General features: G+C 63.9%; 51 protein-coding genes (2 of these 51 running past the window's edge). 19 read left to right on the top strand and 32 right to left on the bottom strand.

Annotation, left to right across the window (positions count from 1 at the left end; genetic code table 11):
- Together HMPREF9465_RS00285 and HMPREF9465_RS00280 are read right to left on the bottom strand one after the other, a co-directional pair.
- Nucleotides 1-965: the 5' portion of a tetratricopeptide repeat protein gene (locus tag HMPREF9465_RS00285; RefSeq protein WP_005432971.1), read on the bottom strand. 91 nt of this gene lie to the left of the window's left edge; the window shows 965 of its 1056 coding nt (coding positions 1-965); its start codon is at nucleotides 963-965; its stop codon lies beyond the left edge, outside the window.
- Nucleotides 966-983: 18 nt separating this feature from the next.
- A complete protein-coding gene (locus HMPREF9465_RS00280) occupies nucleotides 984-1550 on the bottom strand; it encodes a hypothetical protein (protein ID WP_005432969.1) in 567 nt (188 codons plus the stop codon).
- A 129-nt stretch (nucleotides 1551-1679) separates the two neighbouring features.
- On the opposite strand from HMPREF9465_RS00280, the gene HMPREF9465_RS00275 reads away from it, so the two are divergent.
- The 3 genes from HMPREF9465_RS00275 to HMPREF9465_RS00265 all read left to right on the top strand — a co-directional run bounded on the left by HMPREF9465_RS00275 (nucleotide 1680) and on the right by HMPREF9465_RS00265 (nucleotide 6581).
- Nucleotides 1680-2189 (top strand): hypothetical protein, encoded by a 510-nt coding sequence (locus tag HMPREF9465_RS00275; RefSeq protein WP_005432967.1) that lies wholly within the window; start codon nucleotides 1680-1682, stop codon nucleotides 2187-2189.
- 661 nt (nucleotides 2190-2850) lie between these two features.
- Nucleotides 2851-4083 (top strand): MFS transporter, encoded by a 1233-nt coding sequence (locus tag HMPREF9465_RS00270; RefSeq protein ID WP_005432965.1) that lies wholly within the window; start codon nucleotides 2851-2853, stop codon nucleotides 4081-4083.
- A gap of 233 nt (nucleotides 4084-4316) precedes the next feature.
- Nucleotides 4317-6581 (top strand): inorganic phosphate transporter, encoded by a 2265-nt coding sequence (locus HMPREF9465_RS00265; RefSeq protein ID WP_005432963.1) that lies wholly within the window; start codon nucleotides 4317-4319, stop codon nucleotides 6579-6581.
- A 143-nt stretch (nucleotides 6582-6724) separates the two neighbouring features.
- Here HMPREF9465_RS00265 and HMPREF9465_RS00260 read toward each other — a convergent pair whose 3' ends face one another.
- The 7 genes from HMPREF9465_RS00260 to smpB all read right to left on the bottom strand — a co-directional run bounded on the left by HMPREF9465_RS00260 (nucleotide 6725) and on the right by smpB (nucleotide 13839).
- On the bottom strand, nucleotides 6725-7525 hold the full coding sequence (locus tag HMPREF9465_RS00260; protein WP_005432962.1) for an ABC transporter ATP-binding protein: 801 nt from the start codon (nucleotides 7523-7525) through the stop codon (nucleotides 6725-6727).
- A 4-nt stretch (nucleotides 7526-7529) separates the two neighbouring features.
- A complete protein-coding gene (locus tag HMPREF9465_RS00255) occupies nucleotides 7530-8588 on the bottom strand; it encodes a FecCD family ABC transporter permease (RefSeq protein ID WP_005432959.1) in 1059 nt (352 codons plus the stop codon).
- Nucleotides 8589-8591: 3 nt separating this feature from the next.
- Nucleotides 8592-9707: an ABC transporter substrate-binding protein gene (locus HMPREF9465_RS00250; protein WP_005432958.1), complete on the bottom strand. Its 1116-nt coding sequence runs from the start codon at nucleotides 9705-9707 to the stop codon at nucleotides 8592-8594.
- Nucleotides 9704-10855, bottom strand: coding sequence for a nitrogenase component 1 (locus HMPREF9465_RS00245; protein ID WP_005432957.1), 1152 nt, complete (start codon nucleotides 10853-10855; stop codon nucleotides 9704-9706). Before HMPREF9465_RS00245 ends, HMPREF9465_RS00250 begins: the two co-directional genes overlap by 4 nt.
- A 17-nt stretch (nucleotides 10856-10872) precedes the next feature.
- Nucleotides 10873-12210, bottom strand: coding sequence for a nitrogenase component 1 (locus HMPREF9465_RS00240; RefSeq protein WP_005432956.1), 1338 nt, complete (start codon nucleotides 12208-12210; stop codon nucleotides 10873-10875).
- A 9-nt stretch (nucleotides 12211-12219) separates the two neighbouring features.
- Nucleotides 12220-13089, bottom strand: a complete 870-nt coding sequence (locus tag HMPREF9465_RS00235) for a nitrogenase iron protein NifH (protein WP_005432955.1) — start codon at nucleotides 13087-13089, stop codon at nucleotides 12220-12222.
- A 108-nt stretch (nucleotides 13090-13197) separates the two neighbouring features.
- On the bottom strand, nucleotides 13198-13839 hold the full coding sequence (gene smpB, locus HMPREF9465_RS00230; RefSeq protein WP_081579380.1) for an SsrA-binding protein SmpB: 642 nt from the start codon (nucleotides 13837-13839) through the stop codon (nucleotides 13198-13200).
- Between smpB and HMPREF9465_RS00225 the strand changes: the two genes are divergently transcribed.
- From HMPREF9465_RS00225 to ttdB, 7 genes are all read left to right on the top strand, one after another.
- Entirely contained in the window at nucleotides 13838-14155 is a 318-nt protein-coding gene (locus HMPREF9465_RS00225; RefSeq protein ID WP_005432953.1) for an RnfH family protein, read from the top strand. The genes smpB and HMPREF9465_RS00225 overlap by 2 nt on opposite strands.
- Before the next feature lie 235 nt (nucleotides 14156-14390).
- Nucleotides 14391-15821 carry an alanine/glycine:cation symporter family protein gene (locus HMPREF9465_RS00220; protein ID WP_005432951.1) on the top strand — a complete coding sequence of 477 codons (1431 nt, stop codon included), beginning with the start codon at nucleotides 14391-14393 and terminating at the stop codon, nucleotides 15819-15821.
- A gap of 314 nt (nucleotides 15822-16135) precedes the next feature.
- Entirely contained in the window at nucleotides 16136-17752 is a 1617-nt protein-coding gene (locus tag HMPREF9465_RS00215; RefSeq protein ID WP_005432949.1) for an ammonia-forming cytochrome c nitrite reductase subunit c552, read from the top strand.
- A gap of 149 nt (nucleotides 17753-17901) precedes the next feature.
- Nucleotides 17902-18807, top strand: a complete 906-nt coding sequence (gene ccmI, locus HMPREF9465_RS00210) for a c-type cytochrome biogenesis protein CcmI (RefSeq protein WP_005432947.1) — start codon at nucleotides 17902-17904, stop codon at nucleotides 18805-18807.
- 135 nt (nucleotides 18808-18942) lie between these two features.
- Nucleotides 18943-19971 carry an alpha/beta hydrolase gene (locus tag HMPREF9465_RS00205; protein WP_005432946.1) on the top strand — a complete coding sequence of 343 codons (1029 nt, stop codon included), beginning with the start codon at nucleotides 18943-18945 and terminating at the stop codon, nucleotides 19969-19971.
- A 356-nt stretch (nucleotides 19972-20327) separates the two neighbouring features.
- Nucleotides 20328-21227 (top strand): L(+)-tartrate dehydratase subunit alpha, encoded by a 900-nt coding sequence (gene ttdA, locus HMPREF9465_RS00200; protein ID WP_005432944.1) that lies wholly within the window; start codon nucleotides 20328-20330, stop codon nucleotides 21225-21227.
- A 17-nt stretch (nucleotides 21228-21244) separates the two neighbouring features.
- Complete coding sequence (gene ttdB, locus HMPREF9465_RS00195) at nucleotides 21245-21862, top strand: L(+)-tartrate dehydratase subunit beta (protein WP_005432942.1); 618 nt, start codon at nucleotides 21245-21247, stop codon at nucleotides 21860-21862.
- Between the two features lie 183 nt (nucleotides 21863-22045).
- Here the strand turns inward: ttdB and hydG are convergent, their stop codons facing one another.
- Nucleotides 22046-23476, bottom strand: a complete 1431-nt coding sequence (gene hydG / locus HMPREF9465_RS00190) for a [FeFe] hydrogenase H-cluster radical SAM maturase HydG (RefSeq protein ID WP_005432940.1) — start codon at nucleotides 23474-23476, stop codon at nucleotides 22046-22048.
- A gap of 249 nt (nucleotides 23477-23725) precedes the next feature.
- On the opposite strand from hydG, the gene HMPREF9465_RS00185 reads away from it, so the two are divergent.
- Complete coding sequence (locus HMPREF9465_RS00185; RefSeq protein ID WP_005432937.1) at nucleotides 23726-24655, top strand: LysR family transcriptional regulator; 930 nt, start codon at nucleotides 23726-23728, stop codon at nucleotides 24653-24655.
- Nucleotides 24656-24781: 126 nt separating this feature from the next.
- Here the strand turns inward: HMPREF9465_RS00185 and HMPREF9465_RS00180 are convergent, their stop codons facing one another.
- The 9 genes from HMPREF9465_RS00180 to HMPREF9465_RS00145 all read right to left on the bottom strand — a co-directional run bounded on the left by HMPREF9465_RS00180 (nucleotide 24782) and on the right by HMPREF9465_RS00145 (nucleotide 35591).
- The gene (locus HMPREF9465_RS00180; RefSeq protein ID WP_038006097.1) at nucleotides 24782-25924 is read right to left on the bottom strand and encodes a pyridoxal phosphate-dependent aminotransferase; all 1143 of its coding nucleotides are present in this window, start codon (nucleotides 25922-25924) and stop codon (nucleotides 24782-24784) included.
- A gap of 210 nt (nucleotides 25925-26134) precedes the next feature.
- Nucleotides 26135-26932, bottom strand: a complete 798-nt coding sequence (locus HMPREF9465_RS00175) for a hypothetical protein (RefSeq protein WP_005432933.1) — start codon at nucleotides 26930-26932, stop codon at nucleotides 26135-26137.
- Nucleotides 26933-26968: 36 nt separating this feature from the next.
- The gene (locus tag HMPREF9465_RS00170; RefSeq protein ID WP_005432931.1) at nucleotides 26969-28921 is read right to left on the bottom strand and encodes a peptidase U32 family protein; all 1953 of its coding nucleotides are present in this window, start codon (nucleotides 28919-28921) and stop codon (nucleotides 26969-26971) included.
- 75 nt (nucleotides 28922-28996) lie between these two features.
- Nucleotides 28997-29767, bottom strand: coding sequence for an ankyrin repeat domain-containing protein (locus HMPREF9465_RS00165; protein WP_005432929.1), 771 nt, complete (start codon nucleotides 29765-29767; stop codon nucleotides 28997-28999).
- Nucleotides 29768-29774: 7 nt separating this feature from the next.
- Nucleotides 29775-30563, bottom strand: a complete 789-nt coding sequence (locus HMPREF9465_RS00160) for a TatD family hydrolase (protein ID WP_005432927.1) — start codon at nucleotides 30561-30563, stop codon at nucleotides 29775-29777.
- Between the two features lie 11 nt (nucleotides 30564-30574).
- Nucleotides 30575-31846 carry an ABC transporter permease gene (locus HMPREF9465_RS12030; protein WP_005432925.1) on the bottom strand — a complete coding sequence of 424 codons (1272 nt, stop codon included), beginning with the start codon at nucleotides 31844-31846 and terminating at the stop codon, nucleotides 30575-30577.
- A complete protein-coding gene (locus tag HMPREF9465_RS12025) occupies nucleotides 31843-33093 on the bottom strand; it encodes an ABC transporter permease (protein WP_005432923.1) in 1251 nt (416 codons plus the stop codon). Before HMPREF9465_RS12025 ends, HMPREF9465_RS12030 begins: the two co-directional genes overlap by 4 nt.
- 10 nt (nucleotides 33094-33103) lie before the next feature.
- Entirely contained in the window at nucleotides 33104-34132 is a 1029-nt protein-coding gene (locus tag HMPREF9465_RS00150) for an HlyD family secretion protein (protein ID WP_005432922.1), read from the bottom strand.
- A gap of 34 nt (nucleotides 34133-34166) precedes the next feature.
- The gene (locus HMPREF9465_RS00145; RefSeq protein WP_005432920.1) at nucleotides 34167-35591 is read right to left on the bottom strand and encodes a TolC family protein; all 1425 of its coding nucleotides are present in this window, start codon (nucleotides 35589-35591) and stop codon (nucleotides 34167-34169) included.
- A gap of 219 nt (nucleotides 35592-35810) precedes the next feature.
- Here HMPREF9465_RS00145 and HMPREF9465_RS00140 point away from each other — a divergent pair, with 219 nt between their 5' ends.
- The 5 genes from HMPREF9465_RS00140 (at nucleotide 35811) to HMPREF9465_RS13010 (ending at nucleotide 41481) form a co-directional block, all read left to right on the top strand.
- Nucleotides 35811-36464, top strand: coding sequence for a heme-binding beta-barrel domain-containing protein (locus HMPREF9465_RS00140; protein ID WP_005432914.1), 654 nt, complete (start codon nucleotides 35811-35813; stop codon nucleotides 36462-36464).
- Between the two features lie 217 nt (nucleotides 36465-36681).
- Entirely contained in the window at nucleotides 36682-38934 is a 2253-nt protein-coding gene (locus HMPREF9465_RS00135; RefSeq protein ID WP_038006090.1) for a patatin-like phospholipase family protein, read from the top strand.
- Between the two features lie 163 nt (nucleotides 38935-39097).
- Nucleotides 39098-39439 (top strand): homoserine O-acetyltransferase/O-succinyltransferase family protein, encoded by a 342-nt coding sequence (locus HMPREF9465_RS00130; RefSeq protein ID WP_005432910.1) that lies wholly within the window; start codon nucleotides 39098-39100, stop codon nucleotides 39437-39439.
- An 86-nt stretch (nucleotides 39440-39525) separates the two neighbouring features.
- Nucleotides 39526-41241 carry a transposase gene (locus HMPREF9465_RS00125; RefSeq protein WP_005432795.1) on the top strand — a complete coding sequence of 572 codons (1716 nt, stop codon included), beginning with the start codon at nucleotides 39526-39528 and terminating at the stop codon, nucleotides 41239-41241.
- 3 nt (nucleotides 41242-41244) lie between these two features.
- On the top strand, nucleotides 41245-41481 hold the full coding sequence (locus tag HMPREF9465_RS13010; RefSeq protein WP_147645180.1) for a homoserine O-acetyltransferase/O-succinyltransferase family protein: 237 nt from the start codon (nucleotides 41245-41247) through the stop codon (nucleotides 41479-41481).
- Here the strand turns inward: HMPREF9465_RS13010 and HMPREF9465_RS00120 are convergent.
- The 4 genes from HMPREF9465_RS00120 to HMPREF9465_RS00105 all read right to left on the bottom strand — a co-directional run bounded on the left by HMPREF9465_RS00120 (nucleotide 41471) and on the right by HMPREF9465_RS00105 (nucleotide 45218).
- A complete protein-coding gene (locus HMPREF9465_RS00120) occupies nucleotides 41471-42280 on the bottom strand; it encodes a universal stress protein (protein WP_005432908.1) in 810 nt (269 codons plus the stop codon). The two genes, HMPREF9465_RS13010 and HMPREF9465_RS00120, sit on opposite strands and share 11 nt — an antisense overlap.
- 75 nt (nucleotides 42281-42355) lie before the next feature.
- Nucleotides 42356-43084 (bottom strand): HAD family hydrolase, encoded by a 729-nt coding sequence (locus HMPREF9465_RS00115; RefSeq protein ID WP_005432906.1) that lies wholly within the window; start codon nucleotides 43082-43084, stop codon nucleotides 42356-42358.
- A 33-nt stretch (nucleotides 43085-43117) separates the two neighbouring features.
- Complete coding sequence (locus HMPREF9465_RS00110) at nucleotides 43118-43609, bottom strand: hypothetical protein (RefSeq protein WP_005432904.1); 492 nt, start codon at nucleotides 43607-43609, stop codon at nucleotides 43118-43120.
- 202 nt (nucleotides 43610-43811) lie between these two features.
- Complete coding sequence (locus tag HMPREF9465_RS00105) at nucleotides 43812-45218, bottom strand: dihydroorotase (protein ID WP_005432902.1); 1407 nt, start codon at nucleotides 45216-45218, stop codon at nucleotides 43812-43814.
- A gap of 245 nt (nucleotides 45219-45463) precedes the next feature.
- On the opposite strand from HMPREF9465_RS00105, the gene HMPREF9465_RS00100 reads away from it, so the two are divergent.
- On the top strand, nucleotides 45464-46417 hold the full coding sequence (locus tag HMPREF9465_RS00100; protein ID WP_005432900.1) for a LysR family transcriptional regulator: 954 nt from the start codon (nucleotides 45464-45466) through the stop codon (nucleotides 46415-46417).
- A gap of 7 nt (nucleotides 46418-46424) precedes the next feature.
- Here HMPREF9465_RS00100 and HMPREF9465_RS00095 read toward each other — a convergent pair whose 3' ends face one another.
- Nucleotides 46425-47270, bottom strand: a complete 846-nt coding sequence (locus HMPREF9465_RS00095; protein ID WP_005432898.1) for a nitroreductase family protein — start codon at nucleotides 47268-47270, stop codon at nucleotides 46425-46427.
- Nucleotides 47271-47413: 143 nt separating this feature from the next.
- On the opposite strand from HMPREF9465_RS00095, the gene HMPREF9465_RS00090 reads away from it, so the two are divergent.
- On the top strand, nucleotides 47414-47764 hold the full coding sequence (locus HMPREF9465_RS00090) for a helix-turn-helix transcriptional regulator (protein ID WP_005432896.1): 351 nt from the start codon (nucleotides 47414-47416) through the stop codon (nucleotides 47762-47764).
- Between the two features lie 288 nt (nucleotides 47765-48052).
- Here the strand turns inward: HMPREF9465_RS00090 and HMPREF9465_RS00085 are convergent, their stop codons facing one another.
- The 6 genes from HMPREF9465_RS00085 to HMPREF9465_RS00060 form a co-directional block, all read right to left on the bottom strand.
- Nucleotides 48053-48934 (bottom strand): IS3 family transposase, encoded by an 882-nt coding sequence (locus tag HMPREF9465_RS00085; RefSeq protein ID WP_147645179.1) that lies wholly within the window; start codon nucleotides 48932-48934, stop codon nucleotides 48053-48055.
- Nucleotides 48922-49413, bottom strand: coding sequence for a helix-turn-helix domain-containing protein (locus tag HMPREF9465_RS00080; RefSeq protein WP_038006001.1), 492 nt, complete (start codon nucleotides 49411-49413; stop codon nucleotides 48922-48924). The genes HMPREF9465_RS00085 and HMPREF9465_RS00080 overlap by 13 nt, the downstream gene beginning before the upstream one ends.
- Before the next feature lie 88 nt (nucleotides 49414-49501).
- Nucleotides 49502-50032 (bottom strand): RrF2 family transcriptional regulator, encoded by a 531-nt coding sequence (locus HMPREF9465_RS00075; protein WP_005432891.1) that lies wholly within the window; start codon nucleotides 50030-50032, stop codon nucleotides 49502-49504.
- 195 nt (nucleotides 50033-50227) lie between these two features.
- Nucleotides 50228-50953 carry a hypothetical protein gene (locus tag HMPREF9465_RS00070; RefSeq protein ID WP_005432890.1) on the bottom strand — a complete coding sequence of 242 codons (726 nt, stop codon included), beginning with the start codon at nucleotides 50951-50953 and terminating at the stop codon, nucleotides 50228-50230.
- A gap of 924 nt (nucleotides 50954-51877) precedes the next feature.
- A complete protein-coding gene (locus HMPREF9465_RS00065) occupies nucleotides 51878-52216 on the bottom strand; it encodes a hypothetical protein (protein ID WP_005432889.1) in 339 nt (112 codons plus the stop codon).
- Between the two features lie 72 nt (nucleotides 52217-52288).
- Complete coding sequence (locus HMPREF9465_RS00060) at nucleotides 52289-52645, bottom strand: hypothetical protein (protein WP_005432888.1); 357 nt, start codon at nucleotides 52643-52645, stop codon at nucleotides 52289-52291.
- Nucleotides 52646-52666: 21 nt separating this feature from the next.
- On the opposite strand from HMPREF9465_RS00060, the gene HMPREF9465_RS00055 reads away from it, so the two are divergent.
- Complete coding sequence (locus HMPREF9465_RS00055) at nucleotides 52667-53479, top strand: MBL fold metallo-hydrolase (protein WP_005432887.1); 813 nt, start codon at nucleotides 52667-52669, stop codon at nucleotides 53477-53479.
- A gap of 2 nt (nucleotides 53480-53481) precedes the next feature.
- Here HMPREF9465_RS00055 and HMPREF9465_RS00050 read toward each other — a convergent pair whose 3' ends face one another.
- Together HMPREF9465_RS00050 and HMPREF9465_RS00045 are read right to left on the bottom strand one after the other, a co-directional pair.
- Nucleotides 53482-54114, bottom strand: a complete 633-nt coding sequence (locus HMPREF9465_RS00050) for a LysE family translocator (protein ID WP_005432886.1) — start codon at nucleotides 54112-54114, stop codon at nucleotides 53482-53484.
- Nucleotides 54115-54244: 130 nt separating this feature from the next.
- Nucleotides 54245-55191, bottom strand: partial view of an aspartate/glutamate racemase family protein gene (locus HMPREF9465_RS00045; protein WP_005432885.1) — the 3' portion only. The gene runs 439 nt beyond the window's last position; only the last 947 of its 1386 coding nucleotides appear in the window; its start codon lies off the right edge, out of view — the gene reads right to left on this strand; it ends in the stop codon at nucleotides 54245-54247.

Below are 55191 nucleotides of genomic sequence, written 5' to 3'. Positions count from 1 at the left end.
CGGGTGAGCATGCGCTCGAGTGCGGTGAGCGTGGTCGCGGCGCCCGCGTCGTGGAGCCTGGCGGCGCACTTGAGGAGCGTGTAGGCATTGAAGCGGTTCATGTCGAGGGCCGAGCCCGTCAGGAAGAAGTCGGCGAGGGTGGTGAGGGCTTGCGTGCTGCCGTTTTCGGCGGCGCGGCACGTCCAGCGGACGGCCTCGCGCAGGTCGACCCTGCCGCCCCTGCCTGCCCAGTAGTGGACGCCGAGGCGGTACTGCGCCTCGACGACGCCCGAAAGTGCGGCTTCGGTGAGCCATCGGGCGGCTTCCTCGGGATCGGCGCCAGCCCAGCCTCGGCGCTGGTGAAGGCGGGCGAGTTCGTACTGGGCCTGAGGGTCGCGCCCCTGGGCGGCGGCCCTGAGCCATCTGGCGGCCTCGTCGTTGTCGGCGCGGGCGCCGCGTCCGTCCCTGAGCATGAGGCCCGCCTCGCGCTGGGAGGCGGTGTGTCCCTTGGCGCCCGCGATTCGGTACCAGTAGAGTGCGTCCCTGTCGGATGCGGGGCGTCCGAGCCCCATGCGGCAGAGTCGGGCGAGGTCGGCGGCCGCGCCTGCGCTGCCCAGATAGGCGGCTTCCTCAAGGAGCTTCGCGCCTTCGGCGGGATCCGCGTCCAGCCCCTGGCCGCGCAGCATGACGACGCCGAGCAGGTGAAGGGCCTCGGGGAGCTTTCGGGCGGCGGCCTTCCTGAGGAGCGAGAGCGCACGGCGGTTCTTGCGGCTGTCGGGCGCGTCGGTGAGAAGGCGGCGGGCGAATTCGGTCTGTGCGGCGGGATTGCCGCGGCGGGCGTCCTCCTCGAGGCGGATGAGCTGGGCCATCGCCTCCTCGCCCGTGAGGGGTCTGCGCCTCACGATGCCGCCGAGCAGGTCGAGCACGTAGTCCTCGGCCTTTTCAGGGGCGGGAATCGGAAAGCGCGGGTCGGGACGCTTGGGCATGCGGAAGTGAGGAGGGCCTTATTCGGCCTTTCTGGTCTCGACGGGGAGCGGCTCCACCACCACCTTGTCGGACCCTTCGGGCACGCGCAGGACGACGCCCTGACTTTCGGCACGCTCGGCGCCGGGGAGCATCTTGTCGAGGCCCGTGAGCTGGATGGCCATCGCGATTGAGATGGAGACCATGGAGTAGATCACCCAGCAGCCGCCTGCGAAGATCGTCACGCGGCCGAGGCGCTCGCGGGGATAGTCGCTGCCGAAGAGCTCGCGCACGTAGCCGATCTGCTTCCAGCCGGTCGTGACCATCCAGCTCGCCCAGGTGACGACGAGGAAGTAGAGGCCGCCGAACTGCATGAAGGGCTCGTTCTGGAAAACGGCCTGCATGATGACGAAGACGAAAAGGAGCCAGAGCGTCGTGCGCACCCACATGCGCGAGGCGCGGGCGCGGCCGTGTTCGCCGAGCGCGTCCCAGTTGCGCGCCTGAAGCAGGGCGCCGAAGATCGGCGTGAAGAGGAGCGCGAGAACGCAGGCGGCGGTCGGATTGTAGAGGGCAGGGCGGTTCGCGGCCCCGGACTTGTTCTTGGACATGGTCGGCGTACTGGAAATGGGTTGTTTTCGGAAGCGGGTTCGGAAGTGGAGAATTGTACGCGCAAACGGGTTGGGCTACGGTCAGTGGGTGTAACCTATCGTCATTGAGATCCATATATGAGGAGAAGGATGGAAGCACGAATTTTGAAAAAGGTGAAAAGGCGCGCCGCCCTGTGCGCGACCTGTGCCGCGGCCTCGCTGCTCGCCGCCTGCTCGAGCACTCAGGAGGCGGCCCCTGAGGAACCCTCCTACCGAAGCCCCTATCAGTCCTACAGGTCGCTGTGCGTCGTGCCCGCCGAGGAGCATTCCGCCTCGTTCGATCTGACGCTCGCGCGCATGCTCCGCGACCGCGGCTTCGAACCCGAGCTCCTCGAGACGGGCGACCTGCCGTCGGTGCGCCGCTGCCGGGGCATCGTCACCTTCTCGACGGGCAGGACCCTGAGACCTTTTGAGGCCCCCGCCTCCATGTCGCTCACCTTCCTCGACGCCTACACGGGCGAGACCTACCACGTGTCGGCCTCCCGTGCAAAGGGCGGCGCGGGACACGCGCTCTTTGCCGATGCGCCCTTCTCGGATCCCGCTCAGATGATCAGGCAGCTCGTGGAGAGACTGTTTCCAGAGCGCACCGATCATGAGTAAGGGTTTCCACAGAATGAGGGCGGGCGTTCGCCTTCATGCATGCCCCGGCATGTGGTCCGAGACATACCTCGGTGGGGGTAGAAGGACATCCTTGGGGATATCCCTAACCGAGATGTAAACAGGTGAAATTACCTGATTATCGTCAAAAGAAGCGCGGAATTGGGGTGCGGAGTTAGCCTAAAGGAGTAGAAATTCCGCCGAAAATCACTAAAATTTGCGTGCAGTTGAACGGAACCAACCGTTCGACTCAGGCGAATGAGGCCGGATCAGGCGGCTTCAGACGCAGGCGGCATCGGCGCTTACATCGGGGGATGTGCAAAGGAGCGCCACGACCAGATGCTGCCGGACCATCGGCAGTCCGTGACTGCCCGACGGCCCGCAGCCGGCATGACTCTCCGGTTGCAGCGGCCGCCTGTGAAGGGATGGAGGATCGTCGGGAAGACCAGCCCGTGCGAACCTCCGGAGCGCCCGAAAGGGCATGCCCCCTTTCACTTTTCACGGATCTTACGGGAGCGTTCGACCAGACGCTCCCTTTTCTTTTGGGCTCGCCAAAAGGTTCGGGCTGTTCAGGACTCCCGCCCGGGTGTATCATTGTCGAGTCCGCTTCCCCTCGGCGGCAGGACGAAGAAGAAAAGCCAGAAACCCACAACGGAGATCCGACATGCCTGATACACAAGCGATCCAAGCCCACTGGAAGACGACGCTCGTCATCCTGACCCTGAGCGCGGTTTTGATGTCGCTCAGCTACACGATGCTCATCCCCTTTCTGCCGATGTACCTCATCGAGGAGCTCGGCGTCGAGCAGTCGCGGGCGAATTTCTGGAGCGGTCTCGTCTTTTCGGTCTCCTTTCTGATTTCAGGCGTCATGGCCCCGATCTGGGGCGCCATGGCCGACAAACGCTCGCGCAAGCTCATGGCGCTGCGCGCCGCAATCCTCCTCGCCGTCTCCTATGCGCTGAGCGGCATCGTCCAGAACGAGTGGCAGCTGCTGGCCATGCGTTGCTTCCAGGGGTTCGCCTCTGGCCTCTGGCCCGCCTGCCTCGCGATCATGGCGAGCACCGTGCCGCGCGAGCGCATCGGCCTGGCCATGGGCATCATGCAGGGCGGAATGACTGCGGGCGGCGTTCTCGGGCCCTTCTTCGGCGGGGCGCTCGCAGAGCTCTTCTCGATGCGCATGACCTTCTTCATCGGTGGCGCCGCACTTGCCGTCATCACGCTCCTCATCCTATTCTTCATCCACGAGCCTCCGAGAAAGGAGCAGAAGAAGGCGGCCGCCGCGCGCGAGAAGACCAGCCTCCTCAAGATTCCCGTCGTGCAGCGCATGCTCCTGTGCGCGGGCGTCGTGCAACTCACGATCCTCCTGCAGCAGCCCGTCATGCCGATGTACATCGGCGAGCTCCAGGGCAGTATGGACCGCATCGTCTTCGTGACCGGCATCGTCTTCTCCGTGGTCGGCGTTTCGGGCGTGATCGCCTCGCCCCTCTGGGGCGTCATCGGCCAGAAGTGGGGATACCGCCCCGCGCTCTACACGGCGCTTGCGGGCACGGCCTGCTTCGGCATGATCCAGGCGATTCCCGACACGCTCGTGCCGTTCGCCGTCTGGCGCTTCATCGGCGGCCTCACCTTTGCGGGCATCTTCCCCGCCATCAACGCCGTCCTCACGATGAGCACGCCGCCCGAGGACCGCGGCCGCATCTTCGGCCTCTCCTACGCGGCACAGCAGGTCGGCAGCGTGATCGGCCCGCTCGTGGGCGGCGGCATGGCCATGTACCTGCCGCTCAAGTCCGTCATCTTCCTCGGCGGTTTCATTCTCCTGCCGCTTGTCATCTTCCTCTGGTACATGCGTCCGAAGAACGAGGAGAACTCGCACGGCAGTCCCGCCCAGCTGCGCTAGTCCCGCAGGGCATCGCTTTTGGGAGTAATTCGAAGCTGGTACGAGCTCGCGGCTTCTCCGCGCGGTGCTGTCATTTTGAGTGTTTTCAGCAGACGGGTCCCCAAATACGGCCTGAGGTTCGATACAATCGAACCATTAATACTGATTGCAAATTGTCAGGAACTGTCACGCCGTGAAGTCGTTTCCCTCGGAGCGTCGGCACTGGCCGGGCCGTTCGGGCAGATACAAATCGAATGGATACATTCATACTTGCTGCGCTGGCGCTTTTGGGCGCGCTTGCCGTCATCGACCTCTTCGTCGGCGTCTCCAATGACGCCGTCAACTTCCTCAATTCCGCCGTCGGCTCCCGCACGGCACCCTTCTGGGTGATCATGACGGTGGCCAGTCTGGGCGTCCTGCTCGGCGCCACCTTCTCCTCAGGCATGATGGAGGTCGCCCGCACAGGCGTTCTCGTGCCCGAGCACTTCACCTTCAAGGAAGTGATCATCGTCTTCACGGCCGTGATGGTCTGCGACGTCCTCCTGCTCAACACCTTCAACTCCCTCGGCCTTCCCACCTCCACGACCGTCTCGATCGTGTTCGAACTCTTCGGCGGCGCCACCGCGCTCGCCTGCTACAAGGTCTGGTCGAGCGGCGCGCCCATTGCGGATCTGGGGCTCTACCTCAACTCCGCCAAGGCGCTCGCCATGATCATGGCGATTCTCGTATCCGTCGTCGTGGCCTTCTTTGCGGGCCTCTTCGTGCAGTATCTGCTGCGTCTGATTTTCTCCTTCAACTACGAGCGCTACTACAAGCTCTTCGGCGGCATCTACGGCGGCGTCTCGCTCACGGCCGTCTTCTACTTCCTCGTGATCAAGGGCGCCAAGGGCGCGTCCTTCATGCAGCCCGAGTGGATCTCCTGGATCGGCGCCAACACGACCGAACTCCTGCTCGGCTGCTTCGCCATCCTGACCGTGCTCTTCCAGGCGCTCATCATGGCGCTGCGCATCAACATCTTCCCGATCATCATTCTCGCCGGCACGTTCTCGCTCGCCTTCGCCTTCGCGGGCAACGACCTCGTGAACTTCATCGGCGTGCCGCTCGCCGCGCTCTCCTCCTATGAGATCTGGTCCGCGGTCGAGGGCGCCGATCCGACGACCTTCACGATGGAGGGCCTGCGCCACAACCAAGGCACGCCGACCTACTTCCTGCTTGCCTCCGGCCTCGTGATGGTGCTCACGCTCTGGTTCTCCAAGAAGGCCCACCGCGTCATCCGCACCTCGATCAGCCTCGCCTCGTCCGCCCGCGGCGGCAAGGAGCAGTTCGGTTCCTCGCTTCCCGCCCGCGTCGTCGTGCGCTCCGCGATCCGCTTCAACAACCTCGCCCATCAGATCATTCCGGCCTCCGTCATCAAGAGCCTAGCCACGCGCTTCGAGAAGAAGAAGCTCGCGCCGGGCGAGGTCGAGCTGCCGTTCGACGAGATCCGCGCCAGCGTGAACCTCGTGCTCGCCGCCGCGCTCATCGCCTCGGCCACGAGCCTGAAGCTCCCGCTCTCGACCACGTACGTGACCTTCATGGTCGCCATGGGTTCGTCGCTCGCCGACGGCGCCTGGGACCGCGAGTCCGCCGTGTACCGTATCTCGGGCGTGCTCACCGTGATCTCCGGCTGGTTCATGACCGCCTTCACGGCCTTCACCGCCTGCGGCCTCATCTGCATGCTCTTCATCAGCTGGGGCGAGCCGCTTCAGCTCATCATGATGGTGCTCGCGCTCATCGTCGTCATCCGCACGAACTTCTTCGTCAAGGAAGAGGACGAGACGCCCGACCACGAGCGCATCGACCGCGGCGACAAGGCCAGCATCCGCGACCTGCTCACCGAAAGCGTCAACGACAACCTCAACGCCACGCTCACGCTCTACGCGCAGGGCCTTCAGGCCTTCCTTGACGAGGACGATCAGAAGCTGCGCGAGCTCAAGGGCGACGCCGCACAGCTCTTCGACTTCATCACGATGCGCCGCGGAGAGTACTACAACATGGCCCTTGAGGGCGGCGGCTCGCGCTCCGACCGCGACGCCCGCAACTTCTACTACCGCGCCTTCACGAGCATGAAGGAGGTGAGCCACTCCCTGCGCGACCAGATCGGCGTCGCACAGAACTACGTGGCCAACTCCCACTCGCCCTTCACGGGACGCATGCGCGACAACATCAAGACCCTCTCCAAGCGCCTGATCATGATCCGCGACAACTTCGTGCCGGCCAACTGCACGCAGGCCCTCGAGCTCATCGACGAGGCTCAGCGCGACTTCATGACCCAGATCGGGGAGGAGAAGATCTCGCTGCGCAAGTCCGAGCTCTACCTCGGCTACCTGCTCTTCGCCCGTGAGGTGCTCAACCGCTACATGATGGTGAAGCTCCTGCAGAGCGAACTCGAGGCGGGGCTTGCCGCCCAGCAGCAACAGCAGGCGGCCTTCGCCGTCGAGGACGACAAGGACGAGCCCCTGCAGCCCTCCGAGCGATGATCCGCATGAAGCCTCCTCTGCCCGCGCAGGGGAGGCCCGAGGAAGAAAAGGACCGTTCCGCAATCCGCGGGCCGGTCCTTTTTCCATTAATGCAGGACAGAATGTCCGGGGCCTCTCCGCAGGCCTCTGCGTCATTCTTTTCGTCACGCTCCTCCGTGTCGGGGTTCGACGGCGGCGACGCACGTGTAGCGGCGCTCGGGGAAGTCGAGCTCCCTGATGCGCACGCGCACGTCAAAGACGTCTGAGAGGAGATCCTCGGTCATGACGTCGCGGGTGTCGCCGAAGATGGGCGGCCTGTGCCTGGGAACGAGGAGCGTCTTCGTGGAGATCTCGAGCGCATGCGCGGGGAAGTGCGTGTTGATGACGGCGCCGAGACCCTGCTCGGTGAGACGCTCGATGACGTTGAGGACCACCATCTGGTTGCGGAAGTCGAGGTTCGATTCAGGCTCGTCGAGCACGAGGATTCTGGGTTCGGCCGCGAGCGCGCGGGCGATGAGCGCGAGCTGGAACTGCCCGCCCGAGACTTCGCTGCAGAGGCGCCCCGCGAGGTGCTCGATGCCGACCTCGGTCATGACGCGGTCGACCACCTCCCAGTCCGCGTCGGATGGCAGGCTGAAGGGGCCGATGTGCGCGCTGCGGCCGAGGACGACCATGTCGGCGAGCGTCATCGAGGCGAAGCCCGGGAGCTTCGCTTGAGGTACGTAGCCGATCGTGCGCCAGAAGTCGCGGGGCTTCCAGTTGGAGACGGGGCGGCCGTCGAGCGTCGCCTCGCCCTCCGTGAACTTGAGAAGGCCGAGCATGCAGCGCAGCAGCGTCGTCTTGCCCGCGCCATTGGGGCCGAGGATGCTCATGACGCCCGTGCCGTCGAAGCGGAAGTTGACGCCCGTGAGAACGGGTTCGCGGCCCGGCCAGGCGTAGCCGCCGTGGATCACTTCAAGGGACATGGCGCTACCCCGAGATGCCGCCCGTGCGGCGCAGAAGATAGATGAAGAACGGCGCACCCACGACGGCCGTGAGGATCGAGACGGGAATCTCGCTCTGCGTGGCGGTGCGCGCGACGGTGTCGATCACGAGCATGAAGAGGGCGCCCATGACCATCGAGGCGGGCAGCACGAAGCGGTTGTTCGCACCGAAGAGCATGCGTGCGGCGTGGGGGACGAGAAGGCCCACCCAGCCGATGAGGCCGCACATCGAGACGACCGAGGCCGTGATCATGGTGGCGGCGATGATGACGCCTGCGCGGATCCTGCGCACGGGTATGCCGAGGCTTGCGGCCTCGTCAGTCGGAAGGGTCGTCACGTTGAGGCGCCAGCGCAGGAGCCAGAGAACGAGCATGCCGAGGAGCACCATGGGCGTGCCCGCGAGCACGCTTGACTTGGTCGCGCCCGTGAGCGCCCCCATCATCCAGAAGGTGATGGACGGCAGCACGTCCTGCGGGTCGGCCGCGTACTTGACGAGGGAGACGAGAGCCGAGAAGAGGGCTCCGACGACCATGCCCGAGAGAATGATCATGAGGATCGAGCTCGTGTTGCGCACGCGGCTGATGACGATCACGAAGAAGACTGCGGAGAGGCCCGTCGCCAGGCTCATGAGCTGAATGCCCATGCCGTTCCAGCCCCAGAGGATGCCTAGGACGGCGCCGAACGAGGCGCCCGTGGCGACGCCGAGCGTGTCGGGCGCGGCGAGCGGATTCGCAAAGAGCGCCTGAAAGGCGGCGCCCGACATGGCGAGTCCCGCGCCCGCAATGATCGCGAGAAGCACGCGCGGCAGCCTCACGTTGAGAACGATGTTCTCCATCATGCGGTTCGTCTCGACGGAAAGCCAGCCGTCGGGCAGGAGCACGGCCATCACTTCGGTGCCCGTGAGACTGTAGCGGCCGAGGCACAGCGAGGCGACGGCCGTGACGGCGAGCAGCAGGGCGAGCGAGGCCATGACGAGGCGGAAGCGCCCCGCGGCCGCGCCTGCGGCCTGAGCGCTTCGCGCGCGTGCGGTGGAGACGTTCGACATGGATCAGCCGTTGCTGCGGGTGGCGACCGTGGCGCCGGTGCTCGCGCCTTCGCCCGGATTGAACATCATGTCGACGTCGGCGTCGGTGAGCGTCACGCCGAAGACGTCCTTGTACCAGGCCTTGACCTCCTTGGTGAGATCGATGTCGGCAAAGCGCGAGGGATAGACCTGCTTGGCAATCCAGAGCAGCGTGAGCGGCGTGTCGGCCGAAGGCGTGTAGCTGCGGTAGATGCCGAGCGGGAGCTTGTAGACGCGCTTGTCCTTGACGGCCTTCACGTCGGACCAGTCGTGGCCTGCCATCTTGTTATCAAAGAGGTCGGCGGGCGTGGCGGCCGTGAAGTTCGTGATGAAGACGACGTCGGGGTTCCAGGCGTAGATCTGCTCCATCGAGACGATGGCGTTGGCGTTGTCTGCCGTCACGGACTCGGCGACGTTCCTGGCGCCGACGGCGTCGCACCAGTACTGGCCGAAGAAGTTGCGCCCAGAAGTGACGATCTGGCGGGCGTCGTAGCGGAAGAGGAAGAGAACCTTGCTGCGCTCCTCGGGCCTGAGGTCCTTCGTGCGGTCGGCGACCATCTTCGCGATGGCCTTCGAGCGGCTGTCGATCAGGTCGCCCTTGCCCTTGTGCTCGGGCCAGATCTCGGAGAGGCTCTTCATCCACTGGGCGTGCGTCTCGATGATGTCGTAGTGCCACTTGCTCGGGCTGATGCCGAAGGCGGGAATGCCCGCGTTGCGGACCGCGTCGAGCGTGCGCTTGTCGGGCGCGTTGACGAGGACGAGGTCGGGCCTGAGGGCCATCAGGGCCTCGACGTTGAGGCTCGCGCCCTGCATGAAGGAGGTGTCGGCCTTGAGGACGTCGGGATAGAGCTTGCCGAGGAGCCCGCTCTTGGCGGCCGAGTAGGAGGCGGGATGCATGCCCACCACGGTCTTGCCGTCGTTGAGGAAGACGGTCACGGCGGAGGCGAGCGGAAGGATGTTCGTGACGACCACGCGGTTGACGTGGTCGGGGATCTCGACGCTGGTGCCGTTGTCGTCGACGACGGTGCGTGCGGCCGCGGAGGTCGCGGCCAGGGCGAGTGCGCCGCAGACGAGGGCGCATTGCTTCAGATTGAAGGTCATTTTGCAGTGTCCAGCAGATTGCCGACGAGTGCGTCGAACGGGGCGCGCTCGAGAATGTTCACGATCCCGCTCCTGTACATGCGGCCCGAGCAGGCCTCGTGCGGGAAGGCGATGGTGCGCCCGACGCGGGCCTCCTCGGCGATGATGTCGAAGAGCGGGTCGGCGGCGAGCACCTCCGTGCCGCCGAGCATGGCGCGCAGGAGGTCCTCGGAAAGGTTCGAGGAGAGAATGGGCGCCTCGATGCCGAGGGACGGCAGGGGCGAGAGCGCCCTGCAGCTTCCGGGCTGCTCGAGGTTGACGGCCGCGGCCGTGCAGGCGGCGGCAAGCGGCTCTCCGAGCACGGCCGTGCGGGTGCCGCCCGCATCCGCGCCGAGGAAGTCGGCGGCGGGCACGCTGCAGCGGTTCTTCGCGGCCCATTCGACGGCCGCGTGCCAGCGGGGAGCAAGTCCGCCCACGGGCAGGCCGCAGACGTAGGGCGTGCCGAAGCAGCGCTCGAAGCACTGCGCGAGCGGAAGCCCGGACGAGCTCACGACGACGTTGACGCGCGCGGCCGCGGTGTTGGCGAGGGATTCGAGCTTGTCGCCCATCGCCCAGCAGGCGTTGATCGTGTAGCCTGCGCGTGCGGCGGCGGCCCTGAGGGACTCGAGCATGCCGCCTGTCGAGAAGTCGAGAGGCGTCGCGCCCAGAAGGTTGATGCCGAAGGACCCCGCGCGGGCGCCGTTGGGAACGACGAAGCGGCGCGAGAGTTCGATCCAGGCCTGTGCGCAGCCCACGCTGTAGGCGCGCATGGAGTTGGTCTGGACGGCGAAGGACGGAATGCGGGTGCGGCTTTCGACGAGGCGGGCGATCCCCTTGAGGTCGACGCCAGTCATCATGGGAATGGGCGTGCCGGCGATGGCGACGAAGGCGGGCGTGAGCTTGCGGGCTGCGTCGACGATGTCGTCGATGATGCGGCTGTCGTTGCCGAGCACGGCGTCCATCTCGGTGAGCGCCGAGATGAAGACGGCCGAGGGCATCGTGTTCCAGCGGGGCTCGTCGTGCGTGGTGTAGGTCGAGTTGCAGCCCGAGGCGTCGTGGATGACGGTCATGCCGCCGAGTTCATAGAGGGCGCTTGCGACGCCCGAGCAGTCGGCCGTGTAGGTCGACATGGAGCTTTGCGTGTAGTCTAACAACATCCGTTGCACCCGTATCCCTTGACGCTGATGATGCGGTCGACGTCGACGGGCTCGCGTGCCGCAGCCGCAAGCGCGAGCGCGAGGCTTCTCACGCCGCCGTGACCCCACCAGGGGCCGCCCTCGATCATGTTGAGCATGTGGGTCGCCCCGGTGAAGAAGGCGGCCTTCTGGCCGATGGCCACGATGTCGTCGCGCTTTTCGGCGGGCGTCGCGAAGCGCATCTCGGGCACCGTCGTCGGATGCACGAGAATGCCGGGCGCCTTCTTGCGAAGAATCTCGAAGTCGGTCTTGTCCGCAGGCAGGAAGCTGTCGCAGTAGAGGTCCGTGACGCGGATGCCCGACTCGACGAGGCGGCGTGCGAGCGCCACGGGGCGCGTCGTCGCCGTCTGGCAGATCGCCACGGGACGGCCCGCGAGCGCGTCGGCCGCTTGCGCGAGCGCGGTCCTGGCGGCGGACTTCTCGGCCGTGGTGTCCCAGAGCGGAATGCCCGTGAGTTCGGCGAGCGTTCCGAGCGAGTCGTCGATGCGGTGCTCGTTGTAGTCGAGCAGCAGCTGAAGGTGGCGCATGCCGTGGCGCTCGGCGAGGAACCTGCCCGCCTGAAGGGCCGCGGGATTGACCGTCACGACCCAGCGCGCATGCGCCATGCGGCGGTATTCCTCGTAGGTCGTCATGCCCGGGAGCTCGAAGAACGGGACGCCCGCCGCGTGTGCGGCGCGCGCGAAGTCACTCTCGGGGCCGAAGGCCTCGAGGGAGCCCGCCACAAGCAGGCCGCCCTTGGGAAGGTCGGCGGGCCTGAGGCCGTGGTAGAGCTGCCTGCGCATCTTGTTGTCGGGCGGCATCTCGCTCTTGCGGAGCGTGGGCGTCATGTAGCAGTCGGTGAAGACGACGTCGGGGAAGGCCTCGGAGAGCTTCCTGTAGGCCCAGCCGAGGTCGGCGCCCGAGAAGTGGTGCAGGCAGCTCGAGTAGACGAGGACTGCGGGCGGAAGCTTCGGGAGACGCTCGAGGATGTGCGTGACGCCCTCGATGATCGTGTCCTCAAGCTGGCCGTCGCGCAGGTGCTCCTCGGTCACGGTGATCGTGGAGAAGCGGCGCTGCAGGCCGAGTTCGGCTGCGCTGAGTACGACGCCCCTGAGGCAGCCCTGGGCGCAGACGAAGATCTCGTGGCATTCGGGCACGAGCATGCCCACGTGCACGATGGTCCAGGGGCCGCGCGTGGGCGGCGAGTATTCGAGGCCCTGCCTGAAGGGCACGGGCCAGTGCGCCTCGGAGAGCTTCGCCGTGGGTGCGGGAAGCACGCGTTCGGGCGTGTGTGCGAAGAGTCGGAGCATGGGCGGGCCTCAGAACGTGAAGCCGCCGCGGGCGGGCTCGGGTCTGGTGGCGGCGCAAGCCTCGACGAGATGGCGGGCAAGCTCGCGATAGCGGTCGGCCATGCCGGACGATGGCGCGTGCTCAAGGACGGTGAGTCCGAGAGCGTCCGCCTCCTGCACTTCGGCCGAGCGGGGCAGGCGGCCCACGATCGTCGTGTTGAGGTCGCAGGCGAGCTCCTCGACCTTCTCGGCCTCGCGGGGCACGTCGCGGGCGTTGAGGATGATGCCGCCGAGGCGGGCGTAGCCTCGCTCGGCGAAGGTCTCGACGGCCGTGGCGATGTTGGCGGCCGCATGAATGGCCATGTTCTCGCCCGAGGTGATGATGAAGACGTTCCTGGCCCAGCCGTCGCGGATGGGCATCGCGAAGCCGCCGCAGACGACGTCGCCGAGCACGTCGAAGATCACGACGTCGGGACGAAGGATGTTGAAGGCGTCCTGGGCCCGGAGGGCCTCGAAGGCGGCGATGATGCCGCGGCCCGCGCAGCCCACGCCTGGACGGGGACCACCCGCCTCGACGCAGAGGACGCCGCCCTTGCCCTCGACCACCATGTCATCGAGCCTGAGCTCGGACTTGTGCTTCGTGCGCAGGAGCGAGAGCACGGTCTCGATCTTCGCGCCGCCGCGCAGGAGCGCGGTCGAGTCGGCCTTCGGGTCGCAGCCGACGAGCATCACCCTGCGGCCGTCCTGCGCAAGCGCGAGCGCCACGTTCGCAGCCGTGGTGGACTTGCCGATGCCGCCCTTGCCGTAGATCGCAAGGCAGGTCATCGGGTGCCGGGAAAGGGGCTTGCGGTCGTAGTCGAAGAAAACCGTGTCAAGCGTCGGTGAGTCGAGCGTGGGCATGTGGAGGTCGTCCCGGTGGAGTGTTGGTTCGTGTTTTGCGCCAGTTTCGCGGCGCTTCGGGCCGGCAGCAGGCTGTCTGTCCGAAGCCTGCTGTCTGAAAGGGAAAGGCTATTCGAGGACGTGGCGGCCGTGGGCGTCCTTCTTCATGATGCGCTCCTGCTCGCGCTTCCAGTCCTTCTTGCTCTGGTCGGCGCGCTTTTCATATTCGCGCATGCCTCGTGCGAGCGCGACCGTCACCTTGACGCGGCCGCGGGTGAAGTGCAGGTCGAGCGGCACGAGCGTGTAGCCCGCGCGCTCCGTCTTGCCGATGAGCTTCATGATCTCGCGGCGGTGCATGAGGAGCTTTCGCGTGCGGTTCGACTCAAGCGTCACGTGCGTGCAGGCCTGGTCCGCAGGCGTCATGTGGGCGTTGCAGAGGAAGAGCTCGCCGTCGCGCACGTAGATGTGCGCGAGGTTGATCTGGGCGCGGGAGGCGCGAACGCTCTTGACTTCCCAGCCCTGGAGCACGATGCCGGCCTCGAACTTTTCTTCGATCGCATAGTCGTGGCGGGCGCGCTTGTTCTGAATGAGTGCCATGATGTTTCTCTTGTTCTCTTGTATTGCGTTCTTTTGATTCTTGTCGTCCTGCTTCCGTACGGTCGGCGTCCGTTTCGTGCAAACTGCACGGCAATCTTGTATTGTAAGGCTTTTTACGCGGCTCCGAAGCCCTTCGGACACGGCCGCGGACGGCTTTTCGAAAGGGGGGATCATGCGTGTGGAAGTGTTGTTCGTGAATGAGGCGGGCGTGATGGCCGAAACGGTCGAAGCGCCCGATGGCGCCGCGGCTTCCGAGGTCCTCGGACTAGCGGGCGCATCGCTGCCTGCGGGGGCGGGGCTCGCTGTCTTCGGCCGCCGCATCGAGCCTTCGACGAAGCTTCACGAGGGCGATCGGCTCGAGGTCGCGGGCGCGCTCGTCTGTGATCCCAAGAAGGTTCGCCGCGCACGCGCCGAAAGCCAGGGCGACGTGCGCGTCGTCACCTGCGGCCGCCACGGCGGGCGCAGGCGCCTCGCCAAGACTGCGCAGTAGTCTGCAGCCGGCTTGTGTGCGGCACGGAAAATGCAGAAAGGGGGCCTTGGCGGACAACCTCAGGGCAAACCCTTTGTTACAATGGTAAATTGCTGCAAACAATTCCGGACGCATCCCCACTCAGTCCGGACGCGGAACGGCCGCTCCCCCGACCGTCCGTGCAGGGGTGCGGATTCCGCCGCCCCTGAAGCTGCGCCTCCTGAAACAAAAAGACCGAGAAGGAAAACCACAAAACATGAACTGGCTCAATGACATCATCGGCGTGATCAACAATTATCTTTGGTCCTACGTCCTCATCGTGATGCTGATCGGCATCGGCCTCTGGTTCACGGTCCGCACGCGCTTCGTGCAGATCCGCTGCATTCCCGAAATGTTCCGCCTGATGACCGAGGGCGCGGGCGCCAAGCCGCGCGAGGGCCACATCTCGACCTTCCAGGCCTTCTGCGTCTCCACCGCCTCCCGCGTGGGTGTGGGCAACATCGCCGGCATCGCCATCGCGGTCGCCACGGGCGGCCCCGGCGCCGTCTTCTGGATGTGGGTGATCGCCACGATCGGCGCCGCGTCGGGCTTCGTCGAGTCCACGCTCGCCCAGATCTACAAGGCCCCGCGCAAGGGCGGCGGCTTCGTGGGCGGTCCCGCCTACTACATCGGCAACGTGATCGGCTCCTCCTTCTTCGCGAGCGTCTTCGCGGTGCTCCTCGCCGTTACCTACGGCCTCATCTTCAACTCCGTCCAGGCCAACACCATCAGCCTCTCGATGCAGACCTCGTTCGACTTCGACACGCAGATGACGGGCCTTGCGATCGCGGGCTTCACGGCCCTCGTGATCTTCGGCGGCCTCACCCGCATCGCCAAGGTCGTGGGCGTGATGGTTCCCGTCATGGCCGGCGCCTACATCCTCGTCGCGCTCGCCGTCACGGCGCTCAACATCACGATGGTGCCCGAAGTGCTCGTCACGATCGTGCGCTGCGCCTTCGACTTCGACGCCGTCCTCGGCGCGGGTTTCGGCATGGCCCTCATGACCGGCATCAAGCGCGGCCTCTTCTCGAACGAGGCCGGCATGGGTGCGGTCCCCAATGCCGCCGCCACGGCCGACGCCACCCACCCCGCCAAGCAGGGCCTCGTGCAGGCGCTCGGCGTCTACTTCGACACGCTCGTCGTGTGCACGGCCTCCGCCATGCTCGTGCTGCTCACCCCGGGCTGGGCCGACTCCGGCAAGACCGGCATCGAGCTCATCCAGCAGACGCTCACGGGCCAGCTCGGCACCTGGACGAACGCCTTCATGAGCGTCACGGTCCTTTTCTTCGCCTTCAGCTCGATCATCGGCAACTACTTCTACGGCGAAATCAACATGGACTTCATCAGCCGTCATCCGGCCGCGCTCTGGATCTACCGCGCCTTCGTCGTGATGATGGTCTACCTCGGCTCCGTCGCCTCGCTCGGCCTCGTCTGGAACCTCGCCGACCTCTTCATGGCCCTCATGGCCATCGTCAATCTGGTTGCCATCGCGATCCTCGGCAAGTACGCCTTCATCGCGCTCGACGACTACGTCAGCCAGAAGAAGCGCGGCATCCTCAACCCGGAATTCGATCCGAGCGTCATGCCGAACCACCGCGGCATCCTCTGCTGGCCGCGCCACAAGGAAGAGGAGATCGAACAGTGCTGATGCCGGCCTGATTGATCCTGTTCCGACACTCTGAAAACGCCCGTCACGCGCCGAGATGCGCTGACGGGCTTTTTCGTGCCCGAAGACGGCGGAGAGGGGATGGTGGGGGACGGTGGTGAGCATCACCTTGGTATTACCTCTCGAGAGGTATTTTCGTGCGGAAGGCTGTGGGACAGGGTATCCGGCGGTCATTGGGAATAACCCTCCACCATCACCTCGGAAGGGTTTAAGAAAGGCTTAAGCAAACTTAAAATTTTGAAAAAGACGAGGACCTCGCCAGACCCCGCGCGACGGCCTTGTCACAGGAGAACAACATGCATAAACAGCTCACCCCCGTCGCCGCCGCGCTTGCGCTTCTCGGTCTTCTCGCGGGCGCTCCCGCCCAGGCGGCCGACAATCAGTGCGCAGCCTGCCACGCCAACGTCGCCAAGGATCATGCGGGCGCCGCCCACAAGGATCTCGCCTGCACGACGTGTCACACCGGCACCGAAGCGCATCTCAAGGACATGAAGAAGCGTCCGGCCGTCAACATGGACCCGGCCCAGTGCGGCGCCTGCCACCAGCAGCAGTACAAGTCCGCCTTCATGACGTCCGACCGTCCCGCCCGCCAGTCGAAGAAGGCGGCCGGCGGTCCTGCACCCGACCCGTTCTTTGACCGCGCGCTCGGCGGCCACGGCTTCACGAAGGAGCACGACCTTCCGCGCGCCCACACGTTCATGGCGATCGACCAGTTCATCGTCGACCGTGCGTTCGGTGGCCGCTTCGAGCCCAAGGACGGCTGGCTCTACACGACGCTTGAGGGCGGCAAGTCCTACAAGGCCTGGGACGTCCTCAAGGACAACTATCCCGACAACAACGAGCAGAAGGCCCACAAGCCGGGCACGGCCGCTGCCGCCAACGGCGTGTGCTGGTCCTGCAAGTCGACCGACCTGATGCTCGACTGGGCCTACATGGGCGACAAGGCCGAGGGCGCGAAGTTCCACCGCGGCTCCAACCCCGTTGACGTCGTTCGGAACGTCCAGCACGGCATGAACTGCAACTTCTGCCACGACCCGCACAGCGCCAAGCCGCGCATCATGCGCGACGCCCTGATCGACGCGATGACGCGCGAAGGCAAGATGAACGTCTACAAGGACTTCGCGGCCCGCCAGGCCAAGCTTGAGGTCAAGGACGTCGGCGTCCGCGGCTTCGACCGCAAGGTCGCCATGCTCGACCGCGCCGACTCCCGCCTGATGTGCGCCCAGTGCCACGTCGAATACGTCTGCAACCCCGGCATGAACGTCAAGACGGGCGAGAAGGTCGGCTTCGACAGCCGTCTCACGAACCTCTTCCCATGGGTCAACGCCGACCAGATCGAGGCCTACTACGATGAAGTCGGCTTCCGCGACTTCAAGCACAACCTCACCGGCGCGACGCTCGTCAAGATGCAGCATCCCGACGCCGAAACGTACTTCGGCTCGAAGCACGACAAGGCCGGCGCCGACTGCGCTTCCTGCCACATGCCCAAGGTGAAGGACGAAAACGGCAAGACCTACACGATGCACTGGGCCACCTCGCCCAAGCACTACGTGAAGGAGACCTGCCTCTCCTGCCACAAGGACAAGAACGAGAAGCAGATGGTCGCCGCGATCGACGCGATGAAGGGCCACTTCGACGGCAAGGTCCGCGAAGCCGAATCCCGCATGAACGACATGTTCAACGCGTTTGAACTCGCCAAGACCGTCGGCGTGTCCGAAGAGGTCCTCGCCAAGGCCCGCAAGCTCCACGAATCCGCTCACATCAACTGGGAATACTGGACTGCCGCCAACGGTGCGTACTTCCACAACCACGACATGGCCGTGCGCAGCCTCGCCAAGTCTGCCAAGGCAGCCTCCGACGCCACCGCGCTGCTGAGGAAGGCCATTGACGAAAAGGCCGCTACCAAGAAGTAATCCGCCTCGGGCTCCCTTCGGGGCCCGGCGATGATCCGACGAAACGGGCGTCTCCTCGCGGAGCCGCCCGTTTCATATATAGTGATGGGACAAACACGACCTGCGCTCCGAGCGCAGGCAGACGAACAACGCCTCCGGAACGAACGCACATGTCCGACGAAATCCTTCTCTATCTCATCCTCCTTCTGATGCTCGTCCTGGCCGTCGGAGCGCTCGTGCCGTCGCTCCTTCGCGTGGGCAGGGAGGAGGCGAGCGTCGAGCGCGAGGACAAGGCCTACGGCTCGGCCGTGACCGAGGCGCTGAGGCGACAGCGCGCCCAGCTCGACGAGGACTTGAAGTCGGGCGCCGTGAGTGCGGAGCAGTACGAGATTCTCGCCGACGATCTTCGCCGCCGCGCGCTCGAGGAACACGACGCGGTCTTCCACGATCCCAACGACGGCGCAGGCCGCCGTGCGGGCAGCTTCTCGGGCCCCGTCGTGACGGCCGCCGTGGTGGCGGGCGTCACTGCGGTTTCGGTCGGCCTCTATGCCGTGAACGGCGCGCCCGAGCTCATCGGGCTTGAGAAGGCCCAGGCGGTCTACGACGGACGCGCCGATACGCCCTCGATCGAGCGCTACCTCGAGTCGAGCCCGAAGGACGGCCGCGCCTGGGTGCTGCTTGCGCGCCGTCATGTCGACGAGGAGAACTTCCCGAAGGCGGCCGAGGCCTACCGCAGGGGACGCGTCGCGAACGCCAAGGTGAAGGCCGATCCGGCCGTGATGCTCGAACTCGCCGCCACGCTTCTCACGATCGGCGGTCCCGACAGCATGCGCGAGGCCCAGCCTCTGGCGCAGGGCGCCGTCGAAGGACGGCCCGGCGACATGAAGGCCGTCGAGATCCTGACCGTTGCGGCCTCCGCCAACGAGGACTGGCGTACGGCGGCCGAAAGCCTCTCGCTTCTCATGAGTACCATGAATCCCGACACGCCCGAGTACGTCCAGTACGAGATGACGCTCAAGCGCCTGCGCGAGCTCGCGGCCTCGCAAAAGACGCCGCTTCCTTCGACTTCCCGCTGAGCTTCACCTGAATTCCGACTGAAGTCCGACTGAGCGCGGGCGGTTGGACGAGGGTAGAATTTTCTGGTCGGAGCCCGTTCTCTGGCAATGTAGCTTCTCAAGCCCCCCTCGTAACCGACAAGAAGGAATTTTTCAATGAATATCCGCAAGGCCTTTCTGCTCAAGGCCGTTCCCGCCGCCTGCGCACTCTTCGCGGCAGGAACGATTTTCGCCGCCGACCGCGCCGATCTGATGGGCTACGTGCCCGGCGCCGAGGTCATGAAGGTCGACGTGACCGACGGCCGCATCGACACGATATCGGGCATCATCTACAGTCAGATCAAGTCCCAGCGCTCGATCCGTCAGCTGCGCATGACGGTGATGACGCCGCGCACGAAGGCGAGGAAGCCCGCCGTGGTCTACTTCCCCGGCGGAGGCTTCACCTCCGCCGACCACGAGAAGTTCATCGAGATGCGCCATGCGCTCGCCCGCGCGGGTTTCGTCGTGGCCGCAGCCGAATACCGCACCGTGCCCGTCAAGTTCCCGGCGCTCGTCGAGGACGGCAAGGCCGCCGTGCGCTACCTGCGCGCGCATGCCGATGAGTACGGGATCGATCCCGAGCGCATCGGCGTCATCGGCGACTCCGCGGGCGGCGACCTCGTGCAGATGCTCGGCGCCACGAACGGCGAGAAGGCGTTCGACAAGGGCGACTTCACGAACGTCTCCTCCGACGTGCAGGCCGTCTGCACGATCTACGGCATCTCGGACCTGACCTCCATCGGCGAGGGACTCGATCCGGCTCAGGCCAAGGTCCACGCCTCGCCCGCCGTGACCGAGGCGCTCCTCGTGCACGGTCCCGCCTTCGGCAAGTCTCCCGGCGGGAGCATTCTCTCCGACCGCGAGAAGGCCATGAACGCAAGCTCGCTCGGCCACATCGACGGCAGCGAGCCGCCGTTTCTCATCATGCACGGCTCGGGCGACCGCCTCGTGAGCCCGATGCAGAGCGCACATCTCGCTCAGGCTCTCAGGAAGGCCGGCACCGACGTCGAGTACGTCCTCGTCGAGGGCGCAGGCCACGGAGATCTGCCCTGGTTCCAGAAGCCCGTCATCGAGCGTGTCGTGAAATTCTTCGAAAAGAGGCTTGGCAGTCCCGCAAAGGATGCCGCTGAGGGCAACAACCTCTGACGGCCCACCCCGCAGTCGATTTCAATGGCCCGCACGAGCCCTGCTCTCTGCGGGCCTTTTTGCGTCCGGGAGGAAGAAAAATTTATTTTACGTGTCGTAGAAAAACATATTGACAGTCGAATATAAAAAATTCTATAATGTGCTCAATCGATGAAAGTACTGCTCTGTAACGACATTGAACGTTAAGAAGGTAGGCTGGTCTTGATGCTGGACAACATTTTTCTATATATAGGAAATTATCCGGCTCTGAAGGACCGCCGGCCCTGCAGGTGCTTTAGGCGATGAGAACCCCCGCGTCCTTTCGAATGACAGCCCCGGTTTCGGAGGACGTGAACCAGACTCTTAAGGAGAGCACAATGAATCAACAGGAAAAGGCCGAGCGCTTCACCGAGCTCATGACGCGCTTCACGTCCGTGCTGGGCAAGATTCTCCCGGACGACGTCGCCACCCGCCTTGCCGAACTTCGCAAGGAGCAGACTTCCGACATCTCCCGCATCGTGTATGACGCGATGTTCGACGACCTTGCCGCCGCCCGCCGCCTCAATGTCCCGCTCTGTCAGGACACGGGCGTCATCCAGTACTACATCGAGGTGGGTGCCAACTTCCCGCTTCTTTCCGAAATGCGCGCCTGCCTTGACGAGGCCGTCCGCCGCGCCACGATCGAGGCGCCGCTTCGCCAGAACGCCGTCCAGATCTTCGACGAGCGCAACACGGGCAACAACACGGGCGTTCGCGTGCCCTGGATCGACTGGGAGATCATTCCCGACTCCGACAGCTGCCTCATTCACGGCTACATGGCCGGCGGCGGCTGCTCGCTGCCCGGCGCCGCCAAGGTGCTGATGCCCGCCGAAGGCTACATGGGCATCGTGAAGTTCATCTTCGACGTGATCTGCGATCGCGGCGTCAACGCCTGCCCGCCGCTCCTCGTGGGCATCGGCATCGCCGGGAGCGTCGAGGTTGCGGCCGAGCTTTCCAAGAAGGCCCTGATGCGTCCCGTGGGCTCGAAGAACGCCAACGAGATCGGCGCCGACTTCGAGAAGATGATCGAGGAAGGCCTCAACAAGATCAACATCGGTCCGGGCGGCCTGACGGGGACGAAGTCCGTGATGGGCGTCAACGTCGAACAGGCCGCGCGCCATCCGTCCTGCCTTGCCGTGGGCGTTTCCACGGGCTGCTGGGGCCACCGCCGCGCCACGATCCGCATCAATGCGGACATGAGCTACGAAATGATCAGCCACAAGGGCATGACGCTCTGATTTGGGAGAACAGCAAAATGACGAAGAAAGTTCTGACGACGCCGGTTTCCGACGCCGACATCGAGTCCCTGAAGATCGGCGACGTGTTCTATCTCTCCGGCGCCCTCATCACGAGCCGCGACATGGTTCACTTCCGCCATGTCGAGGAAGGCATGGACCTTCCGTACGACCTCGCCGGCAAGGCCATCTTCCACGCCGGTCCCATCATGGTTCCCGACGACAAGAGCCGCTCCGGCTTCCGCGTCGTCTCCATCGGCCCGACGACCTCCATGCGCATGGAGAAGTACGAGCGCGAATTCCTCAGGAAAACGGGCGTGAAGATCGTCGTCGGCAAGGGCGGCATGGGTCCCGAGACTGCTGCCGGCTGTCAGGAAAGCAAGGCCGTGCACTGCGTCTTCCCGGGCGGCTGCGCCGTGCTCGCCGCCGAATGCGTCGAGGAGGTCGAGGAGCGCCACTGGCCCGAACTCGGCCAGCCCGAGTCCATGTGGGTCATGCGCGTCAAGGAGTTCGGTCCGCTCATCGTCTCGATCGACGCCCATGGTGGCAATCTCTTCGAGAAGAACAAGGCCGAGTTCAACAGGCTCAAGGAGCCGATCGTCGAGGAGATCTGCAGCAAGGTGAACTACCGCCATTGATGACTGCAGTGGCCGGGCCCGGTCCGACCGGGCCGTTCCTCGGAAAAGGAAGCTGAAGAAGCCCCAGAAGCAAAAAGGCCCTGCGGACCGATGTGGTCCGCAGGGCCTTTTTCCCCTGTGTTCGGTCGCGGGGCTTCCGTAGGAGTCCCCGCGAATTGATCGGAAGGTCGATGGGCCTGAAGATCAGAAGCGGAAGTCGCGTTCGCCGTCGGCGATGCGGATCAGGCGCTTTTCGCTGGCGATGCGGATCTTCTCGTGCGGGATCTTCGGGAGTTCGTTGGCGATGACGCGCTCGCCGGCCTCGCGGGTTTCCTTCGAGGCGTAGTCGCACATGTACTCCTTCATCGTCATGATGGCGTTGGCCTGGCAGTACGTGGCGATGCTGCCGTCCTTGGCCCATTCCATGAAGCGGTCGCCCGTGCGGCCGGCGCGGTAGCAGGCCGTGCAGAAGGACGGAAGGTAGTGGTTCTCGAGGAGCCAGCGGACGATTTCGTCGAGCGAGCGGCGGTCGTTCGTCTCGAACTGTTCGGTCTTCTCCTCCATCTCCTGGACGGAGCGGATGGCGTAGCCGCCCACGGACGTGCGGGAGCCGCCGGAGATCTGGGAGATGCCGAGCTTGAGGGCTTCGGTGCGGATGCGCTGGCCTTCGCGGGTCGACATGATCATGCCGGTGTAGGGCACGGCCATGCGGATGAGCGCGACGATCTTGAGGAAGAGGTCGTCGGGCACGGCGTTCTCGAAGGAGGCCGGATCGATGTCGTCGGCCGGGCAGATGCGCGGCACGGAGATCGTGTGCGGACCGACGCCCCAGACGGCTTCAAGATGCTCGGCGTGCATGAGCAGGCCGACGAAGTCGTAGCGGCAGAGATCAAGCCCGAAGAGCACGCCGAGACCCACGTCGTCGATGCCGCCTTCCATGGCGCGGTCGTGCGCCTCGGTGTGGTAGGCGTAGTCGGACTTCGGTCCCTTCGGATGCAGCTCCTCGTAAGCCTTGCGGTTGTAGGTCTCCTGGAAGAGCTGGTAGGTGCCGATCTCGGCCTCGTGAAGCTTGCGGTAGTTCTCGACCGTCGTGGCGGCGATGTTCACGTTGAGGCGGCGGATGGCGCCGTTCTTGTGCTTGATCGAGTAGATGGTCTTGATGGACTCGAGGATGTACTCGATCGGATTGTGCTTGGGGTGCTCGCCCGCCTCAAGGAGCAGGCGCTTGTGGCCGAGGTCCTGGAGCGCGATCACCTCGTTGCGGATCTCCTCCTGCGTGAGCTTCTTGCGCACGATGCTCTTGTTCTTGGCATGGTACGGGCAGTACGTGCAGGTGTTGACGCAGTAGTTCGAGAGGTAGAGCGGCGCGAAGAGCACGATGCGGCTGCCGTAGATGTGCTCCTTCACCTTGATGGCGGTCTCGAAGATCCTGTCGTTGACCTCCTTGACGTCGCAGGCGAGCAGCACGGCGGCTTCGCGGTGGGTCAGGCCCTTGAACTGGGCGGCCTTGTCAAGGATGCTCATGAGCAGCGGAACGTCCGACTTGTGCTCTTCGGCGTAGGCGAGCGTGTCGCGGATTTCCTGATCGTTGATGAACTCTTCCGCTACGCGGGACTTGGGGTCGTAAATGGCCATTTTTTTCTCGTCGAGTTGACTGGGGTCTTGTGGGATGTGCACTCCGCCTCAAAAGCAAAACGGCCGATCAGATGTCCTCTGAATCGGCCGTGTTGCTTGTGTTTCGGAGAGTTGCAGGCTGGGTGTCTCAGGCCGTGCCTGCCGTGTTGGAAAGTATTTTGCCTTATGCTTTTTATTTTGTAAAATGCAAATATTGCACGGCAGATTGCGGAAAATGAAATTATCGGTGAGGTCCGGAAGGAGGATGAAATGGAACTGAAGGCAAGGTCGATCAAGCTCTTTTGCGCGGTGGTGGAGACGGGTTCGCTCCTCTCGGCCGCGAACCAGAACGCGATGAGCGCGCCCGCGGCGAGCAGGGCGGTGAGCCAGCTCGAGGACAGGCTCGGCTGCAGGCTCTTCGACCGCTCGACGAAGAACCTGACGCTCACGGAGGACGGCAAGGCGTTCTATCGCGTGGCGAAGGAGTCGATGCGCGCCTGGCACATGCTCGAGGACTTTCCGAAGCAGAGGGCCTCGACGAAGAAGCAGCTGCGCATTGCCGTGCTCGCCCGCCACTGCAGCAACGTGATCATTCCCGCAGTGGCGAAGATCCTCAAGGCCCACGAGGAGACGCTGAGGATCACGATGGACGTGCACCAGAGCCGCGACATCTACTACTCTAAGTTCTCGCATCCCTTCGACGTGGGCTTCGGCACGCTGCTCAGCAGTCACGACGACCTGCAGAAGGAGGCGATCGCGCACCTGCCCTTCAGGCTGGTGGTTCCGAAGACCAATCCCCTGAGCCGGATGGAGAAGGTGAGGCTCGAGGACTATGCGCACGAGAACTTCATCCTGCTTTCCGCCGACAAGCTTGAGCGCGAGTACATCAGGAGCCTGCATCCCGCGCTCACGCCCGACAGGATCGTGGCTGAACTCTCCTCGACGCAGGTGGCGCTGAGGTTCGTCAAGCGCGGCATCGGCGTGCACATCACGGACGAGCTCGCGGCGATGAGCGTCTCGGACGACTGCGCGGCGGTCCCCCTCGAGAACCCGCTCACGATTCCCTTCTACGTCTTCTGGCCTGTCACCTCGGAGAGCCTCTGGCCCGAAATCAGGCAGTGCATCGCCGAGATCGCGGGCAGCATCCGCGCGGCGGGCATCCCGCTCACGGAGGCGGGCGAGAGCTATCTGAAGGCCTGATGAGGTCCTGGGTCGAACGGCGGCCGAAGGGAAGCGGAAAGGAAAAATCCCACGGCCGGCAGCGGCGCGCGGGATTTTTTTCAAGGCGTCGCGGGACGGTCGTCCCGCGGCGGAAGGCTCATCGGATCAGACCCAGCCCTTCCGGCGGAACTCCTTGAGCTTCGCGGCGAAGTACTTCATGTCGTCGGGCGTCGAGAGCGAGACGCGGCACCATTCGACGGTGGGCGGGAACGGGCGGCCGACGAGGATGTTCTCCGCCTTCATGCGGTCCTGGAAGGGCTTGAGCGGGGCCTTGAGGTTCATGAAGATGAAGTTCGTCTGGCTGTCGAGGTACTCGATGCCGAGTTCGTCGAGGGTCTTGCAGACGATCACGCGGGCGTCCTCGTTGGCCTTGCGGGAGTTCGGGATGAAGTCCTTGTCTTCGAGCTCGACGAGCGCGGCGGCGATGGCCGAGTTGTTGAGCATGATGTCGTAGGCGACCTGGGTGCGGACCTTGTTGACGACGGCAGGCGCGGCATAGGTGAAGCCGAGGCGCATGCCGGCCATGGCGAAGATCTTCGAGAAGGTCTTGAGCACGCACAGGTTTTCGAGCCCCTCGTCGACGAGCGTCTTGCAGGAGACGAAGGACGGATCGCGGACGTATTCGGCGTAGGCCTCGTCGATGACGAAGAAGACGTCGGCCGGACGAGAGCGGATCCAGTCGTGAAGGGCCTTCGAGTCGACGATGGTCGAGGTTGGGTTGTTCGGGTTGACGAAGTAGACGATGACGGGGCCGTTGATGCCCGCGACGGTCTTCTTCATGGCCTCAAGGTCGACGGACCACTTCGCGCCCATCGGCACGGTGACGACCTTGACGTTGTTCTTGCGGGCCGTGTCGGCGCCGTCGCTGTAGGTGAGTTCGGGACAGATGAGGCAGACGCCGGGACGGATGTGGGCCTCGATGCTCGCGCGGATCGATTCGGCGGAGCCGTGCGAGAGCATCACGTTCTCGGGCTTGCCGCCCATGAAGTCGGCGCAGGCCTTGCGGAGCCTTTCGGCTGCGACGAACGGGTAGCGGTTGGCGTCGGGCAGGGCTGCGATCGCGGCGTCGCGGGCGGCGGGCGTGAGGCCGAGCGGATTTTCGTTGAAGCAGAGCGCCATCGGCTTTTTGGCCGTGGGCGGCGTGAACTTGGGCAGGGCGGGCGCAGGCGCGGCCTGCGCGGAGCCGAGCATGAGGGAGCCCGCGCCAAGGGCGGCGGCTCCGAGGAAATTGCGGCGGTTCAGGGGCATGATGCTCTCCGGGTGTCTGTGACTGGGGCCGGTGCGCGGCACCGGCGTTTCAGTCATTGTGACTCGAACGAAGGCTCTTGATGTCTCCTTGATGCGCTCTGCAAGAGGGAATTTCGCACTTTGTTGAGCGACTTCAGAGCGCTTGGGCGGAATGCTTTAGGGAAAACGGATTAGAACGGTTCTCAGGAGGGCATTCTGCCCGGCTGCGCCCTACGGCGCGACGCGCGGCCAGGCGGACTGCCAGGGGCCCGAGAGGAGAGCCGTGAGCCTCGCCTCGTCTTCCGCGATCCTGCTTCGAGTGCTGAGCGCCCCGTCCCTGAGGCTGCAGAAGGTGCGCGCGCACAGAAGCGCACGGGCGAATGCGGTCCAACTCGCGCAGCGCGCGATCGCCTCGCCCGCGATGCGGCGCCTCAGGCGTTCGATGTCGGCGGGCTGGACCATCTCGACGTAGAGCGCGGCCTCGAGAAGCGCGGCGCCCTGGGAGAGCTCGAGGGCGCGCAGGCGCGTCCAGTCGAAGTCGTTGCGGAAGGCGTCGACGAACATGCGCCTGCGGCGCATCGTCTCCTGCTCGGCGGGCGAGAGCGCGAGCATGTCGAAGCCCGACCAGCCGAGCGCCATGGTGTCCTTCATCAGGCGGCTGACGGTCTGGGCGTCGGAGATGCGGCGGTAGAGCCTGGTGACGGGTGCGCCGTCGACGATCACGCGGAAGCGTTCCTCGAGGTCGTCGGGCGACATGATCTCAAGCTCGGTCGAGAGGCGGTGGCCGACGTCGCTTGCAGCGTTGACGTCGCCCGCAGGGATGACGCCTTCATCCCATCCCTCCGTCCAGAGCGTGAAGCGCGCGATGTTCGCGGCCGTGCCCTCGAAGTCAATGTTGTCCCAGACGCGAGGCGCGGATCTGGTCTTCACGTCGCCGAGGCGCACGAGCGCGGCACGCAGGTCCGAAAGGACGGGCTGCATGGCGGCGGATGGCATCAGGAGCTCGATCGGTTCTTCGTCGTTCGTCATGGGTTTGGGAGCCGGAGGATGGGGCGACCCTTCATTTTATCCCGCTGAGCGGGAGCCGCTCGCGTCGTCGGCGTGCGTGATCGTCATGAAGCAGGGATCGGCCTTGCAGTGGAAAATCGCCTCGAAGCGCTCGCCCGACGAGTTGACGAGGACGAGCGGCTCGGGCCTGAAGGCTTCGCGCGGCGTCTTCTCGAGCAGTTCGGGGAAGGCCTTGAGCATCTTCGGACAGCGCTTGAGCGCGGCGCGGATGCAGTGGCGGCAGGTCATGAGATCCGCCTTCTCCACGGGCTTGATCTCGAAGGCGGGCGCGGTCACGCGGGCGCCGTGGCGCTCGTAGAACTCGCGCGCGGCATCGTTGGCGACGTTGGCGGCGAAGCCGAGGATGCGGTCGGGATAGGGCGCCTCGTCGTCGACGGGGGCGCGGCCGGGACGGACCCGGGCTTCCTCGCGCATCTTCGTGAGCGCGTCGACGGCTTCGCGGCGCATCATGTTGACAACCGAGGCGGGCACGAAGACGTCGAGGTCCTCGGGCACGAAGATGTCGGAGGCCGTGTAGAGCGTGTCGCCGAGCCTGCCGAGGTTCCTGATGAGCGTCTCCCTGTTGCGCTCGGGGTTCGAGGGGGCGTCGAGATCCATCGCCACATGAGCTTCGGCGCATTCGCGGCCGTCGGTCACGATGAGCGTGAGCGCGTCGTCCTCGACGAGGAAGGTCATGACGATCGGAATGCGGCGCACGGCGGACTCGCCCGAGAGCTCGCGCACGAAGGAGCGGTCGAGGTTGCGCATGAGCGTCATGCCGCGGCGAAGCCCCTCGGGGAGTTCGCGGCGGTTGCGCAGCGTGAGCCTGACGAGGCCCCTGCCGGCGGGATCGGCACGGTTGACGGCAAGGCCGTGGATCTCCTCGTCGTCGCCGAGATAGGTGAGGCCGTCGCCGTTGGCAAGCGAGACGCCCGCAGCGGGACGCACGAGGATTTCGCCCGGCTCGACGCGCTCGCAGCAGCCGACGGGGCTGCCCGTGTTCTTGGGGCTCTCGAGCTGGGCGAGCTCGTAGGGCTTTGCAAACTGACGGCCGTGCACGAAGTAGTCGGTTCGGCTCCTCTGGAAGCTCTTCTCGGGATCGGGCGTGAAGCTGAAGGTCGAGACGCCGTCGGAGGTGCGGGAGAGTTCGGGGCGTCGCGCGATGATGGCATCGAGCTGCTGACGGTACCAGGCCGTGATGTTCTTCACGTAGACGAGGTCCTTGAGGCGGCCCTCGATCTTGAAGGACGAGACGCCCGCGTCGATCAGGGCCTCGAGATTGTCGGTCTGGTTGTTGTCGCGCAGCGAAAGCACGTGGCTGCGGCGGGCGATCTGCTCGCCCGACTCCGTGTAGACGTCGTAGGGCAGGCGGCAGAGCTGCGCGCAGGCGCCCCTGTTGGCGCTTCGTCCCGTGATCGCCTCGCTGATGTAGCACTGGCCCGAATAGCTCACGCAGAGCGCGCCGTGGATGAAGTACTCGATGCGCGCCGAATGGAGCGCGGCTCGGCAGGCGGCGACCTCGGCGAGCGAGAGCTCGCGCGCGAGCACCATCTGCGAGAAGCCCGCCTTCTCGAGGAACGCGGCCTTTTCGGGCGTGCGGATGTCGCACTGCGTCGAGGCATGGAGCTCGATGTCGGGCAGCGGGCCCGCCATGAGGCCCATGTCCTGAACGATCAGGACGTCGACTCCGGCCTTGGCGGCGTCGAAGGCAAGCGAGCGGGCGCGCGGAAGCTCCTCGTTCGTGAAGAGCGTGTTGAGCGCCATGAAGACGCGGGCGTTGTAGCGGTGCGCGTACTCGGCGAGACTCGCGATGTCGTCCATCGTGTTGCCCGCGGACTGGCGGGCGCCGAAGGCAGGGCCGCCGATGTAGACGGCGTCGGCGCCGTGATCGATCGCGGCGATGCCGGTGTCGGCGTCGCGGGCGGGGGCGAGAAGTTCAAGAGCGGTGAGGGGAAGAGGCGTGTGGGACACGAAGGAATCCTCGGGATTGTCGTGGAAAGGTCGCGCGGGCGTGCGTCCGGTGGCCTGTGCATGAGGGGACGAGCGTCAGTGACGGAGCGTGATGCCGGCGGGTTGCCTGTAGAGCTCGGGTCTGGCGGGGCCCGTGACGGCGCAGGTCTTGACGGCGAGGTACTTGGCGAGCTCCTCGTCGCCCGCCTTTTTGGCGAAGTCTGCGGCGGACATGCCCCTGTCGGTGCAGTAGTCGCGGTAGGCGCCTGCGCGAAGGAGCATCATGACGGCCTCGCGGCTCGGTTTCCTTGCGGCCATGTCGAGCGCGGTGATGCCCGCCTTCGTCTGGGCGTTGACGTCGGCGCCGAGTTCGATGAGGCGCTTCATCATGGAGGTGCGGCCTTCGGTGGCGGCGTAGTGGAGCGGCGTCCAACCGCGGGTCTTGTTGACCTTCGCACCGAGCTTGAGCAGCCTGTCGAATTCAGCCTCGCGGCCCTTGATCACCGCAAGCATGAGCGGCGTCTCGCCGTGGCGGTTCTCCATGTTGACGTCAATGCCCTGGGCGTCGAGCAGCACGCGGGCGAGATCCCACGACTCGCTGCGCAGGGCCCAGGTGAGCGGCGTGTCGCCGTTTTCGAGCACGATGTTGGGCGTGATGCCCGTGGAGAGAAGGCGCCTGACGTCGGCGGCGTTGCCGGCGGCGATCGCCTGATTGAAGTCGTGCGTGTTGCGGGCCATCTGATCGACCTCGGCCTCGGAGAGGACGAAGGCGCCCGGGTCGCCTGCGGACGACGCGTCGGCGGACGATGCGAGGGGCGCGCAGAGAAGAAGCGGGGCGGCGGCAAGAAGAACGGCGAGCTTTTTCATAGACTGATTATGCTTCCTCAAGACGGATGGGCAGGCGGAAGAGCCTGACGGCGTTGGCCGTAGTTTGTCGGGCGACGTGCGCTTTGTCAACGCCGAAAAGTCCTGCGAGACATTCTGCGACATATTCGACGTACTGAGGCTCGCATCGCTTGCCGCGCTTGGGCACAGGCGCCATGTAGGGACAGTCGGTCTCGAGCAGGAGGCTTTCGAGCGGAAGCGCCCTCGCGGTCTCGCGCAGCGCCTCGTTTCGCTTGAAGGTGAGGTTGCCCGTGAAGCTTACGTGGCCGCCCGCGTCCACGACGGCGAGCGCCGTGTCCGTGTCGCCGCAGAAGCAGTGCATCACGAAGCCGACGTCGCCCGCATGCATGTCGCGGAGGATTTCGAGGGCCTCGCGCTCGCTGTCGCGCGCGTGGATGATGAGGGGCTTGCCGATGGCCTTCGCGGCCTCGATGTGGCGGCGAAAACGTGCGCGCTGCCAGTCAAGCGGCTCCTTGCACCAGTAGAAGTCGAGCCCCGTCTCGCCCACGGCGGCGAACCCCGGGCGCGAACAGATCTCGGCGATCCGCTCGACGGTGGGCTCGGGCTTGTCGGGAAATTCGGGATGAAGCGCCCAGGCGCCGAAGAGCCAGCCCGGATGCTCCGCGAGGAGCGCCTCGAGCTTCGGGAGCTCGTCGTCCTCGCAGGCGATGACCATGGCGGCCGCCATGCCCGCCGCTTTCATGCGCGCGATGACCTCGTCGCGGTCCTCGTCGAAGGCGTCGCTGTTGAGATGGCTGTGTGAATCGATGAACTGCATGTGCTGTTGCCTCAATAGTCCCAGTCGGAGGGCCGGTCGGTCTTGACGAAGGGCTCGCGCCTGAGGGCGCCGCGGCTGTAGGCCTGTACGGCGTCCTCGCGCCAGTCGCGGCGGTGCACGAGATGGAGCGCCGTCGAGAGATAGAAGAGCGTCTGAATGCCGAGGATTCCCCAATAGGGAAGGATGGACTCGGTGAGGGCCCCGTCCTGCGAGGCCGCAAGGAGCGCGGGCACTGCGGGCGAGGTCGGAATGAAGAGCGAGAGCGCGAAGACGGGCTCGCTCAGCACGTTCGTCATGGGCCAGATGCCGCCCGAGATGAATACGGCAGGGGCCGAGATCATCACGACGGCCTGGCTCGACCAGCGGTTCGAGCCCAGAAGGATCGTGACCGCCATGCCGAAGGAGGCGACCGAGGCCGAGAAGAGCAGGCCGGTGCCCAGCGTCGCGGCGACGCTGCGCATGGAGCCGTACTCGTGCCACCAGAAGTCGAACCCCTGCATGTAGACGAACCAGAGGAAGGTGATGAGCGTGAAGGCGAGCCAGACGGCCGCGCCCCTGTGGAGCGGACGGTCGAGCGCGGCCTCCACGAAGGGCTCGCGCCTTGCGGCGACGAGCCAGCCGCCGAGCGCCATCGTGATGGCCATGAGCATCACGGCCTGAATGATCACGGGACCCACGACGGGCACGGTGTAGTTGCCGTAGCCGCCGATCTCGTTGTACATGTACTGCACGCGAAGGCCGGGCGCGGCCTGATGGTGCGAGTGCACGCTCGTGCCGGGGAGCCCCGTCGCATAGACGGCCGCATCGTCGAGGAGCTTCGTCTTGTCGGTCACGACGCCGCCCAACGCGGCCTGAACGGCTCGGGCCTTCACGGGGAAGGCGCCGTTGCCGAGCACGTGCACGGTGACGTTCTCGCCTCGGGTGAGGGACTTCTCGAAGTCCTTCGGAATCGTGATGAGAACCGAGAACTCCTCGCGCCTGAAGGCCTCCATCGCCTCGCCTTCGTCCTGCGTGATGCGCACGACGCTGATGGCGGGCGAGGCGTCCATGGCCGTGACGAGACGGCGGGCGGCGGCCGAGCGGTCAAGGTCGAGCACGGCCGACGGGACGTGCTGGATCTGCTGGTTGCCGTAGGGCCAGGCGTAGAAGATCAGGTAGAAGGCGATCGCGCCCGCGAAGATGAGGATCATGTCGCGGGAGAGAAAGGAGGCCTTGATCGTGTGTAGGAAGGTGTACCAGAAGCCGGGCGCCTTCATCTGCTCAGCCTGATTGTTCCTGTTCATCGTGCGCCTCCCTGCGTTTCGTCGGTGATGAGGCTCTCCTTGACGAGGAGTGTGCGGATGCGGTCCTTCTCGGGGTCCTTCGAACTCCAGGCGCGCAGGCGCACGCCGAGGATCGGAAGGCCGGCGGCCATGGGCACGACGATGAGGAGCGCAAGGGGCGCGAGGCGCGTGAAGACGTGGTCGAGGGGCGAATTCAGGATCCAGCACTCGCCCTGGACGGCGAGGTAGTGCGTAAGCGGCAGGAGCTGCCCGAAGAAGGCGGCGCCCGGCGTCATCGACTCGAGCGGATAGGAAAAGCCCGTGAACGGAAAGGACGGCGCGGCAAAGCAGATGAGCGCCGAGACGGCGATCGGCCAGCTGAGCGAGACGGCCGTGAAGAGGATGGCGATCGCGGCCATGGCCGCGATGAGCATCACCGTGGCGCCGATCCAGACGCCGACGGAGCCTGCGGCCGTCCAGCCGAGCACGCCCGTGAGGCCGAACACCCAGCACAGGCCGAGCACGACGTAGAAGACGAACCAGGGCAGGAGTTTGCCTAGGATTGCGGCGGACGCGAAGTCGTTTGCGGCCGCAAGAAGGCGCGTCGCACCTCCGTCGCGCCACTCGCGCACGAGCACGCCCGAGAAGGTGAGTCCTGCGGCAAGCGCGATGAGGCCGGGAATGAGCGTCGGCAGCAGGTAGGCGCTGAAGTTGAAGCCTGTGTTGCCGAGGAAGTAGACCTCGGGCGAGGCGATGCGCAGGTTGTTCGACTCGGCCTTGAGCGAGCCGCCGCGCGCGGCGGTCATCCTGATCGTGCCCGCGCTCTTCATGACGGCGGCGAGCGCCGTCTTCACGTCCACTTCCAGAATGGTGCCGACGGCGTAGTAGCTTTTGTTGATGATGAGCTCGAGCGTGCTGCCGCGTCCGTTCAGGCTGTCCTTCGTGAAGTCCCTTGGAATGACGATCGTGCCGTAGGTTTCGGCGCGCGAGAGCGCGGCTTCGGCTTCGGTCGCGGTTTCAAAGCCCCTGAGGCCGAGGCTCGGTACGGCATCGAGGACCATGACGAGCTCACGCGCGAGCGGGCCGCCGTCCTCGTTGACGAGACCCACAGGGAGCTTCGTCATGAGGCCGGTGCCGAAGGTGTTTGCCACGAAGAGCAGCCACATGACGGGCAGGAGTGCGCAGATCACCCACTGCTGCGGGTGCCTGCGGGTGTAGCGACATTCGATGCGGGCTGTGTTGACGAGGCCCTCAAACCAGTGCTTCATGGCGTGCCGCTCAGCGCTCGACGATGACGGTCATGCCAGGACGCAGGGCGGGAAGCTCTTCGACGGGACGAGCGCGCACCTCGAACGTGCGCAGGTCGTAGCCCGTCGACTGACGCGTCGCGCGCCAGACTGCGTACTCGCCGCGAGGATTGATCCAGTTGACCTTGAGGTCGACCGTGCGGTTGACGGCGGGGATGAAGCCCTTGAGAATCGTGCCCACCTCGACGCCCGGAAGCTCGTCCTCGCGGATGTTGAAGACGACCCACTTGTCGCTGAGGTCGGTGACGAGCACGAGCGGGAAGCCCGCGGGTGCCACTTCGCCTTCCTCCATCACGATGCGGGTGACTTCGCCCGCGGCGGGCGCCTTCACGATGCTTTCGGAGGCGAGGCTCGAGACTTCGGAGACGCCGCCTCTTGCCTGGTCGACGAGGGCCTTCGCGGCGGTTTTGTCCTCGACGCGGGCACCTTCGTCCACGGCGGAGAGTTTGGCGGCAGCGGCCTCGGTCACCTTGCGTGCGGCTGCAAGCTGGGCGGTCGCCTCGTCATGGCGCTGGGCGGGGATGAGGCCCTCCCTGTAGAGGGCGTCGACGCGTTCGTAGGTCTTGGACGCAAGGGTGAGAGCTGCCTTGGCGCGCTCCCAGTCTGCGCGGGCCGCATCCTTTTCCTGAACGCGGGCACCCGTGTTGGCGAGGTCCTCCCTCGCCTGGGCGGCGCGTTCCTGTGCCTTCACCTGTACGAGCTTGGCCTCGATTTCAGGAATGGCGATCACGGCGACGGTGTCGCCCGCCTTGAGCACGTCGCCCTCGCGGACCTTGAGTTCGGCAAGGCGTCCCGGCACCTTGGCGGAGACGGAGATCGTGCGGGCGTCGACCATGCCCTGCAGGGGCACGGGCGCGGGATGAGTGGCCTCCCAGACACCCCATCCGAGAAAAGCCGCGATGCCTGCGAAGAAGGCGCCTCCCACGAGAAGCGGGACGGAGGAGGCGGGGCGCTTGGGTGCCTGCGCCTGAGTCTGCTGAGCTTGAGTCTGTTCGATCATTTTGTTCCAGCCGGTGGAAAAGCGTTGTTCTGAGTCACTTCACGACCACGAGGTCGCTGCGAGTAAGGGAGTTGACGAAGTCGGGCATGGCGCCTGCGGACGCATGGAGCATGGCCCAGCTCACGACGAACTTGTAGGCGGCCGCGCGTCGGGCGACTTCGGCGCCCGTGAGCTTCGTGCGGGCCGTGTCGACGTCGACGGCGTTGGAGAGTCCTTCCGCGAAGCTCGCCTCGCGCAGTCTGAGGTTTTCGCGCGCAAGTTCGACGGTCGAGCACGTGAGCTCGAACTCCTCGCGGGCCTGCATCACGCGCAGGAAGGCGACCTCGACGGCTGTGGCCACCTGGTTCTTCGCCTCGCTGCGCGCAGCTTCGGCCTTCGTAACCACGCTTCGGGCGGCGTTGAGCTTGTCGAAGCGGTCGTGGTTGTCCCAGAGCGTGAACGTGACGCCCACGCCGGCCATCCAGTCGGGCTCGGGCAGTGTCAGATAGTGCTTGATGAGGTTCTTGGTGCCGAAGGCGTAGACCTTGGGCTTGAAGCTCGCCTCGGCGGCGGAGATGCCTTCGTTCGCCTGAGCGCGCAGCGCATTCATCTTCCTGATGGCGGGCGACTGCGCGTCGGCGCGGTTCTGCCACTGCTCAAGCGTGCCCAGATCTCCCGTGAGGACGAAGAGCGGCGAGGAGAGTTCGGGGAGTGAGGTTGCGCGCAATTGGCGCATAAGCTCCGCTTCGGCCACATCGACGTCGGACTCAGCCGAGACGAGCGTGCGCCTCGCGTTGTCGCGGGCAACCTCGACGGCGAGGCGCTCGACTTTGGCGATGAGGCCCTTCTGCTCGAAGCGCTTCGCGCGGCGAAGCTCCTCGTTCTGATCCTCGAACACGCTCCTGTGCAGGGCTGCGACGCTGCGCGCGAGCTGCACGCCCCAATAGCGGGCCGCAAGCTCGGCGTCAAGCGTGTTCTCGCGCATGTCGCGGTCGGCGCGCGTCTCGCTCACCTTGTGGTTGAGCGCGTTCTGCTGCGCGGTGATGAGGCCGCCCGTGTAGATGGGAAGCGTGGCCGTCACGGCCGCACGCGGCCCGCCGATGTCTTCCTTGAAGTGGATGTCGATGTGGTTGTACTTCTGCGCCAGATCCGAGATGATCTGTCCGGGCACGCCGCCGAGGCCGGAGAGCTGTCCAAGCCCCGTGTCGATGCCCAGGTCGACGGTCTTGGTGCCCCAGACCTGCTTGACGTCCATCTCGACCTTCGGGCCCGAGAGCGACTTGGCGGCCTCGGCCTCGGACTCGGCGCGGGCGATTTCGGCGCGGTCGGCGGCCATGATGTCGGCGCGCTCGTGCAGCAGGACTCGGGCGTCGCCGAAGCCCATGGGGGCGGTGGTCGACGGTGCGGCAGACGAGGCGCCTGCGGCGAGGGCGGCCATAAGGCCGAGTAAGACCGCGGCTGTGGGACTAGGACGGAGCATGTTCAGGAATCTCGTTTGAAAACGGAATCTGTAATGGTAACACCAAGTACTGCGCCCGACGGAAGGAGCGGAGCCTCTGGCGAAATGCAGGGAATGTTTTTTCGTACGTTTCGTAACGGCGGGAGCACGGGGCCCTGCGCGGTGTTACCATGAACCGAGCTTGTTCGGACCGCCGGAGCGCATGGTGCGCTGCATGCGGTCCCTTCAAAGGAGGCTGAAATGAAGTACAAGGACATCTATACGGAAGCGCCCGCCAATCCCGATACGCTTTCGATGCTCGGGCCCATTGCTCCTCTGGCCGGCAAGTGGTTCGGCGACGACGGCGTCGACACCCATCCGCAGGCGGGCGGCCCCGAAACGGAGCCCTACGTCGAGACGTGGGACTTCGAGGTGATGGATCCGCAGAACAACGGCCCGCAGGTCCTCTACGGCCTGCGCTACCACGTGCACATCACCAAGCCGGGCGAGCTCGCCGCCTTCCATGACCAGGTGGGCTATCTGCTCTACGAGCCCGAGACGCACAAGATCTACATGACGCTCGCCATTCCGCGCGGCCAGATCGCGATGGCCGAGGGCACGGCCATGCCCGGCGACCGCGAGATCCGTCTGCATGCCGAGCGCGGTCAGATGGTCAACGGCATCTGCTCGAATCCCTTCCTCGAGGAGGCCTTCCTCACGAAGTCCTGGGACGTTGTCTTCAAGTTCCATGAGGACGGACGCTTCAGCTACGAGCAGGTCACGAAGCTCGAGATTCCCGGCGTCAAGGGCGAATTCGAGCACACGGATGCCAACACGATGCGCATGATCGAGGCCCCTCGCCCGAATCCCGCCATGATCGAGGAAGGACTCCTCAACCGCTGCCCGAAGGCCTGACGGGCGAAAAGCCTGCATTTTTCTCATTTCGACGTCGTCCGAAAGCGTCAGCGAGCCGCTTCACGCGCTATCATCAAGCGTATGGAGCGGCCCGATGCATTCTCGGAGAACGGACGGCCGCACTCCGACCCAAGGAGCCTGCGGCCGTCTTTCTTTGTGCCGCAGGTCTGCATTCCGGACTCGTCCCAATTTTTTCCCCGACATCGACGACAAGCCCATGCAATTGAAGAAGATTGCGATATTGACGCTTGCGGCCTTCGGCCTTGCCGCAACCTGCACGCAGCCCCTTGCCAAGACGGCGGACGAGGTCCGCGCGCGATGCCGCGCCGAGCACCGTCCCTGCGTGGGCCTCGTGCTCTCGGGCGGCGGCGCCCGAGGCTTCGCCCATACGGGCGTGCTGGACGTGATCGAGGAGCTCGGCATCAAGATCGACGTTGTGACGGGCACGTCCATGGGCTCCATGGTTGGCGGCGCCTATGCGGCGGGCTATTCGGCCGCCGAAATCCGCGACATCGTGCTCGGCGTCGACTGGGATCGCATGATGGCGCCCCGCGCCGACCGCGAGGAGCTGCCCTGGCGCCTCAAGGTGGACGACTACAAGAATCTGGCCGTCTCGGGCATCGAGTTCGGCAAGGACGGCCGCGTGAAGCTCCCCGACAGCGTCATCCCGTCCGAGGAGCTCGACCTCTTCCTCAATGACAAGACGGGGCCCGCCAACTACGTGAATGACCTCACCGAGCTGGCCATTCCGTTCGGCGCCATCGCGACCGACCTGGTCTCGGGCGAACGCGTGGTGCTGCAGAAGGACGTGAGCCTCGGCATGGCGATGCGCGCCTCAATGTCGTTGCCCGGCGTCTTCGCGCCCGTCGTGATCCACGACCGCATGCTCGTCGACGGCGGCCTTCTCGACAACCTGCCCGTGTCACTCGCCCGCGAAATGGGCGCCGACGTCATCATTGCGGTGAACGTGGGCACGCCGCTTCTCAAGCGCGAGGAGCTCGGCAACGTCGTCACCGTGATGGCGCAGATGGTGAACCTCCTCACCGAGCAGAACGTCAGGCAGTCGCTTGCCGACCTCGGCCCCGAGGACATCCTGATCACGCCCGACCTTGACGACTTCTCGAGCGCCGACCTCAAGAAGAGCGACAAGATCATCACCCGCGGCTACGATGCCGCGCAGAAGGTCCGCGATCGCCTCGAGCGCCTCGCTTCGCCCGACCGCGCCCAGTGGATCGCCTGGGACGAGACCCGCAAGGGCGCCGTCATGCCGCACACGCGCCGCGACATCCACGAGATCTCCACCGTGAAGGTCGAGGGCCTCAAGGTCGCCAATCCCGAGGCCATCCTCAACGAGCTCGACATCGACACCTCGCGTCCGGTCTCCAATGCCGAAATCGACGCGGCGAGCCGCCGCGTCTGGGCCGACGGCGCCTACAGCTCGGTGCGCTACCGCTTCGAACCGGGCCCCGAGGGCACCGAAGTGCTCGTCTTCGAGCCCAAGGAGAAGAAGCCCGGCTACTCGAGCATCCGCATTGGCGGCTCGCTTGAGACCGACTTCCGCGACGAACACACGTTCACGGTGCTCCTTGCGCACATCTGGGGCTGGCTCAATCCCTGGGGCGCCGAGCTGCGCTCCGAGATCCAGGCGGGCAAGAACCGCAGGGCCGGCGTCGAGTTCTACCAGCCCCTCGGCCCGGGCTCCGACTGGTTCGTCAATCCGAGCTTCGAGTACTCGGTCTCGCCCTTCAACGTCTACGAAAACGGTGAGGCCATCGCGCGCTACAAGAACGAGACCAGCACGGCCCAGATCGGGCTCGGCTACTCGATCGAGCGCCTGGGCTATGCGCGCGTGGCAGCGGGCTACTTCTCCCGGGCCTCGACCCGCACGATCGGCGTGACCGACCTCAGCACGCCCGAGGTCGAGTCTCCGTTCGTGAGCGCCGAGCTTCTGCTCGACACGCTCGACAGCGTCAACTTTCCGACCAAGGGCTACCGCTTCGCCCTGCAGGGCCAGCGCATCTTCGACACGGACGGTCCCGGCTACAAGAACATCTATGAGGCCAACGTCTACGTGCCGATCACCTACGGCCGCTGGACGACGCTCTTCTCGGGCAAGCTGGGCCGCTCCGCCGTGCCGAGCGTCTTCTCGCTGGGCGGCGCTTTCGAGCTCACCGGCAGTCCCTACGGTCGCTGGACGGGCTCCGACATCCAGCTCGGCTCCGTGCGCATCTCGCGCAACATCTCCGACTGGTTGGGCGCAGGCGAGCGCACGGTCTGGCTCGGCGCATCGGCCGAAGCGGGCCGCGCCTACAACCGCGACGAGGAAGGCGAGTCGGGCAACCGCGACTGGCACCGCGCCGTGGGCGGCTACGTGGGCGTCGACAGCATCATCGGCCCCCTCTACCTGATGGCCGGCCGCACGATGGACGAAGGCTGGGGCGTCTACTTCTTCTGGGGCCGCAAGATGTAAGTCCGTCGCACAAAGACGGCATCGTCAGGGCCGCGTCTCGGGATCATGCACTAGAGGCGCGGGTTATACCCCCAAGACAGGGGCGGTTTTTCGAAACCACCCCTTTCGCTCTGATAGTCTGACAGGATGTTTTCTTCAAAACGCCTGACACAGAGGAGTTTGTGTGACATGCCCCGAACTGGGCACCGTCTGCGTGCAGGGCGGTTGGCGCCCGAAGAACGGCGAGCCCTGCCAGCTCATCGGGATAGGGAAGACGCTTCTCGAGCGCAAGCTCTCGGGTGTCTTCGAGCACCGCGTCGTGAGGCGAAGCTCCATGCTCTTCAGGGGCTGCGACGACGTCTTCAGGATTCCGCACTCGAGGCACACGACGATCGACGAAGAGGCCGTGCGCGCACATCCCGAGCTCAAGGTGCTCGCTGAATCCGACGAGGCGGGGATCTTCGCCCTCTCGACCCTAAAAGTCGTTCAAAACCGTCACGATACTCAAGTGAAAATGACGTTTTGATAGAAAAGTCCGTGAAATACACGGACTTTTTCTTGCTTTCAATAGTGTACGTATGATAGAATATAAGGGCATTATTGGAGATACTCATGGGACGCCCTCTCACTGGAAAAACGCATGTCGGCATTCGCCGCGAAACCCGCTCGAATGGCGACGTCTACGTATACGAACGTGTGACTGGATATGATCCGAAAACTCAGAAAACAAAGACGCTCTCTACCCGACTTTTGGGCAAAATCCTGGCTGGGTCGACCGAAATGATCCCGACCCGCCCCAAAAAGAAGCGTTCCGAAGTTATCGAGGCACCCGTCCAGGCCGTCCGCACCCATGTCGGACTTCAAAAAATCCTCGAGTGGGCAGGTCATGAATCCGGTATTGATGCGGATCTCCAGAGGAGCTTCGAGATCGGCGACGCCCTCAAGTTGAGTTCGATCGCTCGGTACTGGGTCGCGACTGACGGTGACACGTTGCCGCGCATGGAATCATGGCAAGTAATGAATCCGCTACCGTACGGACACCCCATCACTCAGGATGTTTACGGCAAGCTGTTCGCCTCGGTTGGTCGAAATGAATCTGGAGTGCAGTCGTATTTTCAGTGCCGTGGACAAAGAGTCTCGTCGACGGGTTTGAATCTGGCGTTGGACACCACGACTTTCTCGACGTATTCGAAGAATCAAATTGAAGCGCGTCAGGGATTCAACAAGGATGGGGACGGGCTTGATACGATCAAGCTTCTCGTGCTGTACTCTGTGGAAAATCGTCAGCCCGTCGCTTTCAGCAAGCAGCCCGGGAACATCCCTGACAAGATCTCGCTCGCCAATGCGCTTCGGCAGCTTGACATGCTCGATCTGGCGTCGCCGGTCATCGTGGCCGACAACGGGTTCTACAGTCAGGACAACATGACGCATTTTGCCCGCGAGCACACGAAGTTCTTGATGCTCGCCAACAGTACCGACAAGTGGGTTCGCTCGGAAATCGACGCCGCACGCGAAGAGCTCGGGCACTTCAGGAACGTCTGCCCGTTTGACGTCGATGTCAGCGGCGTCATGCGCCGCAGGCAGCACGGGTTCAGCATCGTGCGAAAACGCACGCGCGGGAATTTCGAAGCCGGGGAGACGGAATCGTTTACGCGACGCCTGTACGTCCATGTATTTCACAAACCGGAGGCTGCTCCGATTCAGGAGCGCAGGCTTCGCGAGAGCCTTTTCTCACTCAAGAAGGATCTAGAGGACGGCGTCGAGGAATTTCGGCCGGCTGCCCAGAAACAAATCGACAGCTACCTCACGGTGAAACGTACGGCCAAAGGCGTCAAGGTCGACTTCAAAATGGACGGGATCGAGGAAGCAAAGCGCTATTGGGGGTATTTCGTCCTTGTGAGCAATGAAATCAAGGATCCCTTCGACGCGCTGAAGGCATACCGTTCCCGTGAAAAGATCGAAGAGCTTTTCGCTACGTACAAGGACAGTTTTGATGGGCGAAAGCCGAGGACGTGGTATCCCGAGAATCTGTACGGCAGGCAATTTGCCCAATTCGTTGGTCTGGGCTACCACTGCTTCCTTGCGAAGAGAATCCTTGATGTGAAGAAGGCGCTCTCCGAAAAAGAAACCGAGGGAAAGACGAAGGAGGAGTTGAGTCTCGAAGCAAAGCTGCTCGCTTGGCTCAATCAGCACTCGCTCATTCAAATTTTGGACTGGTTCCGTTGTGTCGACTACGTCGCTGCAACGGGGAATGCCAGTGCATCCAAATGGACAACGGAAACGACGAGACGCGACCAGCTCTTTCTCAAGATGTTGGGCGTGAAGTAATTCGTGGGGGCTTTAGACGACTTTAAGGTCTCGACCGAAGGCGGCAGGCAGATCTTCTTCACCGGACATGCCGAATACGATGCGGGCATCCTCAACGCCGAGTACAGGCGGGACAGGGCGGCGGGCCTTTTCGTGCGGATGAGACAAAAAAGTGCCGGCTCTCCCGAGGGAGCCGGCACATTGGCTTTGAGATGCTGCGCGCGTCGTGATTCAGGCGCGCAGAGATCTTTCAGGCCTTGAGGACGAGCAGGGGCACTTCGCAGCCGGCGGTGATGCGCATGGCGGTGGAGCCCATGAAGGCGGCCCGGAAGTTGCCGTAGCCGTGGGAGCCGATGACGAGCATGTCGAGCTTGCCTTCGCCCGCGTAGTTGCAGATCGCATCACCCACCTTGCCCTTGAGGTGCACGCGTTCGGCGGGAACGCCGGCGTCCTCGAAGACGGTCATGACGGGTTCGACGGCCTGATGGAAGGTCTCTTCGGTTTCGGAGACGTTGATCACTTCAAAGACGGCGTCCTTGCCGAAGAACTCGCGCTGGTTGACGACGAATTCGGCGGCGGCGTGGGCGTAGTCGGAGTGGTCGACGCAGATGCCGACGCGCATGGCGCCTGCGGGGATCTTGTCGCGAACGAGCAGAAGCGGACGCTTCGTGAGGCTGATCACCTTGGCGGAGACGCTGCCCACGAAGAAGCCTTCCATGGCGGAGAGGCCGCGGCAGCCCATGACGATGAGGTCGGCGTCCATGTGGTCGGCCTCGCGGACGATGACGGGCGCGAACTCGCCGCCCTCGACCTTGGCGCGGACGTCAAGGTCGCCGGCGTCTTCGCGCATGGCGTCGATGACCTTCATGCCTTCGTCCTGGCTGGCCTTGCGGACGGAATCGAGGCCGAGCGCGTTGATCACGGCTTCGGGGATGGAGTGCTGAACATTGAGAAGCTCAACGGTCGCCTCCTTTTCAGGCGAGAGCGCCTGGCGGGAGGCAATGAAGCGGAGTGCGTTGCGGCAGTGTTCGCTGCCGTCGACGGGAAGAAGAATGCGCATGAAGGATACCTCCTGTTTGTTTGAAGGCCATTGGCCTGAATCCATTCTAGCGCAGGATGTTCGCCCGAAGGGTGGCTAGGAGCGGGTAAAACCGCAGATTTCGGGTGCGTCGCAAAGGCTATCAACATGGGCGTCCGCCTCCTCGAGGAGTCGTGCCCTGTCGGCTTCGGACCACGGATCCCTGACGACGACGGTCTGAATGCCTGCGGCGTGCGCGGCACGCAGGCCGGGAAGCGAGTCCTCGAAGACGAGCGCCTCATCGGCGCGCACGCCGAGGGTCTCGAGCGCGAGGTGGTAGACCTCGGGGTCTGGCTTGATGCGGCTCACGTTCTCGCGCGTGAGAATGGCGTCGAAGACGCTGCTGAATGCAAGCTCGGGCGCGATGTGCGGGTTGACCGTCTCGTAGATGTCGATGTTGGCGCGCTTGGTCGTGGTGGCGACGGCGAGTTTGAAGCCGCGCTCCGAGAGCGTCTTCACGAAGGCGGCCGCGCCCGGCTTGAGGCGCACGTCGGACTTGAGAAGAGCGCGCGAGATGTGGTAGCGCTCGCGATGGACCTCCTCGCCGGGAAGCGGGCTCCCGCAGAAGGCGGCCAGATCCGCGCAGAAGCCGACATAAGGATTGGGTTCGAGGGCATGCCGCACGAGCGCATCCTCACGAAGGCGGGCGAGCGTCACGGGGTCGGCGGCGAGATCGGGACGGCCGAGGCTCGTGGCGAGAAGCTCGTCGACTGCGCTCCAGATGCCGAGAGAGTCAATGAGGGTGCCGTCAAGGTCGAAGATGACCGCCTTTTTGCCTTTGAGCATGATGTGTCCCGATCGTGTTGCGCAAAAGTGAAATTATCTCACGGGCCTCGGCGGCGGGGGCGCCGTGCGCGGCCAAGGGCCCCAGCCCGGTCCCCAGAACCAGCCGTGGTCCATGTAGAGCATCATGCGGTCTCGTTCGATTTCTGCGTCGCGCGCACGCTTCTGGGCGCGCTCGAGCGCCCACTGGAGGTCCTGCTCGAGGCCTGGTGCGGACTTGGGACGGTTGATTCTCACGGTCATGCCGTGTCGCAGGTCGCACAACGGCAGCGCTGCGTCGGTCGAGGCGGAGGCGCCGCTCGGCCACCTTGCCGTAAAGCCGGGAATCTGCGCACACTGTCCGGGATGGGCACCGTGCCTGAGCTCGTTGGTGTCGTACTCGACGTCGAGGGGCGCGCGGCCGTAGACGATGCTTCCCGATGCGTCGGTGATGACGGCGCCCTCGGGTTCGGAGACGACCGTGACGTAGGTAGAACAGCCCGTGAGGAAGACTGGAACGAGCAGAGCGGAAAGAACGGCGGCGCGCATGGTGCCCTCCGGAAAATGAAAGGTTCAGAAGGTCATTCTAACCGCACGTGATGCGGGGCGTACGCCGGCTCACGGAGGTGCCTGCGGGAGAGGTGATTCGCGCCAAAGGAAGGAATGCTGCGGGCGTGAATGGGAGTAAAAGCCAAAAAAACGCCGCAGGGCGGGCCTGCGGCGGTCTTCGGCTCATGGAGTCGAATGCGGCTTAGGGGATGTAGCGTTCGGGTTCGGGGCTTTCGAACTCGGTTTCGATCCACTTGAAGCCGTTGCGTTCGGCAGCCGGGATGCCCGCCTTCGTCGTGACGAGGGTGATGCCGGTGCCCGTGATCTCGCCGTTCTTCATGACGGACTTGCCGGCGACGATCGTCTCGACGGCCTGCTGGCGGTCGTAGTCGAAGACGGTGATGTCGGCGGCGGCGCCTTCGGAGAGGTGGCCGCGGTCATGCAGGCGCAGGTGGCGTGCTGGGTTGACGGAGGTCTTGACGACGAACTCGGGGAGCGTCAGGGCGCCGAACTTGACGAGCGAGAGGCCGACCGAGATGGCGACGTTGCGCGGAATGCAGCCGCCGTCGGTGGAGATGGCGTCGACCACGAAGCTACCGTCCTCGCGCTTGGCCGTGGCGACCATGAAGCGGGAGAGTGCGGGGTTGACGGGGAAGCTGCCTGCGCCCTTCATGCCCTGCTTTTCCCAGAGTTCGAGCGCGGCCTCGCCCTCGACGAGTTCGGACATGAAGCCCGTGTCGGCGATCGCGAAGCAGCGGTGTGTGAGGAAGGCTTCGCGCATGCCGGCGGCGTCGGGCGTGAGGCCGAACGTCTCGAGGCAGGTGCGGGTGACGTGGTCGATGATCTGGCCGTCCTCGTCGCAGTCAAGCACGGTGCCGTTGTTGGGGCTCACGTAGGCTTCGCACCAGAGGTTCGGGTTGGCGCGCAGCATCTCGATGGCTTCCTTCGACTCTTCGTCGACGGGATTGACGCGGCCGCGGCAGTAAGCGTTGATGTGGGCGAGGTGCAGGCGCTGGCCCTTGGCGGCCTCGATGACCTCGCGCATGCCGAGGATGTTGGAGCCCGCAGTGTGAGAACCGGCGTGCCAGGCGACGTAGGCGTTCATGTCGTTGGCGGTCTTGACGAGTTCGCGGCTCGTTTCAAGCGGCAGCGGCCAGTGGCCGCCCATGATCTTGACGCCGACGGCGCCCTTTTCGAGGCTTTCACGGACAAACTTCTCGAGCTGCTCGCGCGTGGGCGTCATCGTGCCGCAGTGCTTCATGGGCGAGAAGCCTTCGAGCATCGCGACGTTGATGCCTGCGCCGCAGGTCTTGGACGTCTCGAGGATTTCGTCGACGGGACCCGCCATGTCGAGGCAGGTCGTCACGCCGGCGGCAGCCGCCATGCGCGTGCCGTAAGCAGAGCCGAACATGCTGCCGAGATGCAGATGGGGATCGATGAGGCCGGGCATGACGACGAGGCCCGTGAGGTCCTCGACTTCGGAAGCTTCGCCCTGGAGGTTCGGTCCGACGGCTGCAATGCGGCCGTCCTTGACGGCCACGTCCATGACGCCGTCGCGGCCGTTGACGGGGTCCACGACACGGGCATTCCTGAGAAGACGATCCCACATAACTTGATTCTCCTTTTGGTCGGTGCGGCGCTCGGCCGTCTGGTCTGTTGGTCGGATGGTGGCGGGCGCCTGCGCGCCAGCCATTCTTCAATTGTAGGATTGAATTTACCGACCGGTCCGTAGGGTTTTCGCATATGCGCGGGGCTCGGCGGCGTCCCCACCGGCAAAAATGCGATACTTCTAGGCACTTCCGAGCGGTTGCGGTGCCCCGTGCCGGCCGCTTTGGGCTAAGGACGACAAAGACCATGATCAAAGGCGAAAAGAACAACATCGACCTCTCATTCGAGGACATGCAGTTTCTGTTGGCGCTCTATGAAACGCAGAGCCTCACGCAGACGGCGGGCGACATGAGGCTCAGCATGGGCGCGGCCTCGCGCAGGCTTTCGCATGTGAGGGAGGTCTTCGGCGACGAGCTCTTCGTGCGCTCGGGTTTGTCGATGCTGCCGACGAGCCGCATGCGCGAGCTCAGGGACCGCCTTGCCGCGCTCGTGGACCAGACGCGTCGACTTCTCAATCCCGAGCCGCTTGAGTTGCACGAGATGAACCGCGTGGTGCGCTTCATTTCAGCCGACAACGGCATCGCCACACTACTGAGCGCAGCGGTCGAGCGCTTCTACAATGCCGTTCCGAACAGCCGCTTTGCGATCGAGCCGCTCGACGTGAGGGTGCTCGAGAGGCTTCGCGCCAACGAGGCCGACATGGCATTCTTTCCTGCGACGGAATTGCCGCCCGACTTTCACTCGCTCAGGATCTACCGCTCGAAAAAGGGCATTCTCGTCAGGGATGGACACCCCGTGATCGAGGCCTACGAGAAGGCGGGCGTCATGACCTGGGAGTTGCTCAACCGTTGGCTCGCCGTCTGTGTCACCGCGGGGATGAAGGACGGCGGCGCGAAGAGTGTCGAGGGACGCAGGGTGGGCGTGGTGCTGCCTTACTTCCTGACCGTTCCCTATGTGGTGGCGAGGACGGACTTTACGTTCGAGGGGCCGCTCATCACCCTCAGGCGCTTCATGATGGACTCGCAGTTTCAGTTCAGGATTCTACCGATGCCTGAGGAGTCGGGCCCCTTCGAGCCGAGGCTCGTCTGGCACCACTGCAGCCACACGGACCCCTTCCTGCAGTGGGTGAGGGGGCTCGTGGTGGATGCTGCAAGAAGCGAGGCGAGGCTCCTGGGCGTGATCGACACGTCCGAAGAGTGACGGCGCGCTACTTGATGGCGTCGAGGATGGAGTTCGGCCTGTAGCCGAGCGTCTGGATGGCGACAACGGACTCGCCCTTCTGCAGGCGCAGGATGCGCTCGACGTGGTGGGCGTCGAAGCCCGTGCGGGCGACGCAGGAGAGGTCCATGGCGGCTGCGGCCATATAGACGGCCTGAATCTTGGCGCCCACGTCGATGATCATGCTGCGCGTGCGCATTTCCTCGAGCTTTTCGGGTGTCCAGGCGGAGTGCCTGAGTTTTTCAACGACGCCCTCGCCGAGGCGTGAAATCAGCGTCTCGGTGCGCGGGCGGTTGGAGACGTAGACGATGTGCACGGGCGCAACCTTGAGGTGCGGCGCGGCGAAGAAGGTCTCGCTCCTGAGGTCCGCAAGCTCGCAGAAGAGAAGGCCGTTTTTTTCGGGCACCCAACGCCAGATGCCGTTGCTCTTGAGAAGATAGATGTCGGTCTCGCGCCAGTCGAGCGCGGTGGGCGTGGTGCGGCGTCCGCTCGAGCGGTTGATGCCGTCCGCCGCCCAGAGGATCGTGGCCATGTCGAGGTCGGACAGGGGCTCGTCGCTGAAGGTGCGGCGGGTCTGGCGGCGCTCGAGGACCTCCGTGAGCGGCATGTTGAGGCGACGGGGCTTGGGGAGCGCGCGGAATACGACGTGCGAGTCGTCGGTGCCGAAGCGGCGCTCGAGCTCCTCCTTCACGTCCTCGACCTCTGCGCGCAGGCGCGTGACCTGTCGATCGAGGTTCTCGCGGATCTCGGATACGTGCTCCTTGAGTTCGCGACGGATTTCGTCGGTGAAGCCGGAGACCTCCCTGCGCAGGTCTTGAAGTGATTTCTTGGACATTCGTGCTTTCCTTCATGCGTGCGCTCCCGGAGCGGGGCGCTTGCCGCATTGTCTGTAGAATAGCGCGAAGACGGACCGTTCTGGGCGGTCCGTAAGTTGCCAAATGTGATGAATGTGTTGATTGAGATGAGGAGGGCTGGCTGATGAGGGCGATTACGGAAGAACGCGCCGGCACCGACATGGTGTTCAGGGTGAGCGTTCCTGCGAACAAGGCGGATGCCGTGAGAAGACATCTCGAGAGCATGATGATGCTTCTCGGGGAGTCCGTCGTTACGATCGGCGCACCCGAGGAGACGCCCGACCTGCCGCCGGGTCCGATGCTCAAGAAGCTCAGGAAGGAAAGGGGACTTTCGCAGAAGTCTCTGGCCGAGCAGCTGGGCACGAATCAGGTCCGCGTCTCCGACATGGAGCAGGGCGTGAGGCCCATTACGCCCGAGTTCGCAACGAAGCTCGCGGCCGTCTTCGGCGTTTCGGCGAGGTTCTTCCTGGTGTAGGCGTCAGGAAAAAGCGAAAACGACGGAACGGAAAAGCCCCGCAGGCAGGCGCCTGATCTGGACCCCGAAACTTGGACTACAAAATAAACTCCAAGTTGAGTGCGGCCGATTTTAACGCTCGCCGCTTGGCATAGCCGGGACAAGCAAGTCCCGGCTACGCCGATAGCGTATTTTATCTGGGGCGCGTCAAGGGACGACCGAACAACTTAGATCCTCCCAAAGGGCCCCTCCAACTTCTTCGGTCAACCCTTGACCCGACTCATCGCTCTCAGACCGCTGAGAACGCTCTTATTCCGCTTTAACATAACGCTGACGGTACTCGGATGGTGCGTATCCATCCAAACGCTCCTGAGGTCTCTTCGTGTTCCAATGGGCGATATAAGCCGTCAGATCGCTCTTGAAGGCGTCAAAGCTATCCCAGCACTGCCCCCTGAAGAACTCGTCCTTCATATGGCCAAATGCCTGCTCTGTTGCCGCATTGTCCAAACAGTTACCCTTGCGAGACATGCTTCGCGTGACGTTGTGCTCCTTGGTCCATTTAATCCAATCAGGATTCTGATATTGCCATCCCATATCGCTGTGAAGGATGGGACTAGCCCCAAGGGGTAACGCCTTCACCAACGCGTCGAACATCTCTTCTTGCTGATCCATGTTGGGCGATCGACTGATGGAGAAAGCCAGAATCTCATTGGAGTAAAAGTCAACGACCTGAGCGAGGTATACCTTACCGAAGGACAAAGCGAACTCTGTCACATCGGTACCGATCTTCGTGAAGGGGCAGGCTGTTTTGAAATCGCGTGCCAAGAGATTGGGAACGGTACGATTGTCGCCTTTATAAGAGCTGTACTTTCCAAACCCCTGTCGCCTAATCTTACAGATCAACCCCAATTCTCGCATTACCTTCAATACCGTCTTTTTCGCGATGACGATGTTGAACTCACGACGTAAACGCATGAAGATCTGGCGATGGCCGCAACCATTTGACGTGCGGTTGAAGATTTCCTTGACCTTCTCATGAACGTCCGGGCGTGTAGCTGCCTTCGGATGTTTACGGGCATAGTAGTAGCTCGACCGGGGCAACCCAATGATCTTCAACAGAAGATCAAGATCATGTTGCCCTGAAAGAGAATAAACGATCTCTGCTTTCTCTCGATTGCTCAGTTTCGCCAATCTTTCAGGGCCGCGACTTTTTTTAAGATGGCATTCTCCGCTTCAAGTTGCTTGATACGAAGTTCCAGCTTCTCCATGGGGGTCAACTCTTGCACGGGCTTCTGCTTGGCCCCTAACTGACGTCCCCTTTTCTTCGGTTGCAGACCTGCTTCGCCATGTTCACTATAAATCTTGCACCAACGTCGAAGAAGCTTGGGAGCAACGCCATATGCAGCCAAGATGTCTTGGTACGAGACCTGATCTTCAATGCGAGCTTTGACTGCTGCCAGCTTGGTTTCGTAGGAATATGTCGTTTTGACGGTATGTGACATTAGAAATCGAGAAACGCCCAAAATACGAATTGTAGCGCGCCAATCCCTAAGATCATGCTCATCCAGCCCAAGCTGGGTCATTATCTCTTGATAGCTTGCGCCATCCTCATAGAGCTCGAGAAACCTCAGCTTTCTAGCTTCAACTGTTCCCTTCCATTTATGTCCCATACAGATGGTCCCCAATTCTTTGTCCAAGAATCGGGGACCACATCACGCCTGGCGGGGCTTTTTTGGGGCGATCAGTGCTGCAGAAGCATTACTGTCTGGCCTTGCGGAGTTCGCGGGCGACGCGCGCCTCCATAAGGCGGATGAGCTCGCTGCTCGGCGGCGTCGGGGCGTCGGGCTGGGCACGGAGCAGGTCCTTGCCGGAGATGATTTCCCTGATTTCGTCGCTGTTCGTGAGCGTCTCAAGCGCGGCCGTGTTGAGGCGCGAGTAGAAGTCGCGGGTGGCCTCGTTGAGAAGGCTGCGGAGCTTGCAGCATTTGGCAAGGGCGCATTCGTGCGGCTCGAAGCAGTCGATGAGTTCGCCCGGTTCCTCAAGAATCTGAACGATGTCGCCGATCTTGTATTCGGACGGGTGCATCTTGAGGGTGAGGCCGCCGAATCTGCCGCGGTGAGTCTGAACCCAGTTCTTGGTGCTCATGAAGTGAACAACCTTGACCATGTGGTTGCGGGACCACTTGAAGCGTTCGGCAAGCTCTGTAACTGTAACGAGTCCCTTGCGTTCGTTGTGGGTGAGGTAAATCAGCACGCGGAGGCTGAGGTCTGTAAATCGTGTTAAATGCATCGGCGGAATCTTTTTAAATGGGGGATGTCGGACGGATGGAATCCGTCTGACGTTGTTGTTTTATAAATTATGTTGCCTGACAGACAGATAGATAGAAGTGTAGACCGTTTTGGAATATCACGCTATCGGCAAGGACGAATTTTACAGGGGCAGGGGAGGTTTGCGAACGACGACCCCCGTCCCGGGTAAAAGCGCTCAGAGGACCTGCGTGTGAACTCGGGAGTGAATGATGCCGAGCTTGACGAGGTCGGTCCTGAGGGCTTCGGTGAAGGCCCTGCTGCCGACGACGAAGAAGTCCGCGTCCGGGTTGACGCAGACGCTCCTTGCGTTTTCAACAGTGATGGGGCCTGCGACCTCGTAGTCCTTTCCCGCCGTGTCTGTCGAGAAGGGGGCTGCGAGGAAGACGGCGAGCCCCGCGTTGGGCATCAGGTCGACGAGCTTCCTGAGCTCCTCGCGCATGAGCATGCGGGTGCCGTTGGGGAACTGGCAGAGGACACGGACGTTGCGCATGGGCTCGACCTCGGCCATTTCGGCGAGGAATGCGTGGGCGACGAGGCAGCCGATGTCCTCGGTCATGATGACGACGGGGGTTTCACCGGGCTCCATCGCAAGCTCGCCCTTGGGCTCGGAGAGTTCGACGGGGTCGCCGATGCGGAGCTTGGCGATGCGGCCGACTTCGCCGATGAAGGGCTCGTCACCTACCTCGATCGTGAGGCGCACGAGGCGGTCGCCGCTGGGACCGACGAGGAAGAAGGCGTGCGGCTCGATGCCGGGCATGCGGAGCTCGACGTACTGGCCGGCGGCAAATGCGGGCGGAAGCGCTCCGTCCGTCGGTTCGAGGTAGAGACTGATGACGCCTCGGCACTCCTGGGTGCGCAGGGCGACACGGTAGGGCCTCCAGCTGCATGTCGTTGTTGTCATATGCATACCTCCCATGTTCGGAGACGGCGGCATCCGGATTCCGCTCCTGCTCGACGCGGGAGGACTCTGCCGGCATCCCTTGACTGGGGCGGAAAGAACTTCCACCCTTTATTCAATTTTAAGGGGGACGGCAGTAAAAACAGAAGCATTTTTTGCTCGGTGTTTCCCTGAGGCCACGAAACAGGAACGGACGAGAGCGGCTGAGCCGCTCGCCCGGCGGAGCCCTTTTCCGTCAATGGCACCTATGGGGGACAAAACGGCCGAACTCGCACTGTGAGAGGCCGTTCGGGCGGATTGAACCCTGTGTTCCGCAAAATGGGGTTCTTTGGGTTTGGTTGGCTGTGGGACAAGGGAAATGGCCGTATTCAGGGGGCGTTTTGGGTGAGGTGGAAACATTTTGTTTCATCTTGGAGGTGGGTATCGGCGAAAAAATTGCCATTAGGGGTTTCCTTATGGGGTAAATCCGTATATACTTCGTTCTGTGTTGAGCAGGGATTAACCCTTAAGGGTTTACCAAGCTCACGCGATGCGACGGCATTTTCTCCTTTGGCCGCCGCGTCGAAGAAAAGAAGATCGTCGGAGACTCTCTCCTCCCGACGACGCTTCGAGTTTCAAGTCCCCCGGACAAGAAACATTTGCGCAAGCGTCTGCTTAGGCAGGCAGGCTGGTCCCCTGTTGCTTGTGCTTGTACAAGAGCCTTGGTCAGGCTTGAGTACGGAGGCTTCGGACTGGTCCTCTGAAGCTTCATAGGTTGGATGGCAACGGTCTGCTGGTGGTTCGGCAGACCGTTTGCTTTTGCATTGACGCCCTGAAACTGCTCCTCATGTTTCGGGGCGTTTTTGTGTTTGGATGCGGGGAACGGCAAGAAAAACGGGCCGCATGCTTGTGCATGCAGCCCACTTGAGGATGTCCTTGCTCAACCGCTCATTCAGTGACTTCGCGGCCCGTCATCTTCATGACGGTCTTCTTCTGCCCGTTGTCATGCTGGAGCGTGTGCCAGCCGTCCTCCTTCGGATCGGCGAGGCGCACGACCTTCTCCTCGGCGGGCGCCTTGACGGCGTCGGCGGGGAGCAACACGGGTGCGCCGACGCACAGGCCGCTCTGCGTGAGCTTGGTGCAGCGGCGGGCGAGAATGCCCTGGCCGTCGGGCAGGATGCTGAAGATGCGGAAGTATTCTTCGCCGTGCTTCTGGATGTCCTGCGTGCCTGCGGCGCTGCAGGAAAGCGCCGCGGCGAGGGCTGCGGCAGCGAGAAGACGTTTCATAGTTTCTCCTGATGTGGATGGTCCGTTGAGACTCTCAATATAGGATCGCTTTGTTATGCGGACCTGACGGGCTCATACGAGAACGACGATGAGGAGAAAGACGCAGACGATTCCTGCCCCGATGAAGAGCGAGCCTGCGCGCCCGTCTGGATCGCGCACTCGATCCCTGATGCCGACGCCGAGAAGTATGAGGGCGGTGGTTGCGATGCCGACGGCGAGGCCGCGCTCGCCAAAGCCTGCAAGGACGGGCACGATCAGTCCCGCAGCGACGCCTGCAAGCAGCGCAGCAAGAAGCGTGAGGAGTCGTCTGAGGGCCCTGAAGGGAGGATCGGGCGGGATCGGCGTGGAGTTTTCGAGGTCCTCGGGGGTATAGTGAAGTGATGAGCGTGCGTTAGGACCCCTGTTGACGAGGTCCCCGCCCGCCTTCACGAGTCCGGAGGAGGTTGCATCATGACCAGCGTCACGATCGTTGTCGACAACTTTTGCCAGAGGCAGGGGCTTTATGCCGAATGGGGATTCTCCGCCTTCATCAGAACGCCGTCCGGCAATCTGCTCTGGGACACGGGAGGCATTCTCCATGTTCTCCTTCACAACCTTCGGGCGCTTGGCATTCGACCTGAGGGGGTTGAGAATCTTGCGCTTTCCCACGGCCACTTCGATCATGCGTCTGGCCTCACGGACATCCTCCGCGTGGCTCCGTCGGCAAAGCTTTGGGCGTCTCGAGAGATCGCGCGCCTCAGATGGGGTGATGCGGATGCGTCGAGGGCGAGCGGAGGCGGTCCCCTTTTCGCAGGCCTCCCCTTCACGCCCGTCGACGGCGGAGTCGAAATCCTGCCTGAAGTGATCGCCTTCACCGTTCCTGCGGACGAGCGCGACCCGAGGTTCCTTGTCTTCGACAACATGTTCGAGACTGGAGCCACTGGTGACAAGGTCCCCGACACCTTCGCGGACGACGTCTCCCTCCTCGTGAAGGGGAGTGCTGGTTGGTCTGTTGTGCTCGGGTGTGCTCATGCGGGTCTTCCCAATATTCTGAACTACGCGATGAAGAGATTCGGGATCGAAGGCTTTGATGCGGTGACGGGCGGAACGCACTTGAGTGGCGCCTGTTCGGAGGAACTGCCCGTCTGGATGGATGCGCTCGCAGCCGTTCCCGTCAGGCGCTGGCGCGTGAACCACTGTACGGGGTTCAGGGCAGCGGCGGCGTTGGCAGGACGCTTCGACGACGTCGACTGGGCGGGAGCGGGCGCGGTCCTGACCTTCTGATTCTAGCGGTTGAAGAGTGCGTTCCAGATGACGCTCAGCCCGAGAAGCCAGAAGAGAGCGCCGCTGACGCGGTTGAGCCAGATGCTGAAGTTCGGGCCTGCAAGCCACTTGCGGGCCACCGCCGCAATGGCGCTGTAACCGAGGTGTACGAGAAAGCAGATTCCGACGAAGAGGACCGAGAGGAGCGTGACGCGCGAGACGTAGTCATCCTCGGGCGAGATGAACTGCGGCATGAGCGAGAGCAGGAAGACGATCAGCATCACGTTGCTCGCCTGAACGTACAGGGCGCCCTTGAAGATGCTGCTGAAGGTGAGCGAGTCGTTGGACTCAAGCCTGCCTAGCTTGTCAAGGCGCACTGCGCCTGCGTTCCAGCTGCCCCAACCGAGCCAGAAGAGCACGGCGGCTGAAACGAGCTGCAGGCCTGCATAGAGTGCGGGCGATGAGGTGATGAGGGCGCCGAGGCCCGTCGCGGAGATGAGCGACATCAGGCCGACGCCGAGCGTGGTGCCGAGCGGAGATGCAAGGACCGTGCGGAGCCCGCCGCGCAGTCCGTTCGTGACGGTGTAGAGAACGCCCGAGCCGGGTGTGACGCAGGCGATGAAGCTCACCAGAACGTAGACGGACAGATCTTTCATAGAAATTCGGCGCGAAAACCTCTGCCTTTGGGCAGGAGTTGTTGACTTGGATTCTGACAAAAAGGCGGCCGTCCGGAGGTTCGGACAGCCGCCTTGCCTAACATCAGACCTGACAGCCTGAGATCAGGGATCAGCGGGTGCCGCGGGCCTTGTTGGTCTCAGTGGCGATGCGAACGACCTTGCGGGCGAGCGCGGAGGTTGGGTCGACGACGCAGACCTCCTTGCCGGCGCAGACGAAGTCGTCGCATTCGTCAAGGATGAGCGGCAGTTCGGTGCAGCCGAGGATGAGGCAGTTGCAGTCGTAGGTCTTCACCAGGTATTCCGCGGCGCTCACGAGGTCTTCGCGGCACTGGCCGTCGGTGTAGCCGGCCTTGGCGCCGAGCGGACCGTAGATGGCGGCCATCACGCGTTCCTGATGCAGTTCATCGGGCACGAACATCGGGAGGTTGAGGGCCTTGGCCTTGTCGCCGTAGATGCCGGTCTGGACCGTGCCGGAGGTGGCGAGCAGACCGATGCGGGCCTTGTCGCCGAGCTTGGCCTTGATTTCCTCCATCGTGGCGATCTGCATGTTGATGAACGGAATGTCGAGGTGGCGTTCAAGATAGGGCACGAAGGCGTGGGCCGTGTTGCAGGGCACGATGATCGCGTCGCATCCGTCCTTCTGGAGGCGGCGGGCGCAGCCGTACATGGCGAGCGTGGGATCGGCGCCGCCCTTGAGAAGGCAGGCGGTGCGGTCGGAGATCTGCGGATTCTGCTCGACGACGAGCTTGAAGTGTTCCTGGTCGTTCTTGGCGGGCGTGGCTTTCACGATCTTGTCGTAGAGGTCGACGGTTGCGGCAGGGCCGAGGCCGCCGATGAGGCCGACCTTGAAGGGCTTGGGCAGGCGGACCGGGGTTTCGTCGATCGCCTTGTGGGCGGCGGTGGTCAGGACGTCGAGAATGGGCATGCCTTCGGAGATGAGCTCGAAGGCGGCGCCGGCGACGCGACCGCAGACGGGGAGCAGAAGCTCGGCGCCGGCGGCGAGAAGCTTGACTGCTTCTTCCCGGACGATTTCAGGATTGGTCGTGTTGGTGCAGG

Source organism: Sutterella wadsworthensis 2_1_59BFAA, assembly GCF_000297775.1.
Taxonomy (GTDB): Bacteria; Pseudomonadota; Gammaproteobacteria; order Burkholderiales; family Burkholderiaceae_F; genus Sutterella; species Sutterella wadsworthensis_A.
This window is presented reverse-complemented; position numbering and strand designations above follow the sequence as displayed.

Excerpts from the sequence above, each read along its gene's own strand:
- HMPREF9465_RS00180 (WP_038006097.1), bottom strand. The coding sequence starts at position 25,924 with ATGCCCCTGAACCGCCGCAATTTCCTCGGAGCCGCCGCCCTTGGCGCG.
- HMPREF9465_RS12030 (WP_005432925.1), bottom strand. The coding sequence starts at position 31,846 with ATGAACAGGAACAATCAGGCTGAGCAGATGAAGGCGCCCGGCTTCTGG.
- HMPREF9465_RS00150 (WP_005432922.1), bottom strand. The coding sequence starts at position 34,132 with ATGATCGAACAGACTCAAGCTCAGCAGACTCAGGCGCAGGCACCCAAG.
- HMPREF9465_RS00050 (WP_005432886.1), bottom strand. The coding sequence starts at position 54,114 with ATGAAAGATCTGTCCGTCTACGTTCTGGTGAGCTTCATCGCCTGCGTC.
- HMPREF9465_RS00250 (WP_005432958.1), bottom strand. The coding sequence starts at position 9,707 with ATGACCTTCAATCTGAAGCAATGCGCCCTCGTCTGCGGCGCACTCGCC.
- HMPREF9465_RS00055 (WP_005432887.1), top strand. The coding sequence starts at position 52,667 with ATGACCAGCGTCACGATCGTTGTCGACAACTTTTGCCAGAGGCAGGGG.
- HMPREF9465_RS00205 (WP_005432946.1), top strand. The coding sequence starts at position 18,943 with ATGAATATCCGCAAGGCCTTTCTGCTCAAGGCCGTTCCCGCCGCCTGC.
- HMPREF9465_RS00260 (WP_005432962.1), bottom strand. The coding sequence starts at position 7,525 with ATGTCCCTTGAAGTGATCCACGGCGGCTACGCCTGGCCGGGCCGCGAA.
- ttdA (WP_005432944.1), top strand. The coding sequence starts at position 20,328 with ATGAATCAACAGGAAAAGGCCGAGCGCTTCACCGAGCTCATGACGCGC.
- HMPREF9465_RS00255 (WP_005432959.1), bottom strand. The coding sequence starts at position 8,588 with ATGTCGAACGTCTCCACCGCACGCGCGCGAAGCGCTCAGGCCGCAGGC.
- HMPREF9465_RS00220 (WP_005432951.1), top strand. The coding sequence starts at position 14,391 with ATGAACTGGCTCAATGACATCATCGGCGTGATCAACAATTATCTTTGG.
- smpB (WP_081579380.1), bottom strand. The coding sequence starts at position 13,839 with ATGATCCCCCCTTTCGAAAAGCCGTCCGCGGCCGTGTCCGAAGGGCTT.
- HMPREF9465_RS00120 (WP_005432908.1), bottom strand. The coding sequence starts at position 42,280 with ATGCGCATTCTTCTTCCCGTCGACGGCAGCGAACACTGCCGCAACGCA.
- HMPREF9465_RS00225 (WP_005432953.1), top strand. The coding sequence starts at position 13,838 with ATGCGTGTGGAAGTGTTGTTCGTGAATGAGGCGGGCGTGATGGCCGAA.
- HMPREF9465_RS00135 (WP_038006090.1), top strand. The coding sequence starts at position 36,682 with ATGCAATTGAAGAAGATTGCGATATTGACGCTTGCGGCCTTCGGCCTT.
- HMPREF9465_RS00115 (WP_005432906.1), bottom strand. The coding sequence starts at position 43,084 with ATGCTCAAAGGCAAAAAGGCGGTCATCTTCGACCTTGACGGCACCCTC.
- HMPREF9465_RS00185 (WP_005432937.1), top strand. The coding sequence starts at position 23,726 with ATGGAACTGAAGGCAAGGTCGATCAAGCTCTTTTGCGCGGTGGTGGAG.
- HMPREF9465_RS00080 (WP_038006001.1), bottom strand. The coding sequence starts at position 49,413 with ATGGGACATAAATGGAAGGGAACAGTTGAAGCTAGAAAGCTGAGGTTT.
- HMPREF9465_RS00245 (WP_005432957.1), bottom strand. The coding sequence starts at position 10,855 with ATGTCGACCTACACGGCCGACTGCTCGGGCGTCGCAAGCGCCCTCTAT.
- HMPREF9465_RS00105 (WP_005432902.1), bottom strand. The coding sequence starts at position 45,218 with ATGTGGGATCGTCTTCTCAGGAATGCCCGTGTCGTGGACCCCGTCAAC.
- HMPREF9465_RS00160 (WP_005432927.1), bottom strand. The coding sequence starts at position 30,563 with ATGCAGTTCATCGATTCACACAGCCATCTCAACAGCGACGCCTTCGAC.
- HMPREF9465_RS00070 (WP_005432890.1), bottom strand. The coding sequence starts at position 50,953 with ATGACAACAACGACATGCAGCTGGAGGCCCTACCGTGTCGCCCTGCGC.
- HMPREF9465_RS00275 (WP_005432967.1), top strand. The coding sequence starts at position 1,680 with ATGGAAGCACGAATTTTGAAAAAGGTGAAAAGGCGCGCCGCCCTGTGC.
- HMPREF9465_RS00280 (WP_005432969.1), bottom strand. The coding sequence starts at position 1,550 with ATGTCCAAGAACAAGTCCGGGGCCGCGAACCGCCCTGCCCTCTACAAT.
- hydG (WP_005432940.1), bottom strand. The coding sequence starts at position 23,476 with ATGGCCATTTACGACCCCAAGTCCCGCGTAGCGGAAGAGTTCATCAAC.
- HMPREF9465_RS00175 (WP_005432933.1), bottom strand. The coding sequence starts at position 26,932 with ATGACGAACGACGAAGAACCGATCGAGCTCCTGATGCCATCCGCCGCC.
- HMPREF9465_RS00165 (WP_005432929.1), bottom strand. The coding sequence starts at position 29,767 with ATGAAAAAGCTCGCCGTTCTTCTTGCCGCCGCCCCGCTTCTTCTCTGC.
- HMPREF9465_RS00100 (WP_005432900.1), top strand. The coding sequence starts at position 45,464 with ATGATCAAAGGCGAAAAGAACAACATCGACCTCTCATTCGAGGACATG.
- HMPREF9465_RS00235 (WP_005432955.1), bottom strand. The coding sequence starts at position 13,089 with ATGCCCACGCTCGACTCACCGACGCTTGACACGGTTTTCTTCGACTAC.
- HMPREF9465_RS00075 (WP_005432891.1), bottom strand. The coding sequence starts at position 50,032 with ATGCATTTAACACGATTTACAGACCTCAGCCTCCGCGTGCTGATTTAC.
- HMPREF9465_RS00090 (WP_005432896.1), top strand. The coding sequence starts at position 47,414 with ATGAGGGCGATTACGGAAGAACGCGCCGGCACCGACATGGTGTTCAGG.
- HMPREF9465_RS12025 (WP_005432923.1), bottom strand. The coding sequence starts at position 33,093 with ATGAAGCACTGGTTTGAGGGCCTCGTCAACACAGCCCGCATCGAATGT.
- HMPREF9465_RS00265 (WP_005432963.1), top strand. The coding sequence starts at position 4,317 with ATGGATACATTCATACTTGCTGCGCTGGCGCTTTTGGGCGCGCTTGCC.
- HMPREF9465_RS00140 (WP_005432914.1), top strand. The coding sequence starts at position 35,811 with ATGAAGTACAAGGACATCTATACGGAAGCGCCCGCCAATCCCGATACG.
- HMPREF9465_RS00065 (WP_005432889.1), bottom strand. The coding sequence starts at position 52,216 with ATGAAACGTCTTCTCGCTGCCGCAGCCCTCGCCGCGGCGCTTTCCTGC.
- HMPREF9465_RS00095 (WP_005432898.1), bottom strand. The coding sequence starts at position 47,270 with ATGTCCAAGAAATCACTTCAAGACCTGCGCAGGGAGGTCTCCGGCTTC.
- HMPREF9465_RS00215 (WP_005432949.1), top strand. The coding sequence starts at position 16,136 with ATGCATAAACAGCTCACCCCCGTCGCCGCCGCGCTTGCGCTTCTCGGT.
- HMPREF9465_RS00145 (WP_005432920.1), bottom strand. The coding sequence starts at position 35,591 with ATGCTCCGTCCTAGTCCCACAGCCGCGGTCTTACTCGGCCTTATGGCC.
- HMPREF9465_RS00125 (WP_005432795.1), top strand. The coding sequence starts at position 39,526 with ATGGGACGCCCTCTCACTGGAAAAACGCATGTCGGCATTCGCCGCGAA.
- HMPREF9465_RS00110 (WP_005432904.1), bottom strand. The coding sequence starts at position 43,609 with ATGCGCGCCGCCGTTCTTTCCGCTCTGCTCGTTCCAGTCTTCCTCACG.
- ttdB (WP_005432942.1), top strand. The coding sequence starts at position 21,245 with ATGACGAAGAAAGTTCTGACGACGCCGGTTTCCGACGCCGACATCGAG.
- HMPREF9465_RS00240 (WP_005432956.1), bottom strand. The coding sequence starts at position 12,210 with ATGCTCCGACTCTTCGCACACACGCCCGAACGCGTGCTTCCCGCACCC.
- HMPREF9465_RS00270 (WP_005432965.1), top strand. The coding sequence starts at position 2,851 with ATGCCTGATACACAAGCGATCCAAGCCCACTGGAAGACGACGCTCGTC.
- ccmI (WP_005432947.1), top strand. The coding sequence starts at position 17,902 with ATGTCCGACGAAATCCTTCTCTATCTCATCCTCCTTCTGATGCTCGTC.